The organism is Vibrio plantisponsor (assembly GCF_013041605.1).
Lineage (GTDB): Bacteria > Pseudomonadota > Gammaproteobacteria > Enterobacterales > Vibrionaceae > Vibrio > Vibrio plantisponsor.
Genome location: NZ_JABEQC010000020.1, coordinates 1 through 47078 on the forward strand (window position 1 = coordinate 1; position 47078 = coordinate 47078).

42 protein-coding genes and 8 tRNA genes are annotated in these 47078 nt (G+C 44.5%); 39 read left to right on the top strand and 11 right to left on the bottom strand.

From position 1 onward, the window contains the following. The 9 genes from HKI82_RS19285 to rpoC form a co-directional block, all read left to right on the top strand. Positions 1 to 78: EF-Tu C-terminal domain-related protein (locus HKI82_RS19285; RefSeq protein ID WP_076665185.1), on the top strand; the 78-nt coding region annotated here is incomplete at its 5' end. Between the two features lie 238 nt (positions 79 to 316). Beyond that, positions 317 to 694 (top strand): preprotein translocase subunit SecE, encoded by a 378-nt coding sequence (gene secE, locus HKI82_RS19290; protein ID WP_102943116.1) that lies wholly within the window; start codon positions 317 to 319, stop codon positions 692 to 694. A gap of 12 nt (positions 695 to 706) precedes the next feature. Then, positions 707 to 1255 carry a transcription termination/antitermination protein NusG gene (nusG, locus tag HKI82_RS19295; protein WP_102943115.1) on the top strand — a complete coding sequence of 183 codons (549 nt, stop codon included), beginning with the start codon at positions 707 to 709 and terminating at the stop codon, positions 1253 to 1255. A 185-nt stretch (positions 1256 to 1440) separates the two neighbouring features. Then, positions 1441 to 1869, top strand: a complete 429-nt coding sequence (gene rplK, locus HKI82_RS19300) for a 50S ribosomal protein L11 (RefSeq protein ID WP_042490185.1) — start codon at positions 1441 to 1443, stop codon at positions 1867 to 1869. Positions 1870 to 1873: 4 nt separating this feature from the next. Continuing rightward, a complete protein-coding gene (gene rplA, locus HKI82_RS19305; protein ID WP_102943114.1) occupies positions 1874 to 2575 on the top strand; it encodes a 50S ribosomal protein L1 in 702 nt (233 codons plus the stop codon). A gap of 282 nt (positions 2576 to 2857) precedes the next feature. Next, positions 2858 to 3346 (top strand): 50S ribosomal protein L10, encoded by a 489-nt coding sequence (rplJ, locus tag HKI82_RS19310; RefSeq protein ID WP_102943113.1) that lies wholly within the window; start codon positions 2858 to 2860, stop codon positions 3344 to 3346. A gap of 59 nt (positions 3347 to 3405) precedes the next feature. Further along, a complete protein-coding gene (rplL, locus tag HKI82_RS19315; RefSeq protein ID WP_102943112.1) occupies positions 3406 to 3774 on the top strand; it encodes a 50S ribosomal protein L7/L12 in 369 nt (122 codons plus the stop codon). A 231-nt stretch (positions 3775 to 4005) separates the two neighbouring features. Then, entirely contained in the window at positions 4006 to 8034 is a 4029-nt protein-coding gene (rpoB, locus tag HKI82_RS19320; protein WP_102943111.1) for a DNA-directed RNA polymerase subunit beta, read from the top strand. A gap of 87 nt (positions 8035 to 8121) precedes the next feature. Next, entirely contained in the window at positions 8122 to 12324 is a 4203-nt protein-coding gene (gene rpoC / locus HKI82_RS19325) for a DNA-directed RNA polymerase subunit beta' (protein WP_171138909.1), read from the top strand. Positions 12325 to 12421: 97 nt separating this feature from the next. Here the strand turns inward: rpoC and rsd are convergent, their stop codons facing one another. Further along, entirely contained in the window at positions 12422 to 12910 is a 489-nt protein-coding gene (gene rsd / locus HKI82_RS19330) for a sigma D regulator (protein WP_102943109.1), read from the bottom strand. Positions 12911 to 13061: 151 nt separating this feature from the next. On the opposite strand from rsd, the gene nudC reads away from it, so the two are divergent. From nudC to HKI82_RS19350, 4 genes are all read left to right on the top strand, one after another. Beyond that, positions 13062 to 13880 (top strand): NAD(+) diphosphatase, encoded by an 819-nt coding sequence (gene nudC / locus HKI82_RS19335; protein ID WP_390632175.1) that lies wholly within the window; start codon positions 13062 to 13064, stop codon positions 13878 to 13880. 310 nt (positions 13881 to 14190) lie between these two features. Then, a complete protein-coding gene (gene hemE, locus HKI82_RS19340) occupies positions 14191 to 15273 on the top strand; it encodes a uroporphyrinogen decarboxylase (RefSeq protein WP_102943107.1) in 1083 nt (360 codons plus the stop codon). Positions 15274 to 15372: 99 nt separating this feature from the next. Next, positions 15373 to 16008 carry a TetR/AcrR family transcriptional regulator gene (locus tag HKI82_RS19345; protein ID WP_102943106.1) on the top strand — a complete coding sequence of 212 codons (636 nt, stop codon included), beginning with the start codon at positions 15373 to 15375 and terminating at the stop codon, positions 16006 to 16008. A gap of 118 nt (positions 16009 to 16126) precedes the next feature. Continuing rightward, positions 16127 to 17086: a DHH family phosphoesterase gene (locus HKI82_RS19350; RefSeq protein WP_171138910.1), complete on the top strand. Its 960-nt coding sequence runs from the start codon at positions 16127 to 16129 to the stop codon at positions 17084 to 17086. A gap of 335 nt (positions 17087 to 17421) precedes the next feature. Here the strand turns inward: HKI82_RS19350 and HKI82_RS19355 are convergent, their stop codons facing one another. From HKI82_RS19355 to rsgA, 6 genes are all read right to left on the bottom strand, one after another. Then, positions 17422 to 18564, bottom strand: coding sequence for a murein hydrolase activator EnvC family protein (locus tag HKI82_RS19355; protein WP_171138911.1), 1143 nt, complete (start codon positions 18562 to 18564; stop codon positions 17422 to 17424). 172 nt (positions 18565 to 18736) lie between these two features. Continuing rightward, a complete protein-coding gene (gpmM, locus tag HKI82_RS19360; RefSeq protein WP_171138912.1) occupies positions 18737 to 20269 on the bottom strand; it encodes a 2,3-bisphosphoglycerate-independent phosphoglycerate mutase in 1533 nt (510 codons plus the stop codon). A 191-nt stretch (positions 20270 to 20460) separates the two neighbouring features. Beyond that, positions 20461 to 21348, bottom strand: coding sequence for a DMT family transporter (locus HKI82_RS19365; protein ID WP_171138913.1), 888 nt, complete (start codon positions 21346 to 21348; stop codon positions 20461 to 20463). A 203-nt stretch (positions 21349 to 21551) separates the two neighbouring features. Next, entirely contained in the window at positions 21552 to 22967 is a 1416-nt protein-coding gene (locus tag HKI82_RS19370) for an SLC13 family permease (RefSeq protein ID WP_171138914.1), read from the bottom strand. A 170-nt stretch (positions 22968 to 23137) separates the two neighbouring features. Then, on the bottom strand, positions 23138 to 23998 hold the full coding sequence (gene asd / locus HKI82_RS19375; protein ID WP_102943100.1) for an archaetidylserine decarboxylase: 861 nt from the start codon (positions 23996 to 23998) through the stop codon (positions 23138 to 23140). Between the two features lie 162 nt (positions 23999 to 24160). Further along, on the bottom strand, positions 24161 to 25222 hold the full coding sequence (rsgA, locus tag HKI82_RS19380; RefSeq protein WP_171138915.1) for a small ribosomal subunit biogenesis GTPase RsgA: 1062 nt from the start codon (positions 25220 to 25222) through the stop codon (positions 24161 to 24163). Between the two features lie 164 nt (positions 25223 to 25386). Between rsgA and orn the strand changes: the two genes are divergently transcribed. Continuing rightward, positions 25387 to 25932: an oligoribonuclease gene (gene orn, locus HKI82_RS19385; protein WP_102943098.1), complete on the top strand. Its 546-nt coding sequence runs from the start codon at positions 25387 to 25389 to the stop codon at positions 25930 to 25932. A 42-nt stretch (positions 25933 to 25974) separates the two neighbouring features. Here the strand turns inward: orn and HKI82_RS19390 are convergent, their stop codons facing one another. Next, entirely contained in the window at positions 25975 to 26667 is a 693-nt protein-coding gene (locus tag HKI82_RS19390; RefSeq protein ID WP_102943117.1) for a hypothetical protein, read from the bottom strand. A gap of 384 nt (positions 26668 to 27051) precedes the next feature. Between HKI82_RS19390 and HKI82_RS19395 the strand changes: the two genes are divergently transcribed. The 8 genes from HKI82_RS19395 to HKI82_RS19430 all read left to right on the top strand — a co-directional run bounded on the left by HKI82_RS19395 (position 27052) and on the right by HKI82_RS19430 (position 27997). Then, positions 27052 to 27127: transfer RNA gene (locus tag HKI82_RS19395), tRNA-Gly, on the top strand. Between the two features lie 53 nt (positions 27128 to 27180). Continuing rightward, a tRNA-Met gene (locus HKI82_RS19400) sits at positions 27181 to 27257 on the top strand. Between the two features lie 33 nt (positions 27258 to 27290). Then, positions 27291 to 27366: transfer RNA gene (locus tag HKI82_RS19405), tRNA-Gly, on the top strand. A 50-nt stretch (positions 27367 to 27416) separates the two neighbouring features. Further along, positions 27417 to 27492 (top strand) — tRNA-Gly (locus HKI82_RS19410). Between the two features lie 53 nt (positions 27493 to 27545). Further along, positions 27546 to 27621, top strand: a tRNA-Gly gene (locus HKI82_RS19415). A gap of 56 nt (positions 27622 to 27677) precedes the next feature. Continuing rightward, a tRNA-Met gene (locus tag HKI82_RS19420) sits at positions 27678 to 27754 on the top strand. 33 nt (positions 27755 to 27787) lie between these two features. After that, positions 27788 to 27863 (top strand) — tRNA-Gly (locus HKI82_RS19425). Between the two features lie 57 nt (positions 27864 to 27920). After that, positions 27921 to 27997, top strand: a tRNA-Met gene (locus HKI82_RS19430). A gap of 593 nt (positions 27998 to 28590) precedes the next feature. Here the strand turns inward: HKI82_RS19430 and queG are convergent. Then, entirely contained in the window at positions 28591 to 29703 is a 1113-nt protein-coding gene (gene queG / locus HKI82_RS19435; RefSeq protein WP_102943130.1) for a tRNA epoxyqueuosine(34) reductase QueG, read from the bottom strand. 265 nt (positions 29704 to 29968) lie between these two features. Here queG and tsaE point away from each other — a divergent pair, with 265 nt between their 5' ends. The 9 genes from tsaE to HKI82_RS19480 all read left to right on the top strand — a co-directional run bounded on the left by tsaE (position 29969) and on the right by HKI82_RS19480 (position 39358). Beyond that, positions 29969 to 30433: a tRNA (adenosine(37)-N6)-threonylcarbamoyltransferase complex ATPase subunit type 1 TsaE gene (gene tsaE, locus HKI82_RS19440; RefSeq protein WP_042490231.1), complete on the top strand. Its 465-nt coding sequence runs from the start codon at positions 29969 to 29971 to the stop codon at positions 30431 to 30433. Next, the gene (locus tag HKI82_RS19445; RefSeq protein WP_171138916.1) at positions 30427 to 32145 is read left to right on the top strand and encodes a LysM peptidoglycan-binding domain-containing protein; all 1719 of its coding nucleotides are present in this window, start codon (positions 30427 to 30429) and stop codon (positions 32143 to 32145) included. The genes tsaE and HKI82_RS19445 overlap by 7 nt, the downstream gene beginning before the upstream one ends. Positions 32146 to 32153: 8 nt before the next feature. Beyond that, positions 32154 to 34154: a DNA mismatch repair endonuclease MutL gene (gene mutL, locus HKI82_RS19450; RefSeq protein ID WP_171138917.1), complete on the top strand. Its 2001-nt coding sequence runs from the start codon at positions 32154 to 32156 to the stop codon at positions 34152 to 34154. A 9-nt stretch (positions 34155 to 34163) separates the two neighbouring features. Continuing rightward, positions 34164 to 35096 carry a tRNA (adenosine(37)-N6)-dimethylallyltransferase MiaA gene (miaA, locus tag HKI82_RS19455; protein WP_171138918.1) on the top strand — a complete coding sequence of 311 codons (933 nt, stop codon included), beginning with the start codon at positions 34164 to 34166 and terminating at the stop codon, positions 35094 to 35096. A 192-nt stretch (positions 35097 to 35288) separates the two neighbouring features. Continuing rightward, complete coding sequence (hfq, locus tag HKI82_RS19460) at positions 35289 to 35552, top strand: RNA chaperone Hfq (protein WP_042490235.1); 264 nt, start codon at positions 35289 to 35291, stop codon at positions 35550 to 35552. Positions 35553 to 35593: 41 nt separating this feature from the next. Continuing rightward, entirely contained in the window at positions 35594 to 36883 is a 1290-nt protein-coding gene (hflX, locus tag HKI82_RS19465) for a ribosome rescue GTPase HflX (protein ID WP_102943127.1), read from the top strand. 45 nt (positions 36884 to 36928) lie between these two features. Continuing rightward, positions 36929 to 38131, top strand: coding sequence for an FtsH protease activity modulator HflK (gene hflK / locus HKI82_RS19470; RefSeq protein WP_102943126.1), 1203 nt, complete (start codon positions 36929 to 36931; stop codon positions 38129 to 38131). A gap of 2 nt (positions 38132 to 38133) precedes the next feature. Then, positions 38134 to 39114, top strand: coding sequence for a protease modulator HflC (hflC, locus tag HKI82_RS19475; RefSeq protein ID WP_102943125.1), 981 nt, complete (start codon positions 38134 to 38136; stop codon positions 39112 to 39114). A 58-nt stretch (positions 39115 to 39172) separates the two neighbouring features. Beyond that, positions 39173 to 39358, top strand: a complete 186-nt coding sequence (locus HKI82_RS19480) for a DUF2065 domain-containing protein (protein ID WP_102943124.1) — start codon at positions 39173 to 39175, stop codon at positions 39356 to 39358. A 22-nt stretch (positions 39359 to 39380) separates the two neighbouring features. Here HKI82_RS19480 and HKI82_RS19485 read toward each other — a convergent pair whose 3' ends face one another. Together HKI82_RS19485 and HKI82_RS19490 are read right to left on the bottom strand one after the other, a co-directional pair. Further along, entirely contained in the window at positions 39381 to 39608 is a 228-nt protein-coding gene (locus HKI82_RS19485) for a SlyX family protein (RefSeq protein WP_042490246.1), read from the bottom strand. A gap of 46 nt (positions 39609 to 39654) precedes the next feature. After that, positions 39655 to 40635, bottom strand: coding sequence for a WD40 repeat domain-containing protein (locus HKI82_RS19490; RefSeq protein WP_171138919.1), 981 nt, complete (start codon positions 40633 to 40635; stop codon positions 39655 to 39657). Between the two features lie 147 nt (positions 40636 to 40782). Here HKI82_RS19490 and fkpA point away from each other — a divergent pair, with 147 nt between their 5' ends. The 8 genes from fkpA to fusA all read left to right on the top strand — a co-directional run bounded on the left by fkpA (position 40783) and on the right by fusA (position 46885). Continuing rightward, entirely contained in the window at positions 40783 to 41556 is a 774-nt protein-coding gene (gene fkpA / locus HKI82_RS19495) for an FKBP-type peptidyl-prolyl cis-trans isomerase (protein WP_171138920.1), read from the top strand. A gap of 174 nt (positions 41557 to 41730) precedes the next feature. Then, the gene (locus HKI82_RS19500; protein WP_042490253.1) at positions 41731 to 42456 is read left to right on the top strand and encodes a helix-turn-helix transcriptional regulator; all 726 of its coding nucleotides are present in this window, start codon (positions 41731 to 41733) and stop codon (positions 42454 to 42456) included. Continuing rightward, positions 42453 to 42860, top strand: coding sequence for a sulfurtransferase complex subunit TusD (tusD, locus tag HKI82_RS19505; RefSeq protein WP_102967333.1), 408 nt, complete (start codon positions 42453 to 42455; stop codon positions 42858 to 42860). Before HKI82_RS19500 ends, tusD begins: the two co-directional genes overlap by 4 nt. Next, complete coding sequence (gene tusC / locus HKI82_RS19510) at positions 42857 to 43213, top strand: sulfurtransferase complex subunit TusC (RefSeq protein ID WP_171138921.1); 357 nt, start codon at positions 42857 to 42859, stop codon at positions 43211 to 43213. Before tusD ends, tusC begins: the two co-directional genes overlap by 4 nt. Positions 43214 to 43222: 9 nt before the next feature. Then, on the top strand, positions 43223 to 43498 hold the full coding sequence (gene tusB / locus HKI82_RS19515) for a sulfurtransferase complex subunit TusB (protein WP_171138922.1): 276 nt from the start codon (positions 43223 to 43225) through the stop codon (positions 43496 to 43498). A gap of 178 nt (positions 43499 to 43676) precedes the next feature. Continuing rightward, positions 43677 to 44051: a 30S ribosomal protein S12 gene (rpsL, locus tag HKI82_RS19520; RefSeq protein ID WP_042490261.1), complete on the top strand. Its 375-nt coding sequence runs from the start codon at positions 43677 to 43679 to the stop codon at positions 44049 to 44051. A 98-nt stretch (positions 44052 to 44149) separates the two neighbouring features. Next, complete coding sequence (gene rpsG, locus HKI82_RS19525; protein ID WP_042490263.1) at positions 44150 to 44620, top strand: 30S ribosomal protein S7; 471 nt, start codon at positions 44150 to 44152, stop codon at positions 44618 to 44620. A gap of 168 nt (positions 44621 to 44788) precedes the next feature. Beyond that, positions 44789 to 46885, top strand: coding sequence for an elongation factor G (gene fusA / locus HKI82_RS19530; protein ID WP_171138923.1), 2097 nt, complete (start codon positions 44789 to 44791; stop codon positions 46883 to 46885). Positions 46886 to 47078: the final 193 nt, after the last annotated feature.

The following is a 47078-nucleotide window of genomic DNA, read 5'->3' on the forward strand; positions in this document are numbered from 1 at the left end:
GATGAAGGTCTACGTTTCGCGATCCGCGAAGGTGGCCGTACAGTTGGTGCTGGTGTTGTAGCTAAAATCTTTGAATAAGATTTGACGTGACACTAGTAAAAAGGGCATCATTTGATGCCCTTTTTATGCGCTGTATTAAGCATTAGCTAGTTTTTTATACAAGCGAGTGTGAAAACAGGACTATTTGTTAAAGAATTTAGCTCTTTAACAAATAAAAAAGAGAGTGCATTGAGGTATTTTCCTTGATGTTATGGATTTGCCCTGCAGCAGCGGGGTTGTTGTCGTCTATAGTAAGACTTGTGTGACAGGTTGGTTTATGAAAGCAAATGCTGAAGCTCCTGATAGCTCAAACGCAGCAGATACATTTAAGTGGATTGTCACTTTTGCTCTGCTAGCTGCCGCTGTTGTGGGTAATTACCTGTATGGTGAATTGTCTGTAGTGATTCGCGCTGCAGGTGTAATCGTGTTAATTGCCGCTGCGCTAGGCGTCGCTGCAACAACATCAAAAGGCAAAGCCGCAATTAGTTTTGCACGTGAATCACGAATGGAAGTTCGTAAAGTTGTTTGGCCTACACGCCAAGAAACGATGCAAACAACACTAATTGTGTTAGCGGTAAGTATTGTAATGGCTCTAGTACTTTGGGGCATTGACGGAATTATGGTTCGTCTAGTGGCCTTTGCTACTGGGGTATAGAGGGTTTAATACATGAGTGAAGCTCCAAAAAAACGCTGGTATGTAGTTCAAGCCTTCTCTGGCTTTGAAGGTCGCGTAGCACAATCTCTACGTGAACATATCAAGATGCACAGCATGGAAGATCTATTCGGTGAAGTGCTTGTCCCAACTGAAGAAGTTGTTGAGATGCGCGCGGGTCAACGCCGTAAGAGTGAACGTAAATTCTTCCCTGGTTACGTGCTTGTGCAAATGATCATGAATGATGAATCTTGGCACTTAGTACGTAGCGTCCCTCGTGTAATGGGCTTCATTGGTGGTACATCTGATCGTCCAGCGCCAATTACTGATAAAGAAGCAGACGCGATTCTGAATCGTCTTGAGAAAGCGAGCGAAGCTCCACGTCCTAAGACTATGTTTGAAGCGGGTGAAGTGGTTCGTGTTAACGAAGGTCCATTTGCTGACTTTAACGGTACTGTTGAAGAAGTGGATTACGAGAAGAGCCGCCTGAAAGTGTCTGTATCGATCTTTGGTCGTGCTACACCAGTTGAGCTTGAATTTGGTCAAGTTGAAAAGATTGACTAAAAAAACACCTTTTAGGCTTGTTTAAGGCGCGAATGCTAGCTATAATTTCGCGCCTTTTTACAGGTCTTTATACCTTTTCTAGGTTCTCGTAATTTAGAAATTAGGTTAAATAAACCTCTAATGGTTTTGTTACTTCGGGGAGCTGATTGTTAATTAGCGTTTGAACCCAAAATTTAGGAAATATCATGGCTAAGAAAGTTGAAGCTTATATCAAGCTGCAAGTTGCAGCGGGTATGGCTAACCCAAGTCCACCAGTTGGTCCTGCTCTAGGTCAACGTGGTGTGAACATCATGGAATTCTGTAAAGCGTTCAACGCACGTACAGAATCTATCGAGAAAGGTCTACCTACTCCAGTTGTTATCACTGTATACAGCGACCGTTCTTTCACGTTCGAAACTAAGACTCCACCTGCAGCAGTTCTTCTTAAGAAAGCAGCTGGTATCAAGTCTGGTTCTGGTCGTCCAAACACTGAAAAAGTGGGTACTATCACTGACGCTCAAATCCAAGAAATCGCAGAAACTAAAGCTGCTGATATGACTGGTGCTGACATCGAAGCGATGAAGCGTTCTATCGCTGGTACTGCTCGTTCAATGGGCCTAGTGGTAGAGGGTTAATATAATGGCAAAACTAACTAAGCGTATGCGTACAATCCGCGAGAAAGTGGATGTAACTAAAGAGTACGAAATCAACGAAGCTGTTGCTCTTCTTAAAGAACTAGCAACTGCAAAATTCGTAGAATCTGTTGACGTTGCTGTTAACCTAGGTATCGACGCTCGTAAATCTGACCAAAACGTACGTGGTGCAACTGTACTACCACACGGTACTGGTCGTGATATCCGTGTTGCTGTATTCACTCAAGGTGCTAACGCTGAAGCTGCTAAAGCTGCGGGCGCTGACCTAGTGGGTATGGATGACTTAGCTGAGCAAGTTAAGAAAGGTGTTATGGATTTCGACGTAGTTATCGCATCTCCAGATGCAATGCGCGTTGTAGGTCAACTTGGTACCATCCTTGGTCCACGTGGTCTAATGCCAAACCCTAAAGTTGGTACTGTAACACCTAACGTTGCTGAAGCGGTTAAGAACGCTAAAGCTGGTCAGGTTCGTTACCGTAACGACAAGAACGGTATCATCCACACTACTATCGGTAAGGTGTCTTTCGAAGCTAACCAACTACAAGAGAACTTAGAAGCTCTACTAGTTGCGCTTAAGAAAGCAAAACCATCTTCAGCGAAAGGCGTTTTCGTGAAGAAGGTAAGCATCTCTACTACTATGGGTGCTGGTGTTGCTGTTGATCAGAATACTCTGAACACTCAAGCATAATGCATTTGCTTAGGCGCAAAATTTGTGTATAATTTTGCGCCTAATATTTGTGGTTGGGGCTGAAGCCCGATTCTCTGAATCAGTACTCAGTCTCCGTCCAAGACCGTAGGCGTTATCACTTGATAACTTAATACAACCTACGTAGATGGTGCCCGAACCTGACAGAAAGATTTCATTTTTTATTTTAAAGAATGGGTTACCTTTCTTCTGGAACTGCACCTAATAATCTCTCACTGTTGTGACAATAGTGAGTGGTGTAATATCAACCAGGAGTAATCCAAGATGGCTTTAAACCTTCAAGACAAACAAGCAATTGTTGCTGAAGTCAACGAAGCGGCCAGTGGTGCACTTTCTGCAGTTGTAGCTGACTCTCGTGGTGTACAAGTTGCTGCGATGACAACTCTACGTAAACAAGCTCGTGAAGCTGGTGTTTACCTAAAAGTTGTTCGTAACACACTTGCGCGTCGCGCTGTAGAAGGCACAGCTTACGAATGTCTACAAGACGTATTCGTAGGTCCAACTTTGATCGGCTTCTCTAACGAGCACCCAGGTGCTGCAGCGCGTCTTTTTAAAGACTTCGCTAAAGAGAACAAAGCATTCGAGATCAAAGCTGCTGCATACGAAGGTTCTATCACTGACGTTGAAGTACTAGCGACACTACCAACTTACGACGAAGCAATCGCACGCCTAATGATGTGCATGAAAGAAGCTTCTGCTGGCAAATTGGTACGTACTATCGCTGCTATCCGTGATCAAAAAGAAGCTGCTTAATTGCCTTGCTTTTTACTGGTTGCAAAATAAACTTATTGTTGACTTAAAAGAGAATTGTTATGTCTATTACTAACGAGCAAATCCTAGACGCAGTTGCAGAAATGTCTGTAATGCAAGTTGTTGAACTAATCACTGCAATGGAAGAGAAATTCGGTGTTTCTGCTGCTGCTGCAGTTGTAGCTGGTGGCGCTGCTGCTGGTGCAGCTGTTGAAGAGCAAACTGAATTCAACGTAATCCTAGCTGCTGCTGGTGCGAACAAAGTTGCTGTTATCAAAGCAGTACGTGGCGCAACTGGCCTAGGTCTTAAAGAAGCTAAAGCTCTAGTTGACGGCGCTCCAGCTCCTCTGAAAGAAGCTGTTTCTAAAGAAGAAGCTGAAGCACTGAAGAAAGAGCTTGAAGAAGCTGGTGCAACTGTTGAAGTTAAGTAATTATTACTTAATTTCTTAGCCGCAAGGCTAATGGCTGGTGGTTTAATAACCACCGGCCTTTTTGCGCTGTAGGGTATGGGCGAATTTTCCCGCTGTTTAAGCGTCCCATATTCATGCAAAAAGCGGAAGTCGAACTGACAAACCGTCACTACAGTAAACAGCGATTTAGTCACTGTCCTAAACCTTTAAGGTGGACAGTTTGGGTCACTTATCAGCGAGCTGAGGAACCCCATGGTTTACTCTTATACCGAGAAAAAGCGCATCCGTAAGGACTTTGGTACTCGTCCACAAGTACTGGACATTCCATACCTGCTATCGATCCAGCTCGATTCATTCGATAAATTTATCGAACAGGATCCTGAGGGACAATACGGTCTTGAAGCTGCTTTTCGTTCTGTATTTCCAATTCAGAGCTACAACGGCAATTCAGAGCTGCAATACGTTAGCTACCGTCTTGGTGAGCCAGTTTTTGACGTTAAAGAATGTCAAATCCGTGGTGTAACTTATTCAAAACCACTACGCGTAAAACTACGCCTTGTGATTTTTGATAAAGACGCGCCAGCAGGTACTGTCAAAGATATTAAAGAACAAGAAGTCTACATGGGTGAAATTCCACTCATGACAGATAATGGTACCTTTGTAATTAATGGTACCGAGAGGGTTATCGTATCCCAGCTGCACAGAAGCCCAGGCGTATTCTTCGACAGCGATAAGGGTAAGACCCACTCTTCAGGTAAAGTTCTATATAACGCACGTATTATCCCTTACCGTGGTTCATGGTTGGATTTCGAGTTCGATCCAAAGGATAACTTATACGTACGTATTGACCGTCGTCGTAAACTGCCAGCATCGATCATTCTCCGTGCTCTAGGTAAGACGACTGAAGAGATCCTTGATATCTTCTTCGAAAAAGTAAACTTCGAAGTGAAAGACCAAACTCTTATGATGGAGTTGGTGCCTGAGCGTCTACGTGGTGAAACTGCTACGTTTGACATTGAAGCTAATGGCAAGGTCTATGTAGAGAAAGGTCGTCGCGTTACGGCTCGTCACATCCGTCAACTTGAAAAAGATGGCGTTGATTTCATTGAAGTACCAGTTGAATACACAGTTGGTAAAGTATCTTCTAAAGACTACATCAATGAAGCGACTGGCGAGATCATCATCGCTGCGAACCAAGAAATTAGCCTAGAAGCTCTTGCGAACCTATCTCAAGCGGGATACAAAAAACTAGAAGTTCTATTTACGAACGATCTAGACCACGGTCCATTCATGTCTGACACTATCCGTGTTGACAGTACAACTGACCGTATTTCTGCGCTTGTAGAAATCTACCGCATGATGCGCCCTGGCGAGCCGCCAACGAAAGAAGCGGCTGAAACGCTATTTAATAGCCTATTCTTCTCTGAAGAACGCTACGATCTATCTACTGTAGGTCGTATGAAGTTCAACAGCTCAATCGGTCGTGAAGACGCTGGTGAGCAAGGCACTCTTGATGAAACAGATATCATCGAAGTGATGAAGAAGCTTATCGCGATCCGTAACGGTATTGGCGAAGTGGACGATATCGACCACCTTGGCAACCGTCGTATCCGTAGCGTAGGCGAAATGGCAGAAAACCAATTCCGTGTTGGTCTTGTACGTGTTGAACGCGCAGTTAAAGAACGTCTAAGCCTAGGCGATCTAGACAACGTGATGCCACAAGATCTGATCAATGCGAAACCAATTTCTGCTGCTGTTAAAGAATTCTTTGGTTCTTCACAGCTTTCACAATTCATGGACCAGAACAACCCGCTTTCAGAAGTAACGCACAAGCGTCGTATTTCTGCATTGGGCCCTGGTGGTTTGACTCGTGAACGTGCTGGCTTCGAAGTACGTGACGTACACGTAACTCACTACGGTCGTCTATGTCCTATCGAAACGCCTGAAGGTCCAAACATCGGTCTTATCAACTCTCTATCTGCGTTTGCACGTTGTAACGAGTACGGTTTCCTAGAAACTCCATACCGTCGTGTAGTAGATGGCGTTGTAACTGACGAAGTTGATTACCTATCAGCTATCGAGGAAGGTCAATTCGTTATCGCTCAGGCGAACGCGAAACTGACTGAAGAGAGCACTTTTGCTGACGAACTGATCACAGCTCGTCAAAAAGGTGAATCAGGTCTTCACCCTCGTGAACACGTTGACTACATGGACGTTGCTACAAACCAAGTAGTATCTATCGCTGCTTCGCTTATCCCGTTCCTAGAACACGATGACGCGAACCGTGCATTGATGGGTGCGAACATGCAACGTCAGGCAGTTCCAACGCTAAGAGCAGACAAGCCTCTAGTTGGTACTGGTATTGAACGTAACGTAGCGGTTGACTCAGGTGTAACTGCGGTTGCTAAACGTGGTGGTGTTGTTCAGTCTGTGGACGCATCTCGTATCGTTGTTAAGGTTAATGAAGAAGAGTTGGTACCAGGCGAAGCGGGTATCGATATCTACAACCTAACTAAGTACACACGTTCGAACCAAAATACATGTATCAACCAGCGTCCATGTGTGATGCCGGGTGAACTAGTAGCTCGCGGTGACGTAATCGCTGATGGTCCATCAACTGACCTTGGTGAACTTGCTCTTGGCCAGAACATGCGTATCGCATTCATGCCTTGGAACGGTTACAACTTCGAAGACTCGATCTTAGTTTCTGAGCGTGTTGTTCAAGAAGACCGCTTTACCACTATCCACATTCAAGAACTATCTTGTGTGGCTCGTGATACTAAGCTTGGTGCTGAAGAGATCACTGCGGATATTCCAAACGTAGGTGAAGCTGCTCTATCTAAATTGGATGAGTCAGGTATCGTTTACATTGGTGCAGAAGTTAAGGGTGGCGACATCCTAGTTGGTAAAGTAACACCTAAAGGTGAAACTCAGCTAACTCCTGAAGAGAAGCTACTACGTGCGATCTTCGGTGAAAAAGCTTCTGACGTTAAAGATACTTCACTACGTGTGCCTAACTCTGTTGCTGGTACGGTTATCGATGTACAAGTCTTCACTCGCGATGGCGTAGAGAAAGACAAACGTGCACTTGAAATCGAACAAATGCAGCTGAAAGAAGCGAAGAAAGACCTTACTGAAGAGTTCCAAATTCTTGAAGGTGGTCTGTTTGCACGTGTTCGTTCTCTGCTACTTACAGCAGGTTACAGCCAAGCTAAAGTTGAATCTATCGACCGTAAGCAATTGCTAGAACAAACGCTAGAAGACGACGAACTACAAACTCAGCTAGAGCAAATGGCTGAACAGTACGACGAACTGAAAGCTGACTTCGACAAGAAATTCGAAGCTAAGCGTCGCAAGATCACTCAAGGTGATGATCTAGCACCAGGCGTACTGAAGATCGTTAAAGTTTACCTAGCGGTGAAACGTCGCATCCAACCGGGTGATAAGATGGCGGGTCGTCACGGTAACAAGGGTGTAATCTCTAAGATCAACCCTGTTGAAGACATGCCTTACGATGAAACTGGTCAGCCAGTAGATATCGTACTTAACCCACTGGGTGTACCTTCGCGTATGAACATCGGTCAGATCCTAGAAGTTCACTTAGGTCTGGCGGCTAAAGGTATTGGTGACAAGATCAACCAAATGATTAAGGAACAGCAAGAGCTTGCTAAGCTGCGCGAATTCCTACAGAAGGTTTACGATCTTGGTGAAACTCGTCAGAGCGTCGACATTGCTTCTATGAGCGATGAAGAAGTACGCGTACTGGCTGGTAACTTACGCAACGGTCTACCGATTGCGACACCAGTATTTGATGGCGCGAACGAAGCTTCAATCAAAGAACTATTGTCACTAGCAGACCTTCCAACGTCTGGTCAGCTGACACTGTTCGATGGTCGTACAGGTGATGCGTTTGAGCGTCCTGTAACTGTTGGTTACATGTACATGCTGAAACTGAACCACCTTGTTGATGACAAGATGCACGCTCGTTCTACGGGTTCTTACAGCCTTGTTACTCAGCAACCACTTGGTGGTAAAGCTCAGTTCGGTGGTCAGCGTTTCGGTGAGATGGAAGTATGGGCACTTGAAGCATACGGTGCTGCTTACACGCTACAAGAAATGCTAACAGTTAAGTCGGATGACGTTAACGGCCGTACTAAGATGTATAAGAACATCGTAGATGGCAACCACAGCATGGAACCTGGCATGCCAGAATCGTTCAACGTATTGTTGAAAGAGATTCGCTCGCTAGGTATCAACATCGAGCTAGAAGACGAAGAGTAATTCGTTTCTCGACAGAGAAATGTGATTATCTGGTAGAAAGCAGCTGGCGTTTGGCTGGCTGCTTTTAACTCCTTACAGGAGCTGATTGTGAAAGACTTATTAAACTTTCTAAAAGCACAGCATAAGACCGAAGAATTTGATGCAATCAAAATCGGTCTGTCTTCACCAGACATGATTCGTTCATGGTCTTTTGGTGAAGTTAAAAAACCTGAGACGATTAACTATCGTACGTTCAAACCTGAGCGTGATGGTCTGTTTTGTGCGCGTATTTTTGGCCCAGTAAAAGACTACGAATGTCTTTGTGGTAAATATAAGCGACTAAAACACCGTGGTGTTATCTGTGAGAAGTGTGGCGTTGAAGTTACACAGACTAAAGTTCGTCGTGACCGTATGGGCCACATCGAGCTTGCATCTCCAGTTGCTCACATCTGGTTCCTAAAATCTCTACCATCTCGTATCGGTCTATTAATGGATATGCCGCTACGTGATATCGAGCGCGTTCTTTACTTCGAAATGTACGTAGTAACAGAACCAGGCATGACTGATCTTGAAAAAGGTCAAATGCTGACTGAGGAAGAGTACCTAGACCGCCTAGAAGAGTGGGGTGATGAATTCTCCGCTAAGATGGGTGCTGAGGCGATCAAAGATCTATTAAGCTCAATGGACCTTCATGCAGAAATCGAACAGATGCGTGAAGAGCTAGATACGACTAACTCAGAAACTAAGCGTAAGAAAGTAACGAAGCGTTTGAAGCTAGTTGAAGCATTCGTAAGTTCAGGTAACAAACCTGAGTGGATGATTCTGACTGTACTTCCAGTGCTTCCGCCAGATCTACGTCCTCTAGTACCACTAGATGGCGGTCGTTTTGCGACTTCTGATCTGAACGATCTATACCGTCGTGTTATTAACCGTAACAACCGTTTGAAACGTCTTCTTGAGCTTGCGGCTCCAGACATCATCGTACGCAACGAAAAACGTATGCTACAAGAGTCTGTTGATGCGCTTCTAGACAACGGTCGTCGCGGTCGCGCGATCACAGGTTCGAACAAGCGTCCTCTGAAATCTCTTGCTGATATGATCAAGGGTAAACAAGGTCGTTTCCGTCAGAACCTTCTAGGTAAACGTGTAGACTACTCTGGCCGTTCTGTAATCACAGTAGGTCCATACCTTCGTCTGCACCAGTGTGGTCTTCCTAAGAAGATGGCACTTGAGCTATTCAAACCATTTATCTACAGCAAGCTAGAGACTCGTGGTCTTGCGACTACAATCAAAGCAGCTAAGAAAATGGTAGAGCGTGAAGAAGCTGTTGTATGGGATATCTTGGATGAAGTTATCCGTGAACACCCAGTGCTACTTAACCGTGCACCAACACTTCACCGTCTAGGTATCCAGGCATTTGAACCTGTACTTATCGAAGGTAAAGCGATTCAGCTACACCCACTAGTGTGTGCGGCGTATAACGCGGACTTCGATGGTGACCAAATGGCGGTGCACGTGCCTCTAACTTTAGAAGCACAGCTAGAAGCTCGTACTCTGATGATGTCGACAAACAACATTCTGTCGCCAGCGTCAGGTGATCCGATCATCGTACCTTCTCAGGACGTTGTATTGGGTCTGTACTACATGACTCGTGAGAAGATCAACGCGAAAGGTGAAGGCATGTACCTTGCTGGCCCAGAAGAGGCTGAGAAGGCTTACCGCACTAAGAGCGCTGAGCTACACGCACGCGTTAAAGTACGTATTACAGAAACCGTTGTTGACGAAGATGGTAACAGCACAACAGAAACTAAGATGGTAGACACTACTGTCGGTCGTGCAATGTTGTGGCAAATCGTACCTGCAGGTCTTCCTTACAGCATCGTTAACCAAAAGCTAGGTAAGAAACAAATTTCTAACCTACTTAACGAGGCATACCGTAAGTTAGGTCTGAAAGATACTGTAATCTTCGCTGACCAAATTATGTACGCTGGTTTCGCTTACGCAGCACTTTCAGGTGTATCTGTTGGTATCGACGATATGGTTGTACCACCTGCGAAATACACTGAAATCGCTGAAGCGGAAGAAGAAGTACGCGAAATTCAAGAACAGTTCCAGTCTGGTCTTGTAACTGCGGGCGAACGCTACAACAAAGTGATCGATATTTGGGCATCGACCAACGATCGCGTAGCAAAAGCGATGATGGAGAACCTTTCATCTGAAATGGTTATTAACCGTGACGGTGAAGAAGAGAAGCAAGAGTCATTCAACAGCATCTATATGATGGCTGACTCAGGTGCTCGTGGTTCTGCAGCTCAGATTCGTCAGCTAGCAGGTATGCGTGGTCTGATGGCTCGTCCAGATGGTTCAATCATCGAGACGCCAATCACTGCGAACTTTAAAGAAGGTCTAAACGTACTTCAGTACTTTATCTCAACGCACGGTGCTCGTAAGGGTCTTGCGGATACAGCATTGAAGACAGCGAACTCTGGTTACCTAACACGTCGTCTAGTAGACGTTGCTCAAGACGTAGTAGTTTATGAGCACGACTGTGGCACCCACGAGGGTGTAGACATGATGCCTCACATCGAGGGTGGTGACGTTAAAGTTCCGCTAACTGAACTTGCGCTTGGTCGTGTGGTTGCAGAAGACATTCTGAAACCAGGTACAGAAGAAGTTCTAGTTCCTCGTAACACGCTTCTTGATGAGAAATGGTGTCAGGTTCTAAACGACAACTCTGTTGACCGTATTAAAGTACGTTCAGTAGTAACCTGTGACGCAGACTTCGGTTGTTGTGCACTATGTTACGGTCGTGACCTAGCTCGTGGTCACCTAGTGAACCAAGGTGAAGCAGTAGGTGTTATCGCTGCTCAGTCTATCGGTGAACCGGGTACACAGTTAACGATGCGTACGTTCCACATCGGTGGTGCAGCATCTACGGCAGCAGCAGAGAACAGCATCCAAGCTAAGAACACTGGTTCTGTTAAGCTACACAATGCTAAGTTCGTAATTAACAAAGATGGCAAGCTAGTAATCACATCTCGTGCATCTGAGCTAACTATCATTGACGAATTTGGTCGTACCAAAGAGAAGCACAAACTTCCTTACGGTTCATTGCTAAGCAAAGCAGATAACGACGCAGTTGAAGCTGGTGAAACAGTAGCAAACTGGGAAGCGCACACATTGCCAATCATCACTGAAGTGGCAGGTCGCATCCAGTTCGTAGACATGATCGATGGCGTAACCGTTTCTCGTCAAACAGATGACCTAACTGGTCTATCTTCAAGCGAAGTAACGGATGCAGCAGCTCGTCCAGCAGCAGGTAAAGATATGCGTCCAGCTATCAAACTTGTGGATGAGAAAGGTAACGATGTAGTGATCCCTGGTACAGATATGCCAGCTCAGTACTTCCTACCTGGTAAAGCTATCGTGAACATCGAAGATGGCGCTGAAGTGAATGTGGGTGATACTCTTGCTCGTATTCCTCAGAAATCTGGCGGTAACCGAGATATCACGGGTGGTCTACCTCGCGTAGCAGACCTATTTGAAGCTCGTAAGCCGAAAGAGCCTGCAATCCTTGCTGAGTACACAGGTACTGTGTCGTTCGGTAAAGAGACTAAAGGTAAACGTCGTCTAGTTATCACTCGCGACAGCGGTGAAGTTTACGAAGAGATGATTCCTAAGCATCGTCAGTTGAACGTGTTTGAAGGTGAGCGTATCGAACGTGGTGATGTGATCGCAGATGGTCCAGAGTCTCCACATGACATCCTACGTCTACGTGGTATTCACGCTGTGACTTCTTACATCGCTAACGAAGTTCAGGAAGTTTACCGTCTGCAAGGCGTTAAGATTAACGATAAGCACATCGAAACCATCGTTCGTCAGATGCTACGTAAGTGTACAATTACTCACGCAGGTGACTCTGAGTTCCTACCTGGTGAGCAAGTTGAATACTCACAAGTTAAGATTGCTAACCGTGCACTAGAAGCAGAAGGCAAAGAGCCTGCACGTTTCGAACGTGAACTTCTAGGTATTACGAAAGCGTCTCTAGCGACAGAATCGTTCATCTCTGCGGCATCGTTCCAAGAAACGACGCGCGTACTGACTGAAGCTGCGGTATCTGGTAAGCGTGATGATCTACGTGGTCTGAAAGAGAACGTTATCGTTGGTCGCTTGATCCCTGCTGGTACTGGTTTTGCGTACCACCAAGATCGTCAATCTAAGCGTGAAGCTCAGAAAGAAGGTCCTTCAGCAGAGCAAGCTACAGATAACCTAGCTGCGCTACTGAACGCAGGTTTCTCTTCAGAAGAGTAATCGAACTATCGATATGAAAAAAGGCACCGAAAGGTGCCTTTTTTATTGGAGTAAATTTGTAATCAAAGAGAGTATAAGTTACTGAATCTAAGTTAATTTATGCGCCTGGTGGAATCGAAAGGCTATCAATGATGAGCTGTATCAGGTGATCTTCCAACTCAAATCGTGATTCTAAAATTTGCCCAACTTTAGAAAGATCTTCATCGAAAGTCTCTAACTCATCTTCTTCGCTTACAGCAGCATACTTATCGGTAAAGTTCAGTAGAGGATCGGTGGTTAAGATGATCTCCGCATAAGCTCGATTGATTTCGTCTGTAGCTTTAAAACCAGTCGATTGCCATTTGCTCATCACCATGTCGTAGACCTTGAAATGCCCTTCGGAAATATAGTCGACGATTTCCTGACAGAAATACTGAAGTTCTTGAGGTGAAGGGAGTTCCGAAACCGAGGCTTTAGAAGCACAAGGTTGAAGTGCAGCAATTTTGCAATATTCAACAACTACATGCTGTCTCTTCTCTAACCAATGATCGATAACGTCACTGGCTCCGCCCCATTGCTCTTGTGTTTGTTTGAATTTTTTTAGCATGGTCACGCCCTCAAGATAGAGCTATCGTAGGATAGACTGTCCTTTGCACATTCCGCTGTATGAGTAGGATACAGCCTGTTGTTTTCACGAGAGTTTATGTGTGGTAAACAAATAGAGACAAACTCTGGTATGAAATTAGATTGCCAGTAAAATGAACGAACTGCAAGCAACAGGAGTTTGTATGTTAAAAAATAGTGACCTCAAATCAGCTTATTGGTGTGTTGTTTCAGGAAGTGAACTTTGGACCATTGACGGAACCGTACCATTCGGCACGGCAAAGGATCTTGAACTGCCGATCGAAACCGCAATCGAAGTTGAACAATACAAGGGACATCCGGTTTATTGGCTGAATCACGGCGATCTCGATAAAGATCTTGAAATGACCTCCTTGCGTGAATTATTGGTTGTCGATGAAGCGTTATTTCTCGCCGCTAGCCGAGCAGTTCAGTATGGACACATGAGCCAAACGTTACGTTTTTGCCCACAGTGTGGTGGACGTAACCATCTCAACCATCGTGATCTGGCGATGCAATGTCAGGACTGCCGAACTCTTCATTATCCACGCATTTTCCCATGCATCATCGTTGCGGTGAGAAAAGAGAATCAGATTCTTCTGGCACAGCATCCACGACATCAAACGGGTATGTATACGGTGATTGCTGGGTTCTTGGAAGTCGGGGAAACCCTAGAACAGTGTGTGGCTCGCGAAGTATTGGAAGAAACGGGTATTAGCGTTAAGAACATCCGATACTTTGGTAGTCAGCCTTGGGCGTTTCCTTCCAGTATGATGATGGCATTTTTGGCTGATTTCGCTGGTGGTGATATTCGCCCTGATTATTCAGAGTTGAGTGATGCCCAGTGGTTTACCCCAAGTGAAATGCCGCCGGTCGCACCAAAAGGTACGATTGCCAGAGCGCTGATAGAACACACGGTTAACGCCATCAAAGATGAATATTCAACGTCGATATAATTAAAAAGCGAGAGAAAACAGGCAAAAAAAACCCTCCGGTGAGGGAGGGGGTAAGTAAGATGTCGTTATGAGATGTCGAGTACTGAGTACCCGTATATTATTGTAGTTTTCGCTAGCACCGAGATTTTAAACACTGTTTCAGTTTGCACGCAAATTAACCATTGATTTAAAAGTTAATAACATGATCTAGGTTGCAAAGCTCTGTTCTACAAACCGTAAATCTATGGTCAGTTGCAGGGAAATAAGTGATAGAATACGCGCCTAATTAATAAAGAAACTAAAGAAATAAGCCTAGAAGTTGGAAGCCAGAATGACAGAATTAAAGAACGACCGTTATCTTCGTGCTTTGTTGAAGCAGCCCGTTGACTGTACTCCAGTGTGGATGATGCGCCAAGCAGGGCGTTATTTGCCAGAGTATCGTGCGACACGCGCGCAAGCGGGAGACTTTATGTCCCTGTGCAAAAACGCAGAGCTAGCTTCTGAAGTGACATTACAGCCACTACGTCGTTTTCCTCTAGATGCTGCGATTCTGTTTTCAGACATTCTGACTATTCCAGATGCTATGGGTCTAGGGTTACGTTTTGCAGCTGGTGAAGGTCCGGTATTCGACCGTCCTATTACTTGTAAAGCTGATGTGGATAAAATCGGTCTGCCTGATCCAGAAGGTGAACTTCAGTATGTGATGAATGCGGTGCGCCAAATCCGCAAAGACCTTAAAGGTGAAGTACCTTTGATTGGCTTCTCTGGTAGCCCATGGACATTAGCGACTTACATGGTAGAAGGCGGCAGCTCAAAAGCTTTCACTAAGATTAAGCAGATGATGTACGCAGAACCAGCGACGCTACATGCCTTGTTGGACAAGCTTGCAGACAGTGTTATTGAGTACCTAAATGCACAGATTAAAGCGGGTGCGCAATCTGTAATGGTATTTGACACTTGGGGTGGCGTATTGACTCCTCGTGACTACAATCTGTTCTCACTGCAATACATGCATAAGATTGTTGATGGTCTGATTCGTGAAAACGAAGGTCGCCGAGTTCCTGTTACTCTGTTCACTAAGAACGGTGGTATGTGGTTGGAAAGCATTGCGGCAACTGGTTGTGATGCTGTTGGTCTTGACTGGACAATTAACATTGCTGATGCCAAAGCTCGTATTGGTGATAAAGTTGCGCTGCAAGGCAACATGGACCCATCGATTTTATACGCTCAGCCAGAACGCATTCGCCAAGAAGTTGCCTCTATTCTAGAAGGCTTTGGCCATGAAGGCACAGGTCATGTCTTTAACCTTGGTCATGGAATTCACCTGGACGTTCCGCCAGAGAACGCCGGAGTGTTTGTTGAAGCGGTACATGAGCTATCCAAGCCTTACCACAATCAGTCTTATAACAAATAATTGAATGACATACGAAGCGCTCATAATCGAGCGCTTTTTTTTTACTTTAGCTATCACTGATTTATACTGCGATAGAGTCAATTACAATCTGGCGAGCCAATGAAGACAAGAGACAGAATCGTTCACGCAGCTTTGGAGCTGTTTAATGAAAACGGTGAGCGCGCTATGACCACCAACCATATTGCTGCCCATCTGGAGATCAGTCCGGGTAATCTCTATTACCACTTCCGTAATAAACAAGAGATTGTACGAGAGATCTTCGCTCTTTATTCGAAAGAGCTGATTGAAAGATTTACACCGCTGCAAGGGCAATATGAAAGCTTAACGTTGTTAAAGCACTATCTCGATTCCATGTTCAACTTGATGTGGAAATATCGTTTCTTCTATTCAAACTTGCCTGAAATCTTACAGCGTGATGAGGAACTGCACGTTGAATACATCGCTTCTCAAGAGAAGTTGCATGTGAACTTAATCAATATCATGCAAAACTTCGTCGATATGGAGCTTCTTGATGTTGAAAAAGACGATTTGGAAACCTTAGTTACCTCATTGCATATGGTCTATTCAGGTTGGCTGGCGTATCAATCCGCAATGTCATTGAAAACCGAAATTACCGAGCAAGTGATTTATAAAGGCATGTTGCAAATGATCTCACTTGTTAAACCTCGTACCACTCCGCAAGGTTACGAACAGTTGCAACTGTTGGAAGATGGCATTCTCGCACTTCATGTTTAGAAGAGTGAGTTCAAAGCGTAGGGTTGAAAGGTGATGAGTTATAACCTTTCAATCTTGTTTATGAACAACGAACGCTGATAGTTTATTGATTAACCCCACTTTTAATGAATTATCAGCCATGCACTACGATGTTTTCAATGGTGATGCCGATGGCATCATCTCTCTTCTTCAGCTCAGGCTTGCTCAGCCTAAAGAAGCTCAGCTTGTTACGGGTGTTAAAAGAGATATTCAGTTGCTCGATAAACTGAATGTCAAAGCGGGCGATTCTCTCACTGTTCTTGATATCTCTATGCAGAAAAACAATGCTGGGTTGCTTGCGGCTCTGGAAGCCGGTGCTGATGTGTTTTATGCGGATCATCATCAGGCCGGTGAAATCCCTTCTCACAGTCAATTATCTGCTCACATTCATTTAGAACCAGATATGTGCACAGCTTTGATTATCGACAGGTTGTTAGAAGGCCGATTCCGTGAATGGGCGATTACTGCCGCTTACGGCGATAACTTGAATAGAGTAGCTGATGAATTGTGTAAAGAGCTGGGGCTAACACAACAAGAGTCAGAGCAACTTAAAGAGCTCGGCACTCTTATCAATTACAACGGTTATGGAAAGAGTACTGCTCAGCTGCATTTTTACCCTGAAAAGCTCTATCAAATACTGCTGGCTTATCCATCCCCGTTTGAGGTGATAAAAGATAAATCATCCCCTTTTTATCAACTAAAGGCGGCATATGAAGCAGATGTTGCTCAAGCTATCTCTGTCCCAAGTTTTTATGAGAGCCAAACTTTACGAGTATTTGAACTGCCAGATGAGGATTTCTCTCATCGTGTTAGTGGTGTGTATGGCAACTTAATTGCCAATCAATCGCCTTCTCAAGCTCACCTAGTATTAACTAAAATTGACGATAACAGCTTCGCGGTTTCTCTTCGCGCGCCATTAAACAATAAGCAAGGTGCGGGGCAGTTGTGCTCGCAGTTTGAGACTGGCGGAGGTCGGGAAGCGGCTGGTGGTATCAACCGTTTAGCCAAGCAGGAGCTATCAAGGTTAATTGATACGCTAGAAAGCTATTACGGAAAGTAAAACAGGAAAGCGATATCGCTTTCCTGTTTGATAGTTACTTGTTCAATAATCTATTGATCAAACGCTTAAGCGGCGTAGTTAATGGCATGTAACTGGTGAATTTGCGGCAAACTAAACTCGTTAGCTTCTTTATGTAAATGTACAAGTTATCCAAAGTCATAGATAAGCAGTATCTGACAATGCTTTAGCTTTGTACCTATTCGAAAAATGGCACAAGTAAGGATGAGGTTAATTAGTAACGATAACCAATAGGTATGGCTTATAAGTCGAGGCTAAATCAACGTCGAGATATCAATGGATACTGACGTTACAGAGTGGCCAGTTTGAGTAATATGTTAGCGGGTGAGCCAAGTGCGAGGGTTTTCAGCTCGGCTGTTGCGTCGAACTTCAAAATAGAGGCTAGGTCGTGATTGACCACCGGTATCGCCAGCCAGCGCAATGGTTTCACCTGCGGTAACCTTATCGCCCTCTTTTTTCATCAAGGACTGATTGAAACCATATAAAGTCATATCGCCTTTACCGTGATCTAACAGGACGACTAAACCATAACCTCGAAGATATTCCGCAAATACAACCGTACCCGGATAGACAGCCGTGACGGCTTGACCATAATTGGCGGATATCACAATACCTTTCCAATCGACCTGACCGGTTTGACGTTCGCCAAAATTATGCAAAACGGAACCTTTAATTGGCCAAGCTAGTTTGCCTCGTTGCTGGCTTATCCCATCCATAGGGATGGCGTTGCGTTTCGCTGCTTTAGCAATTTCTGCTTTCAGACGAGTTTCATTACGTTGCAACTCAGCAAGATATACTTTGTCGCCTGAAATGCTCTTCTGAATCTTACTGACTGTGCCTTTACGCTGAGATTGGGTCTTTGCTAGCTGATCACGTTTTTGGGTTTGTTCTTCTAACAACGAGGCTATTTGGTCCCGTTCTAGCTGTATCTGTTTCTGGCTTTCTTCGAGCTGTTCTCTGGTCTGTTTCAGCGCTTGAATGGTCTCACTACGTGCTTTGGCTAAATGTTGGAAGTATTGACTGATACGGTCTTCTTCCACGTTGTTGTTGAGTAAGTTGCCGTTTGCGGTGGAGTTTTTAGTGATGTAATAAGTCTGAAGCAGTTGTTCTAACTTATCAGCTTGCTGTGTGCGCTTTGCTTCGAGTTCTTTTATTTTCGCTTGAAGTTTACTGATGTTTTGATTTGCTGACGTTAGGTTTCTTTTGGTGTCTTTGATCTGCTTTTCAAGATTCGAAATATTGATCTCTTGTTGTTTGAGAGATTGTTGTAATTGATCAAGCTGGCTCTGTTGTTTGGTTAGCTCTTGCTTCTGGCGAGATATTTCCCCCGTTACGCCTTTGAGTTCTTGCTGTGAAGCGGCAAAAACATTGGATACAGACAAAACAGAAAAACAGAAAAACAAAGTCACTGTCATGTGGACGAGGTTGTGCTTTAGGTAGTGTCGTAACGTGATTGTCATGTGGGGAATATGTTCGCCAATAGATTCAATGAGTAACCAGTATACTCAAAGAGTGGAATGAGGCGAGTGCCGGATGCAAAAACTTTGTCATAGTATTTGCCTTATAGCGAAATTTGGCGATAAAAAAGCCCTAACTGGGTTAGGGCTTTCACAATCACTTCGCAAGTTCTACTTATTTGTAGATAACTTGGCCAGACATTTCTGCTGGGATTTCAGTATCAGTCAGAGCAAGCATCGTTGGTGCTAGGTCTGACAGTTTGCCGCCTTCGATAAACTCGATGTCTTTGCTACCCACATACACTAGTGGTACTGGAAGGCTTGTGTGAGCTGTGTGTACGCCACCGGTTTCTGGGTTGATCATCATTTCTGCGTTACCGTGGTCAGCAGTGATAAGTAGTTGACCATCCACTTCTTTGATTGCTTCAACAACACGACCGATACATTCGTCAACCGCTTCACAAGCTTTAACTGCCGCTTCGTACACACCTGTGTGGCCAACCATGTCGCCGTTCGGGTAGTTACAGATGATAGCGTCGTATTTGCCAGATTTGATAGCAGCTACAAGTTTATCGGTTAGTTCAGCAGAGCTCATTTCTGGTTGAAGGTCGTAAGTCGCCACTTTTGGTGAAGCAACAAGTTGACGCTCTTCACCAGCAAATTCGTTCTCAACACCACCGTTGAAGAAGAAAGTTACGTGTGCGTATTTCTCTGTTTCAGAGATACGTAGCTGAGTTTTACCTGCTTTCGATAACCATTCACCGTAAGTGTTTTCTAGTGATGCTGGTGGGAAAGCCGCTGGTAGTGGAATGTCTGCTGCGTATTGAGTCAGCATCACAAAGTTAAGAGCAGGGAATACTTTACGCTCGAAACCAGCAAAATCAGTAACGAAAGTGCGAGTGATTTGACGCGCACGGTCAGCACGGTAGTTCATGAATAGAACCGCGTCACCGTCTTGCATTGCAGCAGACTCTTGGCCTTCTGCGCGGATTTCTGTTGCTTTAACGAACTCATCGTTTTCGTCACGAGCGTATGCCGCTTCTAGACCTGCTAGAGCAGAGTCGAAAGTGAAATCACCTTGAGCTGCAGTCAATAGGTCGTAAGCTTTTTCTACACGTTCCCAGTTGTTGTCGCGGTCCATAGCGTAGTAACGACCAACTAAAGATGCGATACGGCCTTTGCCTAGTTTTGCGAACAGCTCATCAAAACGTTGTAGAGAGCCTTCAGCGCTGCGTGGCGGTGTATCACGACCGTCTAGGAAGCAGTGTAGGTAAATTTTCTCTGCACCACGAGCTGCTGCTAATTCGATAGCTGCATAGATGTGATCTTCGTGAGAGTGAACGCCACCTGGAGACATAAGACCCATTAGGTGAACCGCTTTACCAGCAGCAACCGCGTTATCAATCGCTGTTACTAGTGCTTCGTTTGTTTGGAAATCACCGTCAGCAATAGATTTAGTGATGCGAGTTAGGTCTTGATAAACAATACGACCAGCGCCGATGTTAGTATGACCTACTTCAGAGTTACCCATTTGACCGTCAGGCAGACCTACATCCATACCAGAAGCCGAAATCAGAGTGTTTGGGTTGTTTGCCATCAATGCATCCATCACAGGAGTGTTCGCATTGTTGATAGCATTGTTGCTGCTGTCTTCACGGTAACCCCAACCGTCAAGAATCACTAGAGCCATTGGCTTCTTAGCTGACATACTTATAACCTCGTCAAATTCAAAGTAACTAAAAACTGAAATTAGCGTAATTTTACTACACTTTATAGCCGTTACTGTAGGGCAAGATCAATGATTCTCCCTATCGTTGCAATAAAATGTAGCCAATTGATCAAAAAAATTGTCTCAAATTGCTTGTTTATTCTTATAGTTAGTAAACTAAAAATAGATTGCTAGTAGACCAAAATGCTTGTTCCAGCGACGGCGACAATCGCGCCTAGCCAAGCAAAACGGTTCGGTCTTTGTTTGGTATAGATCCAAAGTATAGGCAATAGCATGATAGGTGTAGTGGAAGAAAGCAGAGCAACCATACCTACATTACCCTCTCGCAGGGCATATAAAATTAGCGTCATGCCCAGCGCCATACCGATAAACCCGTTGACGGTAGTAATACCAAAAATTTGCCAGTTCATTTTCTGAGTCGGGCGTGCAACGCGAGTTCCGGTCGCTCGCAGTAAGCAGTGGGCGACAAACGCCGTCAGCATTCGGATTGAGGATGCGGCTACAGGATCAATATCCGTCTGCATAATTGGCTTTGCAATTACACCACCTAAAGCTTGGCATAGCGCTGCGGTTAACCCTAAGCCTAACCCTATCCAAACGTTGCCATGCACCATTTCTAAATGGTTACTGGCTTGTCCTCTTCTGCCGAAAAAGATGGCAGTTAATACACCAGAGAAGACCAGCGTTGAACCTAAGAGTTCAAGAGGCGTCATGCTTTCGCTAAAGAGAAAATAGCCCAATACAGTTGAAAAAACAGCATGACAAGAGAAAAGCAAGCCAGACTGGCGAGGTCCCATACGGTTCAAGCAGGCAAAGAGTGCGGTATCACCGATGAATATGCCGATAAGTCCCGATAACATCATTGGAGGAACGGCTGATGCTTCTACCGTTGACCAGCCACCGGTAATTAGTGCCATTGTGGCTAAAATAGTAAACGTCGAGCCCATTCTCCATCGGCTATAGGCAAAGGTTCCGAGATGTCTGGCTGGAGTAACAGAAAGTAAACTGGCAATAGCCCAAAGAAATGCCGCAGCAAGCGCCAGCCATTCATAGCCCATGATTGATCCTTGAGAGGGAGAGAAAAGGGTACTCAATATGCCATCAAGGTTTGGGAAAACAAAGTAAATTCATATCATTTACGATGAAAGCAATGGCAGCATTATTAATGCTTCTTATGGGTCATGCTGTGACCGGAAATGCTGTGTAGCTGATAACAAAAATCTCCCTTATAGAAGGGAGATTTTGAGTGAAGGAAAGTCGGCTAGGTGAGTATCCAAGTAGCGATATACACAATCAACAAGCCAACCACACCAATGATGACCCCTGCTTTTGCCATGTCTCGGCTTTCGATTAATCCTGTTGAATACGCCAGTGAGTTCGGCGGTGTAGAAACGGGCAAAATCATCCCTAAAGAAGCTGAAAACGCGACAACAACCAGCAGTCCCTGAATACCGCCAACTTCGGATAAGCTTTGCATTGATGTGCCAATTGCGGCTGCGATTGGCATCAATAAGTTCGCGGTTGCGGTATTTGACATAAAGTTTGCCATTAGCCAGCAGATGATTGAGAGCGTAATAACAACGGACATTGGTGACAGAGACTCGTAATCAATCGCGTGCGCGAGAGCTTTTGCTAAACCGGTTTGTTCTAAACCAATACCAATCGCAATACCACCGGCAACCAGCCAGAGTACGTCCCAGTTGATTTGTTTGAGCTCTTCTTTGCCCATAATGCCAGTTAAGGTAAATATCGCTAGCGGGATTACTGCTACCACATAGGTGTTCATACCGTGCAGCGAGGTTGTCATCCATAGAATTATGGTTGCAGCAAAAGTGATGTACACCACGATAGCTCGCCAGCTGCGCATAAACGTTCCTTCAAGTTTAAGCGTCATGGATGGTTGAGAAGAGGGAAACAACTTTTGTAATAAGAACCATGCGAAGGTGAGCTGGATAAAGACAAAGGGCAGACCCATGGTCATCCAAGATAAGAAACTAATACTGTGCTCACCCGTTAGATACTGCAGTGCGATAGCGTTGGGAGGTGTGCCTATTGGCGTCGCAATACCACCCGTGTTTGCCGCAATAGGGATACACAACACTAAAGCTTTAATACCTAAATCGCCCTTGGGTGCCGATGCCACAATAGGTCCTAATAATGCCAGCATCATTACCGTGGTTGCGGTATTGGACATAAACATTGAAAACACAGAAGTAATCAGCATCAAACCAAGCATGATGAATTTTGGTTGAGTTCCAAAAGGCTTGAGCAGCACTCGGGCTAAGTTGTTGTCCAACTCATATTTTGATGCTGCGATGGCCAGTGCAAAGCCACCCATAAATAAAATGATGATAGGTGAGGAGAACGCACTGAATATTTCAGTGTAAGGAATGAGTACGCCTAACTCATGACCTTCTGAAGGTGCTCGAAACCAATGTAACCCTTTATTTGAGATCATGATGAGCTCAAGGGTGATGATGAATATCGAAGTTGCAAACACAGGTACAGGTTCCAGTACCCATAAGAGTGCTGCCAGCAAGAAGATCGCCAGTAATCGATGTTGTATCAGAGTGAGGTTATCAATGGGAATCGCATCAATTGGCATCATCAGGACACCAAGAGGAATCAAAAGGCACACTAACAGTTTTATGAGCAACATGGGTTGCAAAGTCGGCATGGGAACATCCTCACTCCAAGAAGAATGCTCAATCTTAAACCGTTGAATTAATAGGGTCTTAGAGCGGGGTTAAAGTTTTGGTTTTTTGCCGAGATAAAAGGCGGATGTGTGGGTTAGGTCAAAACAAAATGCCCAGACTTAGCTGGGCATTTTAAAAGATGAAGACACGCTTATTTGTTGATGTGAGCGTATGGTGTACCTAGTTGAGTTGGGACATTATTTTTCATGCTCTCATCAAAGCGGATTGCGTCTTTAGCAAACAGGTTGATGACTGTTGAGCCAAGTTTAAAGCGACCCATTTCTTCGCCTTTCTTGAATGAAACTGCTTTGTTACCCGTGGCCGGATAGTCCCAACGGTAAACCGTGTTACCACGAGGAGGCGTTACAGTTCCTGCCCAAGTTAGCTCAATACTACCAACGATGGTTGCACCTACTAATACCTGAGCCATTGGACCGAATTCAGTATCAAAGATACAAACCACGCGTTCGTTGCGAGCAAACAAGTTTGGTACGTTTTCAGCCGTTAGTGGGTTAACTGAAAACAAATCACCCGGTACGTAAATCATCTGACGTAAAGTACCATCACACGGCATGTGCACTCGGTGGTAGTCGCGAGGGGATAAGTACAGTGTTGCGAATTCGCCATCACGGAACTCTTCAGCTAATTTCGCATCGCCACCTAACAGCTCTTGTGCTGAGAAATCATGGCCTTTTGCCTGAATCAACTGTCCATTGTTGATAGGGCCAAATTGACTCACGCAAGCATCAGCTGGGTGAGTAATCACTAACTCATCTTCAACAATAGTACGAGCACCAGGCTTTAGTTCACGCACAAAGAATTCGTTGAATGTTTTAAAGTGCTTTGGATCTGAATGCAGAGCTTCATCCATGTTCACGTTATATTGTTTGATAAACCAGCGGATAACGGCTGTAGTTAGACCACCCGCTTTAGCTGAGGCTAACTTACCGACTAAGCGAGTTAAACCGTGTTGTGGAATCCAATACTGCAGTCCAACTTTAATTTTATCCATTGTGTTTCATTCCAATGTGTTTAGGTCCAATGTGTTTAGAACAATGGGCCAAATTGTCTGTTCTACTCAAAAGGTCAGCAAACCTTGAGCTTTGGGCGCGAGATGTTACTGAAAATCGCCACAGGTGTCAGCAATTTGGTTATAAATGGCAACAAAATCTCGCTACAGATCCGCTTTCTTATTACGCGAATACTGACGATTAGCTTTGTTTTCATCCATGCTTTCGATGATTCTGTGATAGTTCTCGTATCGAGTTCGGCTCACTTCACCTTTCTCAACGGCTTCTCGTAATATACAGCCGGGATCATCGCCGTGCTTACAGTCTCTGAATTTACAACCACCTAAGTAAATACGAAATTCAACATAAGCTTTGGTGATGTCATCGGCTTCTAAATGCCACAAGCCAAACTCACGAACTCCCGGAGAGTCTATCAAATCACCGCCAGATGGAATGTGGTAGAGACGAGCCGCAGTCGTTGTGTGTTGACCTAAACCTGAAGTTTCAGAGATAGCGCCTTCTTCTACCGACTCGGCTAATTCGGGCATCAGTGCATTGACTAAGCTGGATTTACCCACGCCTGACTGACCGACGAAGATATTGATCTTATCGCGCAGTTTTTCTTCCAAAGCCTTAATGCCTTCGCGGGTTTGCTTACTGACGTAAAGCACTTCATAACCGATGCGCTCATACTCAGCCAGAGACTCTTGATATTGCAAACGCTGCTCGTCAGTTAATAAATCAATCTTATTGAGGACAATCAGTGGCGCAATTTCCAGTGTTTCTGAAGCGATGAGGTAGCGGTCAATGATGTTGAGCGATAACTCTGGCAATACAGAAGAGACGATGATCATCTGATTAACGTTGGCAGCAACTGGCTTCAAACCGTCATAATAATCAGGACGGGTCAGCACTGAGGTGCGAGGTTCTACAGCCTCAACGACACCAGATATTCCCGCCAGAATTTCATTACCCGGCCGCCAAATCACTTTGTCACCAGAGACGAGGCTTTCAATGCCACGTCGTAAGTTGCAGCGATGAATCGCTCCTGTTTCAGGATCTTCGATGTCAGCATGTTGACCAAAACGCGTAATAACCAAGCCTAATTTTGCGCTTTCAAGCATTGACTCTTCCCATTGTACGGAGTCGTCTTGCTTAAGTTTGCGGTGTTGGTTGTTTCTTACTCGCCTCACTTGGCCTTTAGTCAGCTTTTTTTTCTTTGCCACTATAATCTACTTTTATGAATTCGATGGTACTGATGAATTTGATTGAGTTTGTGCCAAATTTGAAGCTATACACATTTGAGTAAATGCGGTGAGCTAGGTTTCTTGGCTATCTGAATTTGGGTATAGTACCTCTTTTATCGACAAACCCATATAGGCACTCACTTATGTCTTATAGCGATCAAAATCTTATTTGGATCGATTTAGAGATGACTGGCTTAGACCCTGAAGCTCACAAAATCATCGAAATAGCCACTATTGTCACCGATAGTGAGTTAAATATTCTGGCGGAAGGCCCTGTGTTGGCGATTCACCAACCAGAGTCAGAGTTAGACAAAATGGATGATTGGTGTACCAACACACATACTGGTAGCGGGCTGGTTGAGCGTATTCGCCAAAGCACAGTGACAGAAGCACAAGCCGTTGCACAAACTATCGAGTTTCTAGAAAAATGGGTTCCTCGCGGAAAATCACCGATTTGCGGTAACAGTATTGGACAAGATCGCCGTTTCCTCTATAAACACATGCCAGAATTAGAAGAGTATTTCCATTATCGCTATATCGACGTAAGTACTTTGAAAGAGCTGACTCGCCGTTGGAAACCTGAAGTGTTGGACGGTTTCTCTAAGAAGGGAAGTCACCTAGCGTTAGATGATATTCGTGAATCAATCGCCGAGCTTAAATATTATCGTCAAACCATCATGTCGATTTAAGCGAATATACGTGAATCAAACCGCAGCAATCGCTGCGGTTTTTTATGGAACGGGTAGAAAGGCCAGTTGAGCAACACTTTGAACCACTTTGGTAATACCGCGATTGGTTTTATCGGCCACGATCAAGGCCATCATGTCCTGAACCATCACCATTTTGGAAAACAACCGATCAAAGCTGATGTCGTAATCCGATTCTCCCATGCGGTTTGATAGCAGAAACAATTCACCTTTACTGTCTCTGCGTTGATAGAGACGCCAGACAAAAATTTCAATGTTACGAGCACTGTTATAAAGGGATTGCTCATTTAATGAATCGATAATGAAAAATTCCTGCTGGTGGTTGTAAGAGCGTCTGAGCATCTCTGTTAATCCAACCATAGCGGCGAAAACCCTGTCTCCCTGAAAGTTTTCATCGAAGCTAAGAAGAATCGCATCAACGCCAGTGACTCCGTTCAGTTCGTCAAAAATCAAAGAGGGAATTTCAATTGTATTGTAGGTGCCGAATATCTGCGCCATACGAGCATCCACACTCATGCCGGAACTTTTTCTGAGTTGCCAAGGGTTGCGAACGTAAAGTTTACGAGTTAATTCCATCAGCATCTGTTTTTGCTGTTTGGCATGAACATCCATAACAAAATCAACATCACTTTTTCCTAAGTTGCGCATAGGCTTTGGCATTGAGCCACAACCAGATAGGAAGAAAAAAGTGGTGATCAGCACCAGCAGTAGTGAAATTTTACGCTTGAGTGGCTGAGGGACTAGTTTGCTCAATCCATTTTCCTTTTTACTTTCCTTGTCAGAAGCTTTCAAAGTCGGAAGCTTTTACGAATGTCAGTTTACGCGGATATTAGTGCTGTACGGTTAAAAATACGTCGGTCGCAAAATAAGTTGCAAATAATTCTGTCAGAATAACGGTTTATCTCGCATAATGCGTGGGCTCGAATTTAAGTGAAATCTTAAATGACTAACCGAAGCTGGTGGTCTTTTAAGCAAAAAGCGTTGTTTGCGGATGCTTTTTAGTCAAGCGATAAAAAAAAGAATTTTTTTTTCGATAAGGGCTTGCATCACACAAAAATGCTCTTATAATTCGCAGCCCTGAACAACGGAAACGTTGTTGATGCGACACTAGCTCAGTTGGTAGAGCGCAACCTTGCCAAGGTTGAGGTCACGAGTTCGAACCTCGTGTGTCGCTCCACTTTCTCAAGTTAGAAAGCGAAGGCTCTCATTGTGCTTAACAATGATTACGGACGCGGGATGGAGCAGCTTGGTAGCTCGTCGGGCTCATAACCCGAAGGTCGTTGGTTCAAATCCAGCTCCCGCAACCAAATTTAGATTAAACGCAAAATGCGGTTAATCATGCGACACTAGCTCAGTTGGTAGAGCGCAACCTTGCCAAGGTTGAGGTCACGAGTTCGAACCTCGTGTGTCGCTCCACTTTCTTTAGTTAGAAAGCGAAAGCTCTCATTGTGCTGAACAATGACAATGCGACACTAGCTCAGTTGGTAGAGCGCAACCTTGCCAAGGTTGAGGTCACGAGTTCGAACCTCGTGTGTCGCTCCAAAACTTTCTTTAAATAGAAAGTAAAAGCTTTCATTGTGCTGAACAATGACATTGCGACACTAGCTCAGTTGGTAGAGCGCAACCTTGCCAAGGTTGAGGTCACGAGTTCGAACCTCGTGTGTCGCTCCAAATTCCTTTCTTTAAGTAGAAAGTAAAGCTCTCATTGTGCTTAACAATGATACGGACGCGGGATGGAGCAGCTTGGTAGCTCGTCGGGCTCATAACCCGAAGGTCGTTGGTTCAAATCCAGCTCCCGCAACCAAATTTAGATTAAACGCAAAATGCGGTTAATCATGCGACACTAGCTCAGTTGGTAGAGCGCAACCTTGCCAAGGTTGAGGTCACGAGTTCGAACCTCGTGTGTCGCTCCAGTTTCTTTCATTAGAAAGTAAAAGCCTTCATCGTGCTTAACGGTGATACAATACGGACGCGGGGTGGAGCAGCTTGGTAGCTCGTCGGGCTCATAACCCGAAGGTCGTCGGTTCAAATCCGGCCCCCGCAACCAATTTCAAAATATTAAAAGTAAACTGCGCTCGTTCGCAGATTTTTTTTCTTTTAATACTGCAATTATTTGGCAATCTGCCAATGCTCTTTCTATAATGCTGTGAAGCATAAGCCCCCTAATAAGAAATTCTCCTATTCCCATAGGCAGAATACCCCCAGATAAACGCAAATCATAAACTTGCCTCTTTATCCCTTTGATACTGTGTGTTCAGGCATTCTTTGTACTGTTCATTAACAGACTTATCCACAAATTTTGCATGTGGATAACTCAGTGAATAATTTGTTTTTTACAATAAAAAATGCTTGAGTCAGTAGGATCTTTTGCGGTAATAGAGATTGAGTGAATAGTTGAATCTTTATTTAACTATATGATTTTAATGAAAATGCAATGTTCTTAATGTTAATGTGGATAGTCAAAAAACGATCATTAACTGTATTTTCATTGATCCTAATCATTTCCTGCTAATGTGACTAACTTTTCTCAAATATAAAAATAGACGCGTCTTTGAAATTTTTTCCACATTGGTGCATTTTGAGAAGCGTATCAAAGAATATGCTTATTAATTGTGCGTAATCAGTCGTTATATTGGTTCACTACGCGTCTCTCGGAAGCCCTTTCTGCACTATACGAATGAGCCTTTGATGGCTCGTGACGGAGCTTGGCAGATTCGCCAATTGTTTTTCTATAGCCCAATTTAAGTGCACATCCAAAGTCTCTGATTGGCCTTTAGCCTTTTCTAAAGCAGAAACAATTTGTTCCGAATAGGGTGCATTGCCTAGTGCAATGGCGATATTTCTCTGCCATTGCAGATGGCCAATTCTTCGAATGGCAGAGCCTTCCATTTTTTGCAGAAAGGTTTTTTCATCCCATGCGAACAAACTCAATAAGTCTGGTGATTCAAAAGACTCCCTACGATGAAAGTCCTTTTGCTGTGTGAGATCGGAAAAGCGATTCCAAGGACAAACGAGCTGACAGTCGTCACACCCATAAATACGATTTCCCATCGCTGTACGAAATTCTTCAGGAATGATGCCATCGAACTCTATGGTGAGATAGGAGATGCACTTCCTTGCGTCGACAATACCATCAGCGACAATCGCACCCGTTGGGCAAGAGGTAATGCAAGCTTTGCATTTGCCACATTCATTTTCCGAAGGTGTATCCACCGGCAGAGGAATATCTACCAATAGTTCACCAAGGAAAAACCAAGACCCCGCTTCTTTATCGAGAATAAGCGAATGCTTACCTGTCCAACCCAATCCTGCTTTTTGGGCAAGCGGGCGCTCCAGGATTGGCGCTGAGTCGACAAAAGGACGATAACTTAACTTTTCGACTTCCTTTTCTATCTTTTCACCGAGTTTTTTCAATTGGTTGCGAACTAATTTGTGATAGTCACGTCCAAGAGCATATCGGCTTATATAGGCTTGAGTCGGATCGGATAAGTTCGACGCGAATTGGGCTTTCGGAGGAAGGTAGTTCATCCGTGCACTGATGACTCGGATTGTGCCGGGCAAAAGTTCTGCTGGACGAGCACGCATCATCCCGTGCCTTGCCATCCAATCCATCTCGCCATGATATCCGGCATCTAACCATTTTTGCAGAGCCATTTCATGTTCATGAAGATCAATATCGCAGATGCCTACTTTCTCGAAACCGAGTTCAGTAGCCCATTGTTTTATTTGATCAGCGAGTGCTTGATAGTTCATGGCGAAGTATGTACTAGGATTGTTAGCCTAAAAGGGAGCGGATCTTAACGGATCTCACCAAGTGGATCTAGCTCAAACTCGAACCACTCAAGGTAAAAAGATAGGATCTTCACGTTATTTAGCGAGTTCATACAGACATTTTTCTGTTTGCTTACACAAGAGATCTTGTCTCTCAATTCGATACCAGTTTACTATTCGGTTTCTATTGGTTTTTATATAGTCATTGGGATCAAACGATCCTGAGATGAATTTGAGAAAGTATTGAATGAGCACTAAGACGTTTATTTTAAAAGATGAGCAAGAGACGGTAAAACTTGGCACAGCGCTATCAAAGTTGTGTTCTCAGCAAACGACCCTCTATTTGCACGGAGATCTTGGTGCTGGCAAAACAACTTTTAGCCGTGGTTTTATTCGTGCTTTAGGCCATCAAGGTAATGTCAAAAGCCCAACCTATACACTGGTTGAGCCATACCAATTGGCTGACTGGCAGGTTTATCACTTTGATCTTTACCGTTTAGCTGATCCTGAAGAATTAGAATTCATGGGGATCCGCGACTATTTTACTGCCGACGCTATTTGTTTGGTGGAGTGGCCAGAGAAAGGCCAAGGGCTATTGCCGACATCGGATATAGATATTGAAATTCGTTACGATGGTGAACAACGCCAAGCGTTGCTGACAGCCAATAATGATTATGGACGTACGTTACTGAGTCAGTTGGAGTTATGTTGATAGGATCGCGCCTGCGCCTTTTTGTAGTTTTTTTCACTTTAGCGATAGCATTCATCACTTCTAATGCGAGTGCCAATGTTCTAGAGGGGGTTCGTGTTTGGCCCTCTCCAGACGAAACTCGAGTGGTGATAGATGTTCAATCGGAAGTTAGTTTTACCTATTTCACTCTGACTAGCCCCGAAAGGCTAGTGATTGATCTTAAAAATACCTCATCAAAATCGAAGTTACCGATGAAGGTAACGGATAGTGATGTATTGACGAAGATTCGTGCCAGTTCTCCTCCAGATAAGGGTACTTATCGTCTGGTGTTTGAGTTAAAGAAAAAATCCCCAGCCAAATTATTCACATTAGCGCCGACTCCCGGCGGACAATATGGACATCGTCTGGTCGTTGACCTACCTCATGATGATGCTTCATCGCAAGGCGGTTCGAGCTCTGGCTCTCAAACTCAGGTGAGCAGAGACGCCTCTCAATTTTATGGCAATGCCAATATTGTCGTTGCTATTGACGCTGGACATGGTGGCGAAGACCCAGGTTCAATTGGCCCAACTCGCAAATACGAAAAGAATGCCACGCTGAGTATCTCAAAGAAGTTAGTTGACCAGTTGGATGCAGTTCCGGGTATTAAAGGTGTGCTCACCCGTCGCGGAGATTACTTCGTTAACCTCAATAAACGTTCAGAAATTGCTCGTAAGAATAAAGCCCATTTGTTGGTTTCGATTCATGCTGACGCATTTAGCTCGCCGAAACCGAGGGGAGCTTCTGTGTTCGTTCTCAATACACGTCGTGCGAATACAGAAATTGCCCGTTGGGTTGAGAATCATGAGCAGCAATCCGAGTTGCTTGGTGGTGCCGGGCAGGTATTAGCTAAGAACAACAGTGACCGAAACGTAAGCCAAACCTTATTGGATTTACAGTTTAGCCATTCGCAAAAGGAAGGCTACAAGGTGGCTACCAACATCCTGAGCGAAATGGGTAAAGTGGCACACCTGCACAAAGCTGATCCGGTCAATGCCAGTCTTGCTGTTCTGAAATCACCGGATATTCCTTCAGTTCTTGTGGAAACTGGGTTTATCTCTAACCCTACTGAAGAGCAGTTACTCTTCCAACGTAGCCATCAAGACAAACTGGCTCGTGCGCTTGCAAAGGCGATAACCCAATATTTTGAAGAGAACCCGCCAGAAGGGACACTTTTCGCGAATCGTAATAAGACTCAGAAATACAAAGTGCAGCGAGGCGATTCACTCTCTGCTATTGCTCACAAGTACGGCACGAGCATTGAAGCGATTAAACGAACCAATAAATTAACCAGTAACAGTTTATCAGTTGGCCAAGTCATCACTATTCCGGGTGGTATTTCAAGCCCGATTCCGGTTCCTGTCGTGAGTAATCCGGTAGAAACCGAAACGATTACCCATACGGTCGCGAAAGGTGATTATTTAGGTAAGATCGCCAGCACTTATAAAGTTTCTGTGGCTGAGATTAAGCGTGAGAACAGTTTAAAATCTGACACTCTTAAACTAGGGCAGAAATTGAGAATTACGGTGAGCCTGAAAGATAAGCCTTTACGCAAACATACAGTGAAAAGAGGCGAATACTTAGGCAAGATATCTAGCCAGTATGGCGTCGATGTTGATAGTGTCAGAAAAGCGAACAATTTACGCTCCGATCAGCTCGCCGTCGGACAAGTGCTCATTATTCCAAACAAGTAATCAAGATTATGACCATCCAAATATTACCCGCCCGTTTAGCAAACCAAATCGCTGCGGGTGAGGTAGTGGAAAGACCTGCATCAGTAGTGAAAGAGCTGGTGGAAAACAGTTTAGACTCTGGCGCTACACGAATCGATATCGATATCGAGAAGGGTGGCGCTAAGCTTATTCGTATCCGCGATAACGGTTGTGGAATAGCAAAAGAGGAACTTGGTTTGGCGCTGAGTCGCCATGCGACGTCAAAAATCCATACTTTGGATGATCTTGAAGCGATTATTAGCCTCGGGTTCCGAGGCGAAGCACTGGCGAGTATCAGCTCTGTTTCTCGTTTAACGCTAACTTCGCGTCCGGCAACCCAAGAAGAAGCCTGGTCCGCTTATAGCGAAGGGCGCGAGATGGAAGTTAAACTTCAACCAGCAGCGCATCCGATTGGTTCCACGGTTGAAGTTCTGGATTTGTTCTTCAACACTCCTGCTCGCCGCAAATTTCTGCGTACCGAGAAAACCGAATTTACTCACATTGATGAACTTCTGAAGCGTATTGCATTAAGTCGTTTTGATGTGACATTCAACCTGCGACACAACGGGAAAATGGTGCGTCAGTACCGAGCCGCTAAAACGGAAATTCAGGCGGAAAAACGCATCGCCGCAGTGTGTGGTAGCGCCTTTGTTCGTTCAATGTTGAAAATTGAGCTTGAGCATCAGGGCTTGCGTTTGCATGGCTGGATTACGACACCTGAAGGAGCCCGTCAGCAAAGCGATATTCAGTATTGCTACGTCAATGGACGCATGATGCGCGATAAGTTGATCAATCATGCCATTCGTCAAAGCTATGAAAGTAGTCTGCGTGCGGATCAATTCGCTACTTATGTGCTTTATATCGAAATCGATCCTCATCAGGTGGATGTCAATGTCCATCCAGCCAAACACGAAGTGCGATTCCATCAAGCTCGTTTAGTGCATGATTTTATTTATCAAGCGTTAAGCAGCGCGTTGGCTGAGAGCCAGCATATTGATGCTCCAAGCATTAATGAGGGAGCGTTCCACTCTCCTGACGAACTGAATCATACGCAAGATACTCACGAACCCGTCAAGCGGTCTGAAGAGGCTGAGGAAAGAGCTAGGCAAGCTGTCGAAAATTCACCTGCCTATCCAAGAAAGGCGAGTTCAGAGCGAAGTTATTCACCACAAAATGATTCCTATCAGGTGCGAGAAAATGCGCAACGTAGTGAGTGGATGGTATCCGACAGAGCGAAGAGTAAATCGCCTCAGGAGAGAGTGGTTTCTAAATCGCCGAGCAAAGCTGAAGTCTATGCCTATCAGGAATTAATGAAAACACCTGAGCATACTGAAAAGTCAGCAACTGCACCGGTAAACAACGTTGATAAACACGAGCTTGAAAAAACAGGTTCTTCACAATCTTCTCTCGAACCTGTGCTTATTGAGCAACTGGGCAAAGCGATCTCTATTGTTCAAGAACGATATTTGCTGATGAACTCCCCTAGTGGTTGTGTTCTGGTCTCACTGCACAAAGCGGAATGGTTCAAAGTGCTTGGGCAACTGAATGTTGAGCAAGGGGCGTTAAAAAGTCAGCCGCTGCTCGTACCGTTATCACTGAAAATATCGTCACAAGAAGTTTCAGCCTTAGAGCATTATCAGGCGGTATTTGCTAGGTTTGGTATTGAGTTTCAGCGTCGCTCAGCACAAAGCGTCATGTTGATGGGAGTGCCCCAACCATTGCGCCAGCAAAACTTACAAAATTTAGTTCAAGATCTGTTATCTTACGCCGCTTCAAACTTAGCGCAGGGTGAAGGTGAGCTTGATACTCAAGTGCTCGCTCAGTGGTTAAGTGATCATGTGACAGTGAACAAATCCAGCTACACTTTGTCTGAAGCGATTCAGTTGATTGCTGAATTAGAGCAGTTATGGCAAGGCAAGTTGCCTTTGCATGATGCACATTTTGTTAAGCCTGTCGATTTTACAGCGACTATCCAAGCATTAAACATTTAAGCAAAACTCATGACCAAACAATTACCTTTAGCTCTGTTTCTTATGGGGCCAACCGCATCGGGCAAAACAGAGCTGGCAATACGCTTGCGCCAAAAGTACCCGATTGAAATCATCAGTGTCGATTCGGCTTTGATTTATAAAGGTATGGATATTGGTACAGCGAAGCCTGACGCTCGCGAGCAAGAACTTGCTCCGCATCGCTTAATTGATATTTTGGATCCGAGTGAATCTTATTCTGCTGCGGATTTTAGACGCGATGCACTAAAAGAAATGAACGACATCGTTGTTGAGGGCAAGATCCCACTGCTGGTGGGCGGCACAATGCTTTACTACAAAGCGCTGTTGGAGGGATTATCGCCACTTCCTGCGGCGGATCCAGAAATTCGTCAACAGATTGAAAAAGAAGCGATCGAACTGGGTTGGGGTGCTTTGCATGACCAGTTAAAAGCGATCGATCCGGTTTCTGCTGAGAGAATCCACCCAAATGATCCACAAAGATTGTCACGGGCATTGGAAGTTTATCGAATTTCAGGTAAAACTCTTACTGAGCTGACTAAAACGAAAGGAGAACCACTTCCATTTCGAGTTAAGCAGTTTGCAATAGCACCCAAGGAAAGGGCAGAGCTCCATCGTCGAATTGAGCTAAGATTCGAAAAAATGGTTGAGAATGGATTTGAAGATGAAATGAAAGCACTCTATGCTCGAAAAGATCTTCATCCTGATCTGCCGTCGATTCGATGTGTTGGTTACAGACAGATGTGGGACTATTTAGATGGGAACTGTACTTTAGATGAAGCGATCTTTCGTGGAGTCTGTGCAACCCGTCAATTGGCCAAGCGCCAGATCACTTGGTTGCGCAGCTGGGATGATCTAACTTGGTTAGATAGTGAAAACATTGATCTTGCATTCGAAACAGTTTCAAATGCCATAGCGTTAGATTGATTTCGCTGTGTATAATGTGATCGCTTTTGCGTAATTTACCCTGTCAGGGATCGTTACTTGTTTTTGGTGCTTTTATCACCATATTTAGTAACAACGGGGTTTTATTCATTTAGCTCATAGGCATGGTCTGCACAGACTTTTAGTGCACCGCTAGCTAAATAACTACAACAAAATACAAATAAGGAAAATAAAATGGCTAAGGGGCAATCTCTACAAGACCCATTCTTAAATGCATTACGTCGCGAGCGTATTCCAGTGTCTATCTATCTGGTTAACGGCATTAAGCTACAAGGCCAAATTGAGTCTTTCGATCAATTTGTGATCCTACTGAAGAACACTGTTAACCAAATGGTTTACAAGCACGCAATTTCTACTGTGGTACCTGCTCGTCCAGTAAGTCACCACACTGCAGAGCGTTCTCCTTCAGATCGTCCTTCAGAGAAATCAGAAGATTAATAATAGTAATATAAAGCTATATTTATTAAGGAGTTGATAGCTTGTTTGACCGTTATGAAGCCGGTGAGCGAGCCGTACTTGTTCATATCAACTTCACGCAACAGGGTGAATGGGAAGATCTCAGCGAGTGCCAAATGCTGGTATCTTCTGCAGGAGTAGAGACACTTCAGGTCGTAACAGGAAGTCGTCAATCTCCTCACCCTAAATATTATGTTGGTGAAGGTAAAGCCCAAGAGATCGCACAAGCGGTTCAAGCGACAGAAGCAGATGTCGTGATCTTTAACCATTCTCTTTCTCCTGCCCAAGAACGTAACCTCGAACATCTTTGTCAGTGTCGTGTCGTAGACAGAACTGGTTTGATCCTCGATATCTTTGCTCAGCGTGCTCGTACTCACGAAGGTAAGTTGCAAGTTGAGTTAGCTCAGTTACGTCACATCTCGACTCGTTTGATTCGTGGTTGGACTCACTTGGAGCGTCAGAAAGGTGGTATCGGTCTACGTGGACCGGGTGAAACTCAGTTAGAGACCGACAGACGTTTACTGCGTGAACGTATTAAAGCGATTTTGCGCCGTTTAGATCGAGTAGCTAAGCAGCGTGAGCAAGGTAGGCGTGCTAGAACCCGTGCAGAGATACCTACGGTGTCATTGGTTGGTTATACCAACGCGGGTAAATCGACCCTATTTAACCGAATTACTGAAGCTGGGGTATACGCGGCAGACCAATTGTTTGCAACGCTGGACCCTACGCTAAGAAAAATTGAACTCAAGGATGTTGGTCCTGCTATCTTGGCTGATACCGTAGGGTTTATTCGTCATCTACCGCACGATTTAGTAGCGGCATTTAAGGCAACGTTACAAGAAACGCAAGAAGCTGACATTTTGTTACATGTTGTTGATGCCAGCGATGACCGTTTTCGTGAGAATATTCAAGCTGTAAATGATGTGTTACAGGAGATTGACGCTAACGAAGTGCCAACCCTGTTAGTCATGAACAAGATTGACAATCTAGACGTTCAAGAGCCTCGCATTGAAAGAGATGATGAAGGTGTGCCGAGAACCGTATGGATTTCGGCAATGGATGGTTTAGGCATTGATCTGCTATTCCAAGCTCTGACTGAGCGTCTGGCTAGCCAAATAGTTGAATACAGGTTGCGAGTTCCGCCACAACATCAAGGCAGAATCCGCAGTACTTTCTTCCAAATGAAGTGCATTCAGGACGAAGAGTATGATTCTGATGGCAATTTGCTGATATCAATTCGTATGCAGCAAGTAGATTGGTCTAGACTAGAAAAAAGAGAAGAGGCAGTTTTACGTGACTTTATAGTTACTTAAAGGACTGCTAAAGTATAACGTCATATCAAATGATGGAGCTTTCTAATGGCGTGGAATGAGCCCGGAAATAACAACGGCAACAATGGCCGCGATAATGACCCTTGGGGTAATAACAATAATCGCGGTGACAAAGGCGGCCGTGAGCAAGGTCCGCCAGATTTAGACGAAGTGTTTAACAAGCTGAGTCAAAAACTGGGCGGAAAATTTGGTAACAAAGGTGGAAGCGGTAAAGGGCCTTCTTTCTCTGGTGGTGGTGCCATTGGTTTTGGTGTTATCGCAGTTATCGCTATTGCTATCTGGTTCTTTGCTGGTTTCTATACCATCAGCGAAGCTGAGCGCGGCGTGGTTTTACGACTAGGTAAATACGACCGTATTGTTGACCCAGGTCTGAACTGGCGTCCTCGCTTTATTGATGAAGTTACACCAGTAAATATTCAGGCAATCCGTTCAATGCGTGCATCTGGTCTTATGTTGACTAAAGATGAGAACGTTGTGACGGTAGCAATGGATGTTCAATACCGTGTTGCTGATCCGTTCAAGTATTTATACCGAGTGACCAATGCTGACGACAGCTTACGCCAAGCGACAGATTCAGCGCTGCGTGCGGTGATTGGTGACTCACTGATGGATAGCATCCTGACAAGTGGCCGCCAACAAATTCGTCAAAGTACCCAAGAGACGCTAAATCAAGTCATTGATAGCTACGATATGGGCTTAATGATTGTTGACGTAAACTTCCAGTCTGCGCGTCCGCCAGAGCAAGTTAAAGATGCCTTTGACGATGCGATCGCGGCTCGTGAGGATGAAGAGCGTTTCATTCGTGAAGCAGAAGCTTACAAAAACGAGATTCTTCCTAAAGCGACTGGTCGTGCAGAACGTCTGAAAAAAGAAGCATTGGGTTACAGTGAACGTGTAGTTAACGAATCTTTGGGTCAAGTTGCTCAGTTTGAGAAACTATTACCAGAGTACAAAGCGGCACCTGAAGTTACACGTAACCGTATGTACCTAGATACGATGGAAGAGGTATACAGCAATACGTCTAAAGTGCTGATCGATTCTGAATCGAGCGGTAACTTGCTTTACTTGCCAATCGATAAGTTAGCAGGTCAACAGACAGCTCCGACTAAACGTGCAGATAAGTCGTCAGCGACTTATGACAACATTGAGTTAGAGTCTCAGCGTTCAGCGACTGATACTGAAACTGATGCTCAAAATCGTTCAACTACTTCACGTCAAGGGAGATACTAATTATGCGTAAGTTAATGATCCCTGTTGTGGTTGTTGTTCTTGCTTTGTTGTTGATGTCTATGTTCGTTATCCCTGAAGGGGAGAAAGGCTTTGTTATTCGATTCGGTCGAGTAATGAAAGACAATAACGACGCAGCGAAAATCTATGAGCCGGGCTTGCACTTTAAAATGCCTCTGTTTGACCGTGTGAAATCTTTAGATGCACGTATTCAAACGATGGATGGCCGTTCTGACCGTTTTGTAACGTCAGAGAAAAAAGACGTAATTATCGATACTTATGTTAAGTGGCGTATCAAAGACTTCGGTCAATACTACTTAGCAACAGGTGGTGGTAATGCTCTTACGGCTGAAGCGCTACTTGAGCGTAAAGTGACTGACGTATTACGTTCAGAAATCGGTTCGCGTGAAATCAAGCAGATTGTATCTGGTCCACGCAACAAAGATGTGTTGCCAGACAGTGCTGATGCAGAAGTTGTGACAACCGAAGCGGCGAAGCAGGCGTTAGAAATTGATGGTCAGCGTGATCAGATCATGGAAAACGTGCTTAACGATACTCGTCAAAGTGCGATGAAAGACTTAGGTGTTGAAGTGGTTGACTTCCGTATGAAGAAAATCAACTTACCTGATGAAATCAGTGAATCTATCTATCGTCGTATGCGTGCAGAACGTGAATCGGTTGCTCGTAAACACCGTTCTCAAGGTCGTGAGAAAGCGGAAGTTATCCGTGCTCAAGCTGAACTTGAAGTGGCGACTATCCTAGCTGAAGCAGACAAAACAGCGCGAGTTACTCGCGGTGAAGCAGACGCAAAAGCTGCGAAAATTTATTCTGAAGCGTATAACAAAGATCCTGAGTTCTTCGGTTTCGTACGTTCGTTAAAAGCTTATGAGAAATCGTTCAGCCAGAAAGGCGACATTTTAGTGTTGGATCCGAAGAGTGACTTCTTCCAGTACATGAATAACGCAAAAGGCGCGGTTACTAAGTAACGCATTTAAGTTTGACTAAAAAGGCTCCTTTGGGAGCCTTTCTTTATGGGGACAAATAATGTCGAATTCACTTTGGGTGGCATTGGGACTTGTGTTGGTGGTAGAAGGACTTGGTCCTTTAATTGCCCCAAATGGCTGGCGACAAATGGTCGCTCAACTCAGCGAACAACCGGATAATCAACTTCGCCGCCTTGGTGGATGCTTAGTGGTAGCTGGCGCTGTTATTGCTTATTACTTTGCTTAAAGCCCATGTTTACCAGAAAGTGTTAGTAATGTGGTGGTGGTGGTTCTTTGCTTGGATCCGCCATATTTGACGTTTCCATATTTTTCATTTTCCCAACAACATACTTCATTTGATCTTTCATTTTGTTGATCAACAACTGTTGCTGAGCGAGAGCTTCGTTTAGCTCATCAATCGTCTGTTCTTGAAACGCGACTTTGCATTCCAAATCATCAATACGTTGCTGTAACTGTACTGTGTGTTGTTCTGTCATCGTAATACCCATATCGTCATGGTCTACAGTCGTTCGTTCTACAGGTTTAATTACTCATCTGCCAAGCCTGTGCTATGCCTGCGGAAGTACCTGATACGATTCGCTGCTTTGAATCGAAAGCGGCATCATACACTACTGCTCGCGGAGGGCGCGCATCTTTTCTCGGCTCAGCTTCAAAGCTATCCAGTTTATCGCCGGTTTTACTGTCCCAAACTTCTATTCGGCTTGAAGGCGTTCCTGTGACTAAAAAAGCTCCGTCATCAGAAAAGCGGGCGGTGGAAAATATTAATTGACGAGAAAAACTGTGCAACTGTGCTTGCTGAGCTCCGCTTGGTAGTTGCCAAATATAAGATTCATCACCACCGTCAGAAGTAAAAGCGAATTTACCATCGCGTTGCAGTGCGACGCGATTCACTCTTTGCTGGTGTTCAAAGGTGTGGATAATTTGTCCGGTTTTAGTGTCCCAAAAGTAAGCTTTATAGTCATTACCACCTGTGAGGGCATAGCGTCCGTTTGGAGAAAGAGCGACAGAATTGACTTTTTCTTGGTGAGCGAGGAACTCCATCCGTCTTCCGCTGACTAAATCGACGTAAATGGCTTTGCCATTAGACAGACCGAGTAGGACTTGTTGACCATCGCTGCTGATATCAATATCACGGATTAATCCATCGGATATGGACCATAGACCTTTTGCTTGTGACCAAGCGAGATTCCAAACGGCAAAGTTAATCTGGCTAGCCGTCACGGCAAATTGTCCGTTATCCGAAATTCGAATACGTGATACGGTATTTTGTTGTGGATCTTGAGCACCGAGCTCCGCAAGTTTCTCTCGGGAGTTTAAATCCCAGAGAACCAATTGGTGTTCTTGGGAATAGATAAGAGCAAATCGGCCGTCACGACTTAAGCCGAAACTGGCAGAACCATTGGGTTCTAAATCCCAGCGCTCTAGCTCTTTTCCAGAGAAAAAGCAGCCGTTTAACGCAACGATGACAGTAAAACAGAGTGTGAGATGGTAAATTATCCGCATTAGGTCTAATTATCCGTAGAGACAATCTCAAAACATACCGCTATATTGGTACAACTTTTTGTTATGCACCAGTTAGATAACTGATTTTGTGCATGATACTGAAGCTTTACCAATAAAATAAGCTTTGCCAACAATTTGGAGAATTCAATGAAATCACTATTTAAAGTGTCACTGCTAGCTGCAACTGTCATTCTTGCAGTCGGCTGCCAGAAAGATGAAGCACCGAAAGCGGAAGCGACTCCGGCAGCACAAGAGCAACAAGCAGTCACTTTTAAAACGGACGATGATAAAGCGGCATACGCTATTGGTGTTTCTTTCGCGAACTACCTAAACACCAGCTTAGATAAGCCTCGTGAAATTGGTATCGAACTAAACAAAGATCTTGTACTTCAGGGTATTGAACACGTTTTCGCTGGCAAAGCAGAACTTACTGAAGAAGATACTCGTGCGGCTCTAGAAGCGTTGGACAAACGTGTGGCTGAAACCATGCAAGCGAAAGCGGCTGAGAAAGCAGCAGCAAGTAAAGAAGCGGGTGATAAGTTCCGCTCTGATTTTGAAGCGCAAGAAGGTGTGAAGAAAACTGAATCTGGCCTACTTTACCAAGTGATCACGCCAGCAGAAGGTGAACAGCCAAAAGAAACCGATACTGTTCAAGTACACTACAAAGGTACTTTGACAGATGGCACTCAGTTCGACAGTTCATACGATCGTGGTGAACCTGCTACTTTCCCTCTAAACCGTGTTATCCCAGGTTGGACTGAAGGCGTTCAGTTGATGCCTGTTGGTTCTAAATTCAAGTTCGTTATTCCGCCTGAGCTGGCATATGGCGAACAAGACACGCCAACAATTCCAGCGAACTCAACACTGGTATTTGAAGTTGAGTTACTGAAAATTGATAACGGCGACGCTGCGGCTCAATAAGTTATCTTTAATCGTTGATAAAGGCCTGACTTGTTCAGGTCTTTTTTCTTTCAGTGAGTTTGAGCACATAATTTGTCTCAAATCACTTGTTAGTGATATAGCTAAGCATTCAAATAAAATTTTCTGATAGACTTACAACAATTTGTTGATTTTGCGTTTTAAGGTCAAAGTACAGTGACAACAACAGAAACATTTAATAATGCAGACATGCTGCTCGAAATGGAATCCGTGCACGTGAAACCATTCACTGAGCACGACAAGGTGATTTTGCGCTCTTATGAAGCTGTTGTAGATGGTATCGCCAGCTTGATTGGTCCTTTTTGTGAGATTGTTTTGCACTCATTAGAAGATTTAAATACCTCTGCAATTAAAATCGCCAATGGTGAAAACACAGGTCGACAAGTCGGCTCACCGATCACCGACCTTGCGCTTAAGATGTTAAGAGATATCGAAGGTTCAGAACGCAACTTTTCTCGTTCTTACTTCACCCGCGCTAAGGGTGGCGTATTGATGAAATCCATTACGGTTGCGATTCGTAATGGTGAGAATCGTGTTATTGGTTTGCTGTGTATTAACGTCAACCTTGATGCTCCATTCTCTCAAGTTCTTCAATCGTTTATGCCAACTCAAGAAGCGCAAGATGCTGCATCTTCAGTTAACTTCGCGAGCGATGTCGAAGAGCTGGTGGACCAAACGGTTGAACGCACAATTGAAGAAATCAACACGGATAAAACCGTGTCGAATAACACTAAGAACCGTCAGATCGTTATGGCGCTGTTCGACAAAGGTATCTTCGATATTAAAGATGCGATTAACCGCGTTGCGGACCGTCTGAATATTTCTAAGCACACTGTTTATCTGTATATCCGTCAGCGTAAAACAGAGGATGATGAAGCGTGAGTTCGAACCACACTTCGTTAACTTATACCTTAGTGGTAAATGGGTCTGTATACGGAACTCAATCGGCGCGTAACGCTTATTTGTTTGCCGAGGCATTGATAGAAAAAGGGCACCAGCTAAAAAGTGTCTTTTTCTATCAAGACGGTGTATTTAATGCGTCATCACTGACGGTTCCCGCCAACGATGAGTTTGACCTGGTGAAAGCTTGGCAATCGCTGGCGACTAAACATCAGGTTCGTTTGGAAACGTGTGTGGCTGCAGCGTTGCGTCGTGGTGTGATTGGCAAAGATGAAGCGAGTCAGCATCAATTACCTTCAGATAACCTCGCAGAGCACTTTGAGCAATCTGGGCTGGGTAGTCTAGCCGAAGCGTTGCTTAGTCAGGATAGAGTGATTCAGTTTTGAAAAAAATCGCCTTTATTTTCCATACTCCTCCTCATGCTACATCTTCCGCACGTGAAGGGTTAGACGCTATTTTAGCTGCGTCAGCCTATTCAGAAGATCTGGCCATTTTTTTCGTCGGAGAAGGGGTACTGCAACTCCTCAAGGCTCAGGAACCGTCTCAAGTATTGAGTCGCGATTACATTAGCGCTTATAAACTGCTTGATTTATATGATATTGAGCAGCGTTATATTTGCTCTCAAAGCCTGCAAGACTGGGAGCTTGAACCGAGCGACTTAGTTATCGAGGGAGAAGTTCTTTCCCCACAGCAAATCGCAGCTCATTGGAATGAGTTCGACCAACTTTTAACTTTCTGAGGGGCTCACGTGCTACACATCGTAAAATCTTTGGAAAAACTGAAGCTTGTGTCTCGTTATCTGCAACAAGAAGATGCTTTATTGCTGGTGGAAAATGCCGTTTACGCAACCAGTGAGCATTGTGAGTATTTCAAGCAAATTGCACAGGCAAATCTGGTATTTGTTTTGGAAGAGGATCTTCTGGCGAGAGGGTGGTCGAAAAAGACGGCGGAAAACATTCAAATTGTCAATAAATTCGAGTTTGTTGAGCTGACGGTAAGTCAAGCAAAATCAATATCTTGGTAGCTATTCATCTCTTTATCAATTTTCTCTCATTTTTATCCTCAGCAATGGGCTAAAAAAAGATCTGTATATTTCTTGACACACATCCCACTGCTGCATAGAATTTTGCGTCCCTATTTACGCATTGTGAGTAGGGATAGATTTTTCACAAAGCTAATTTCAGCAAATCAGGAGCTAGTTAATGGCAACTATTAACCAGTTGGTACGTAAGCCTCGTGTAAAGCAAGTTGTTAAAAGCAACGTGCCTGCACTAGAAGCGTGCCCACAAAAACGTGGTGTATGTACTCGTGTTTACACTACTACACCTAAAAAACCTAACTCAGCACTTCGTAAAGTTTGTCGTGTACGTCTAACAAACGGCTTCGAAGTGACTTCGTACATCGGCGGTGAAGGCCACAACCTTCAAGAGCACTCAGTTGTTCTAATCCGTGGTGGTCGTGTTAAAGACCTTCCAGGTGTGCGTTACCACACTGTTCGCGGTGCACTTGACTGTGCTGGCGTGAACGACCGTAAACAGGCTCGTTCTAAGTACGGTGTGAAGCGTCCTAAGTCTTAATGGATCCCCGTTAAGTAAGGCCAAACACTAAATTATTTTTAATTTTTGAAGAAACTGAAAAGTTTTGGATAACCTGAAAAAGACAACGGAGAAAATCCATGCCACGTCGTCGCGTTATTGGTCAGCGTAAGATCCTTCCAGATCCAAAGTTCAAATCTGAACTGCTGGCAAAATTCGTTAACATTCTTATGGTTGACGGTAAAAAATCTACTGCAGAGAAAATTGTTTACACTGCACTAGACACTATGGCTGAGAAATCTGGTAAAGATCACTTAGCTGTATTTGAAGAAGCTCTTGAAAATGTACGCCCAGCGGTAGAAGTTAAGTCTCGCCGTGTTGGTGGTTCAACTTACCAAGTACCAGTAGAAGTACGTCCGGTTCGCCGTAACGCACTTGCTATGCGTTGGTTAGTTGAAGCTGCGCGCAAGCGTGGTGAAAAATCTATGGCTGCTCGCCTAGCTGCTGAAATGCTAGACGCGTCAGAAAACAAAGGTACAGCTGTTAAGAAACGTGAAGACGTTCACCGTATGGCTGAAGCGAACAAAGCGTTTGCTCATTACCGTTGGTAATACCTTTTCAGTGCTGCAAGGTTCCTTGCAGCACTTCTTTAGTTCCTATGCTTATGCTAGGAACTATTGCTATATCTAGAGGACAGTATTTTTTCTCGAAGATAGTTTTTAGCTGAGAACGTTTTTAGCTATAGCAATAGTCCCTATCTCTAATAAGAGGATTCAATCGTGGCTCGCAAAACTCCTATTGAGCGCTACCGTAACATCGGTATCTGTGCTCACGTAGATGCAGGTAAAACTACCACTACTGAGCGTATTCTGTTCTACACTGGCCTTTCTCACAAAATCGGCGAAGTTCACGATGGTGCCGCAACCATGGACTGGATGGAGCAGGAGCAGGAACGTGGTATCACAATCACTTCAGCTGCGACTACGACTTTCTGGCGTGGTATGGAAGCACAGTTCCAAGATCATCGCATCAACATCATTGATACCCCAGGACACGTAGACTTTACTATCGAAGTAGAGCGTTCACTTCGTGTACTTGATGGTGCAGTGGTTGTGTTCTGTGGAGCATCAGGCGTTGAACCTCAGTCTGAAACTGTATGGCGTCAAGCTAACAAATACCACGTACCACGTATTGTATTTGTAAACAAAATGGACCGTGCAGGCGCAGACTTCTTACGCGTTGTAGACCAAATTAAACATCGTCTTGGTGCAACTCCGGTTCCTATCCAACTAAACATTGGTGCGGAAGAAGAGTTTAAAGGTGTTATCGACCTTATCAAGATGAAAGCAATCAACTGGAATGAAGCCGACCAAGGCATGACGTTTACATACGAAGACATTCCAGCTGATATGCAAGAACTTGCTGAGGAATGGCGCAGCCACTTGGTTGAGACTGCCGCTGAAGCAAGCGAAGAATTGATGGAAAAATACCTTGATGATGGCGAGCTGACTGAAGCTGAAATCAAGCAAGCGTTGCGTCAACGTACACTGAACAACGAAATCGTACTGGCTACTTGTGGTAGTGCGTTCAAAAACAAAGGTGTACAAGCGGTTCTGGATGCGGTGATTGAATACCTACCAGCGCCGATTGACGTACCTTCAATCAAAGGTGTTGATGAAAACGATCGTGAAGTTGAGCGTCATGCTGACGACAACGAACCGTTTTCAGCATTAGCATTTAAGATTGCGACGGACCCATTTGTAGGTTCTCTAACCTTCATGCGCGTTTATTCTGGTGTGGTAAATTCAGGTGATGCTGTTTACAACTCAGTGAAACAGAAGAAAGAGCGTTTCGGTCGTATCGTGCAAATGCATGCTAACAAGCGTGAAGAAATTAAAGAAGTTCGTGCCGGCGATATCGCTGCAGCGATCGGTCTGAAAGATGTGACTACAGGTGATACTCTGTGTGACCAGAACCATAAAGTGATTCTGGAACGTATGGAATTCCCTGAGCCAGTTATTCAGATCGCAGTAGAGCCTCGCTCTCAAGCTGACCAAGAGAAAATGGCAATTGCACTAGGTAAACTAGCTGCAGAAGATCCATCTTTCCGCGTTGAAACAGACCAAGAAACTGGTCAAACGCTGATCTCTGGTATGGGCGAACTTCACCTAGACATCATCGTTGATCGTATGAAACGCGAATTCAACGTTGACTGCAACGTGGGTAAACCTCAGGTTGCTTACCGTGAAACCATTCGTGGTAAATCGGAAGTAGAAGGCAAATTTGTTCGTCAGTCTGGCGGTCGTGGTCAATACGGTCACGTTTGGCTGAAGATTGAACCTGCTGAAGTGGGTCAGGGCTTTGTCTTCGTTGATGAGATCGTTGGTGGTGCAATTCCGAAGGAATTCATTAGCCCGGTAGCGAAAGGTATCGAGGAGCAAATGAACAACGGTGTGTTAGCTGGCTACCCAGTATTGGATGTTAAAGCTACACTATTTGATGGTTCATTCCACGATGTCGACTCAAGTGAGATGGCGTTTAAAATCGCTGGATCAATGGCATTCAAGAAAGGTGCGCTTGAAGCAAACCCAGTTATTCTTGAACCGCTAATGAAAGTTGAAGTAACTACTCCTGAAGATTGGATGGGTGATGTTGTTGGTGACTTAAACCGTCGTCGCGGCATGATCGAAGGTATGGATGATGGCCTTGCTGGTCTAAAAATTATCCATGCTAAAGTACCACTCTCTGAGATGTTTGGTTACGCAACGGACCTACGTTCTGCGACCCAAGGACGTGCTTCTTACTCTATGGAGTTTGCTGAGTACTCTGAGGTTCCTAAAAATATTGCAGAAGCAATTATTGCGGAACGCGGTTAACGTTATTTGATTAATAACGAATCTATTGCGCTGACGAGCGTTGGCGCATAAAATAGCAATTTCTGGCGCGCCTTGAGTGTACGTGACTTAAGGTGAATCATAACTAGGAAGGAACACGATCGTGTCTAAAGAAAAATTTGAACGTACGAAACCGCACGTAAACGTTGGTACTATCGGCCACGTTGACCACGGT

Bases quoted from the DNA above. Each gene is read 5' to 3' on its own strand.
- secE (WP_102943116.1), top strand. From the start codon at position 317: ATGAAAGCAAATGCTGAAGCTCCTGATAGCTCAAACGCAGCAGATACA.
- nusG (WP_102943115.1), top strand. From the start codon at position 707: ATGAGTGAAGCTCCAAAAAAACGCTGGTATGTAGTTCAAGCCTTCTCT.
- rplK (WP_042490185.1), top strand. From the start codon at position 1,441: ATGGCTAAGAAAGTTGAAGCTTATATCAAGCTGCAAGTTGCAGCGGGT.
- rplA (WP_102943114.1), top strand. From the start codon at position 1,874: ATGGCAAAACTAACTAAGCGTATGCGTACAATCCGCGAGAAAGTGGAT.
- rplJ (WP_102943113.1), top strand. From the start codon at position 2,858: ATGGCTTTAAACCTTCAAGACAAACAAGCAATTGTTGCTGAAGTCAAC.
- rplL (WP_102943112.1), top strand. From the start codon at position 3,406: ATGTCTATTACTAACGAGCAAATCCTAGACGCAGTTGCAGAAATGTCT.
- rpoB (WP_102943111.1), top strand. From the start codon at position 4,006: ATGGTTTACTCTTATACCGAGAAAAAGCGCATCCGTAAGGACTTTGGT.
- rsd (WP_102943109.1), bottom strand. From the start codon at position 12,910: ATGCTAAAAAAATTCAAACAAACACAAGAGCAATGGGGCGGAGCCAGT.
- nudC (WP_390632175.1), top strand. From the start codon at position 13,062: ATGAACGAACTGCAAGCAACAGGAGTTTGTATGTTAAAAAATAGTGAC.
- hemE (WP_102943107.1), top strand. From the start codon at position 14,191: ATGACAGAATTAAAGAACGACCGTTATCTTCGTGCTTTGTTGAAGCAG.
- HKI82_RS19345 (WP_102943106.1), top strand. From the start codon at position 15,373: ATGAAGACAAGAGACAGAATCGTTCACGCAGCTTTGGAGCTGTTTAAT.
- HKI82_RS19350 (WP_171138910.1), top strand. From the start codon at position 16,127: ATGCACTACGATGTTTTCAATGGTGATGCCGATGGCATCATCTCTCTT.
- HKI82_RS19355 (WP_171138911.1), bottom strand. From the start codon at position 18,564: ATGACAATCACGTTACGACACTACCTAAAGCACAACCTCGTCCACATG.
- gpmM (WP_171138912.1), bottom strand. From the start codon at position 20,269: ATGTCAGCTAAGAAGCCAATGGCTCTAGTGATTCTTGACGGTTGGGGT.
- HKI82_RS19365 (WP_171138913.1), bottom strand. From the start codon at position 21,348: ATGGGCTATGAATGGCTGGCGCTTGCTGCGGCATTTCTTTGGGCTATT.
- HKI82_RS19370 (WP_171138914.1), bottom strand. From the start codon at position 22,967: ATGCCGACTTTGCAACCCATGTTGCTCATAAAACTGTTAGTGTGCCTT.
- asd (WP_102943100.1), bottom strand. From the start codon at position 23,998: ATGGATAAAATTAAAGTTGGACTGCAGTATTGGATTCCACAACACGGT.
- orn (WP_102943098.1), top strand. From the start codon at position 25,387: ATGTCTTATAGCGATCAAAATCTTATTTGGATCGATTTAGAGATGACT.
- queG (WP_102943130.1), bottom strand. From the start codon at position 29,703: ATGAACTATCAAGCACTCGCTGATCAAATAAAACAATGGGCTACTGAA.
- tsaE (WP_042490231.1), top strand. From the start codon at position 29,969: ATGAGCACTAAGACGTTTATTTTAAAAGATGAGCAAGAGACGGTAAAA.
- HKI82_RS19445 (WP_171138916.1), top strand. From the start codon at position 30,427: ATGTTGATAGGATCGCGCCTGCGCCTTTTTGTAGTTTTTTTCACTTTA.
- mutL (WP_171138917.1), top strand. From the start codon at position 32,154: ATGACCATCCAAATATTACCCGCCCGTTTAGCAAACCAAATCGCTGCG.
- miaA (WP_171138918.1), top strand. From the start codon at position 34,164: ATGACCAAACAATTACCTTTAGCTCTGTTTCTTATGGGGCCAACCGCA.
- hfq (WP_042490235.1), top strand. From the start codon at position 35,289: ATGGCTAAGGGGCAATCTCTACAAGACCCATTCTTAAATGCATTACGT.
- hflK (WP_102943126.1), top strand. From the start codon at position 36,929: ATGGCGTGGAATGAGCCCGGAAATAACAACGGCAACAATGGCCGCGAT.
- hflC (WP_102943125.1), top strand. From the start codon at position 38,134: ATGCGTAAGTTAATGATCCCTGTTGTGGTTGTTGTTCTTGCTTTGTTG.
- HKI82_RS19480 (WP_102943124.1), top strand. From the start codon at position 39,173: ATGTCGAATTCACTTTGGGTGGCATTGGGACTTGTGTTGGTGGTAGAA.
- HKI82_RS19485 (WP_042490246.1), bottom strand. From the start codon at position 39,608: ATGACAGAACAACACACAGTACAGTTACAGCAACGTATTGATGATTTG.
- HKI82_RS19490 (WP_171138919.1), bottom strand. From the start codon at position 40,635: ATGCGGATAATTTACCATCTCACACTCTGTTTTACTGTCATCGTTGCG.
- fkpA (WP_171138920.1), top strand. From the start codon at position 40,783: ATGAAATCACTATTTAAAGTGTCACTGCTAGCTGCAACTGTCATTCTT.
- rpsL (WP_042490261.1), top strand. From the start codon at position 43,677: ATGGCAACTATTAACCAGTTGGTACGTAAGCCTCGTGTAAAGCAAGTT.
- rpsG (WP_042490263.1), top strand. From the start codon at position 44,150: ATGCCACGTCGTCGCGTTATTGGTCAGCGTAAGATCCTTCCAGATCCA.